Here is a 44,969-nt window from a genome sequence, read left to right on the forward strand (position 1 = left end):
TAGCAGGGTGTGCGGGGCCGGCGAACCGCGTGAAAGCGGGTTGACAGTTGCTCGGCCGCTGATCAACTTAGGGAGAGGGGTGTCCTCCCGCATCGGCCCGCCGGTAATGAAGCGATGCTCCTGCACACCATCGGTCCACTGCGCGCATGTCCTGACGATCGCCGTGTCGCCGACGCGATACGTGGACTCCGTGTTCGGTCCGCAAGGAGGACGCCATGTCGCGACGAGGCACCCTGTTCCTCGGCCCGTTATCCACCATCCTCGCGCTGCTGCTGATGACCGCGCTGCCGCAACCCGCCCAGGCATACACGCAAAGGACCTACGTCACGGTGTATCAGGGGTCCTCCTACTGCGTCCAGGCCACGGCAGGCATCGACCACCTCACGCCCGGTGTTTGGTCCGCGTACCAGGCGTGGGGGACGGCCTACGCACTCGAGGCGGACTGCATCACCCCGAAGGTCATGAACGCCAGGATCAACCTACAGGTCCAGAGGTGGAATGGAACCAAGTGGCAGTGGTGTGTAGGGAGAGGTCCGCTGTATGGAACGACGGGCTCGGACGCCTGGGGCCCCACCGGGCTCAGCGCGAATACAAGCTACGAGCCCGGCCAGACGTCGCCATATGGGAGCACATTGTGTGGTGGGCCTGGCTGGTACCGGACAATGGTGCAAGCACAGGTCTCCGTCTGGGACCCCTTCGCCGCCAGCTATATCTGGAAGGGCGGCACCCTCTATTCGGGCGACGAGTGGGTGGAGTGAGCCCCGTCCGAGCGTGTGGGGCCTCGCGGATCACGAGAGGGCTTCCTCCCACCCGTGGCTCGCGAACGGGGCCGGGCTGTGTCCTGCAGTAGAGCGCGCCCACACTAGTCGAGCGGTTCGCGGCAGTGGAAGCACGTAACCATCGAAGGTCCTTTAGATCAGGGCGAGTTGTTCCAGTTCGAGGGCGGGGGCGAGGGCCCGTGGCGAACCGCGGCGGGGGGACGCCTACCCGTCGCCGACGACCCCACCCCTGGCACCGCCGATGCCGCAGACGGATAACCGACGACCAGGAGAAGACGACATGAGCCGCATCGTCACGGGCACCCCGCCTCCCGACCGGCGCAGCAACGTCGGCCCCCACGAGCTCGCGCGCGTGTCCGCCGCTCGGCGCCCCACCACCGCGGAGGCATCCGCATGATCGGCAAAGACGAGTCGACAACCGCCGACGACGACCTGACCGCCGTCATGGAGGCCGCCCGTACGGCCGGCGCCGGCGCCGTCGTCCGCGCCATGCTGGGCTGAACCGGTCGGAGACGCGGTCAGAAGGGTGGCCGGGCCAGCAGGATTCCGGCGCCGAGGGGAACGGCGACGGCTGGGATGCGAATCGGCATCTTCCTCTCGCCGATCTTGAATCCCTCCATTCCCCAGCTCACGGCGACCTCGCAGTCCCCGCCGGGGTGGAGGGTCACCAGCCGCCCGTCGCGGATGCCCGCGTACAGCAGCCCGATCGTGAACGTCAGGTCGACGGAGATCGTGATCGTGAGCACTTTGCGCTCGTCGGCGTAGACCTCGACGTACGGGCGGTGCTCCGAGGTGATCGAGTGCGCGGCCAGACGGGCCTGGTTGGTCTTCCCACGGAAGCCCTCCTCGTGACTGCGCACCGCGGCGGCCCGCAGCTCGCGGGACTTCTGCCATCCGGCCGCCAGGACCGTCCCGAGAGTGATCCCGTGGAGCAGGCCGGCGCCGGCCTCGGGCAGCTGAGCGACGAGTTGCCCGGCGAGGCCCGGGGCGTCGCGGCAGATCGTGCTCATCACCTGGGGGTCGCGGACGACGCTTGCCGCCGCCGCCACCGCGCCACGCGCGCTGTCATAGAGCGCGAGGGCGGCCGTGCCCGGATTCGGGTTGATGGTCAGGTTCATGACAGGCCTTCCCGGATCTCTTGCCGGCCTGGGTCCGGGACAACGTGAAGACGTACGGCCGGGCGGGAGTCGCGGCTCTCGTGGATCCGCACGTTCGGGGACGGGTCGGCGCGGGAGACGAGACGCACCTCCCGGCGGCGGTCGTGGTCCCGGTCAGGCGCGCGCCTGCCGCCCCGGGCCTTCCATCCGGCGAGGCCGAGGAGCGCGGCGGCGACCACGACGACGGCGAGCCCCGGCGGCACACCGAAGTCAGAGCCCGTCTCCTCGCCGGAGAGTGCGACCGTCGGCACCGCCTCAGGGCTCGCCTCGGGCGACTCCTCCGACCGCGGCGACTCCGGTGGACTCGGTGAGGGACTGTCGTCCGGGCTCGCCGGTGGACTCACAGGTGGGCTCACGGACGGGCTCACGGGGGACACTTCGCTCAGGACGACGTCGATGGCATCGCCGATGGTCAGCTCGTCTCCGCCGGGAGGGTTCTGGTCCTCGACGATCTGGTTGTCGCGCGCGTCGTCCGCTCCTCTGAGCGTCAGCCCCCGGTCCGCCGCCATCTGCCGCGCCTCGTCGACCGTACGGCCGATGAGGTAAGGCACCTCGGTCGAGCCGTCGAGGAGCAGGCTGACGGCCTGCCCGTAGGCGAGCCGCCCGCCGGGCGCGGGAGTCTGCTGGGCGACCTTCCACTCACCGGTGGCCTCCGGCTGCCGGGTGGTCACGCCGAACCCGGCCTTCTCCGCTTCGGCGGTGGCCGCGGTCAGCGTCATCCCGGTCAGGTCGGGCACCTGCCCTTCCAGGTAAATTCGGACCCCCGTGATTTTGAATTCGATGCACGACACCGTCTCCGCGCTGCTCACGAAACTCGTCCCGGGAGGAGCGGGATCGGGCACGGTCACGACCCCATAGCCGAAATGGCCGTGGAGCGTCTCGTACGCCTGCTCGTACGTCTGACCGGTCACGTTGGGCGGGGGTGGGCAGCTCGTGGCCTGCGCCGGCGTGGCCCAGAACGCCGCGGCGGCCATGGCGAGAGCCACGATCAGGCGTACCGGCATCATCGTCTCCGGAACGAGTCGAGGTTGTCCGAAGGGAACGGGTCGGGGTCGCCCGGACGGGGACGCGCCGGGTTGTCCGAAGGGAACGGGGCGGGCTTCCCGAGTGACGGGCTTCTCGAAGAAACGTTGCGAAGAATCGCGATCAGCTCGCCTAAGTATCCCCCTACTCATATGCGCGAGCGCAATTCCCTGGTCCGATGAGCGGACCGAGGGTGCGGATTTCCGCAATCAGGCCGAAATGCGCATATAGGCAAAATTATCGGAGCCGTCGGCGATCGCCCGGGCGATGAGGTGCTCGGGGGCGTGTTCCGGCGCCCAGCCGCCGGGACCCTCCCCCTGCTGATGCCCCGGTGTTCACGTACTTCGGCTCCATCGAGCCAGGCTCAGAGCAGTTAGCGTAACCAGAGGTACGGCGTGGCCAGGGCCACGGTGACCCGAGCACGAACACGCATAAGAACGTGGGCACGAATCACGCGCAGTGGCAGCACGCCCGGGCGGGTTTTCCCCCTGATCCAGGGGGTTTCGCCCCCCCCGAACCGGGTGCGGGATCGCCTCGCCTGGATCCGGCGGCGGTCGTCAGCGCCTTCCCGGCGACGGAGGAAGAAGGGCGAGCTGGTAGCGGTCGCGGTAGGCCACCCGGGAGCCGGGAGCGTTCTTGACGCGGATCACCCGTACAGTGTGACCCGCCTCGCGCAGCTCGGCCCAGTGGGCCCGGCCGTACACGCGCCAGCCCTCCTCGGTGTACCAGAACCTGACCCGGCGGTTGTTCAGCGGCGGCAGGCGCAGCCCGTCCAGCGAGGAGCACGGACCGCCCGACGCCCACGCCCCGCGCAGCCGCGTGCCCGAGGCCCGGCCGCCGTCGTCACGGGGGATGTCCGCGTCCACCCAGCTCGTGATCGTGTCCGCCAGGATCCGGTAGAGCATGTCGGCACCTCCCACCCCCAAGGATGGGCCGGATCGCCGGCGGTGACCAGGTCGGCGAGCGCACCCGGCCCGAGCTCGCGATCACTGCGGCGAGCGTCTCGGCGCCGCGGTGTACGGCCGCCGTCGCCGCAGACCTCGCCGACATGCCGGCCCCCCTCGACCGGGCAGACCTGGCCGAGTCGGTCGAGCAGGCGCAGCAGGCCATCGCCGTCGACCTCGCCGAGCCGCCGCCGTTCGATGCCGTCGAGGTGGCCGAGCTGGTCGAGCAGGCGCAGCGCGCGGTCGCCGAGGACCTGCACCGCCCCTGGCCGCGCGGGCCGCCGCAGACTGTCAGGCGGCCGCGCTATCGTCGCCTCGGATAGCGGGGAAAGCGGGCCCCGCCGGGCCCGGCAAACCGTCAACGTGGCCGTGACCAGGGCTCGCCAGCCGCTCCATATCATCGCCCCTGCCGGCACCGTCACCCGCGCCGGCGCCGGTCCGCTCCGCAGTGACCTGCTCCGGGAAGGCCGTATCACGATCGCCTCTGCACGCGACCTGCGCCGTGCTGACGGAGCCGCCCGCACGCCGCCACGTTTCGAGCATGCTTCGAATGGCGCGAGGCGAAGCGCGCGCCCAGATTCATCCGACCGTGCCTGTCCGCCGCAGCGCCACCAGGAGGCCGAGAGGGCGCGTCAGGGAATTGTGGCCTCGATCTGGGCGAGGTGGGCGGCGAGGATCTCGTCGAATGCGACGCGGCGGTCGGCCCCGAGGGGGCGGATCTCGCGGGCGAAGTGGGCCAGGGCAGGGAAGCGGTCGGGGTCGGCGCCGAGGACCGCGACACGGAACTGCTCCATGCCCTGTTCGACGAGTTGCTCGCCCGGCTGTCCCCGCTCCAGTACGACCACATCAACTTCCTCGGCCGCTATGCCTTCACCCGGCCGCCGGCGCCGGGCCTGCGGCGGCTGCGCGACCCGTACAGAGACGACGAGACGGGCGACGGAGAGGGTGGTTAGCCGCGGGCCCCTTGCTCGGGGTGCCCACCGCATTCATGCCACGTTCTCCTGGCCTGGGAGGCTCCCGTCGTCGGTCGCGGCGGCATGTTCGGCGGGCGCGGTGAGGTGCCTGGTGGCGTCCAGGGTTTCCCGAATGTGCTGGGCGAGGGTGTGCTGGTCGGGGTCGTTGATCCAGCGGTCGAAGGCGACCTTGAACGCGGCGATCCCGATTTCGGCCGCGAGCGCTGCGGTGGTGGAATCCAGACCGCGTTCCCGAAGCGCGTGGGCGAGGGTGGAGACGAGTGAGGCCAGTTTGGCCAGTTCACGTTCCTGCAGTTCGGGATTGGCGGCGATGACGGCTTGGCGCTGCCGTACCAGTTCGGCGCGTTCTTCGAAGACCGGAGCGGCTTCGGTCAGGGCGTGGATGATCACCTCCAGTGGCGCCAGAGGGGCGGCGGTGGCCGTGGCGTGCGCGAGGACGTCAGCGAGGGCGTTGGTCTGGAAGAGGACTTCCCGTTTGTCGACGAAGTGCCGGTAGAAGGTGCGTTCGGTGACCTCGGCCCGGGCGGCGATCTCCGCCACGGTGGTGGCGTCGAAGCCCTTGTCGTTGTAGAGCTCCAGCGCCGCCTTCTCCAGGCGGCCTCGTGCGTCGGGTTTCCATCGGCTCATGCTCCGATCCTACAGACCGATGACAGAATCTGACATCAGAGTGATGACAGAGGCTGACATGGGTGCTACGGTGATGTCACGAACTGACATCACGGCTCTCTGCCCCCTGGTCGGGAGCCCGCAGCAGGAAGGCGCACGCCATGCGCGTATTCGTCACCGGAGCCTCCGGACATCTCGGCTCCGCCGTCGTCCCCGAACTCCTCGAAGCGGGACACCAGGTCGTCGGGCTGGCTCGCTCGGACAAGTCCGCCGCCGCGTTGAGGGCTGCCGGCGCCGAGGTGCACCGAGGCGATCTCGACGATCTCGACGGTCTCGCCGCGGCCGCCGCCGCGGCCGACGGTGTCATTCACCTGGCCTTCAAGCACGACGCCATGTTCGCCGGCGACTTCGACGGCGCGGTTGCGGCGGATCTGCGCGCCATCGAGGCGCTCGGGGACGCGCTCGCCGGCACCGGCAAGCCGTTGGTGACCACGTCGGGAACCGCGCTGTTCGCCCTCGCGGGACTGCAGGGCTTGCTCACCGAGGCCGACGTGCTCGACGCAGGACCGCGGATCGACGCCGAGAACGCGGTGGTCGCACTTGCCGAGCGCGGCATCCGGTCGTCCGTCGTCCGGCTCCCTCCGACCGTGCACAGCTCGCTCGACCACAACGGCTTCATCCCGACCTTCATCTCCATCGCCCGCTCTAAGGGTGTCTCCGCCTACGTCGGCGACGGGGCCAACCGGTGGCCCGCCGTGCACACGCTGGATGCGGCACGCCTGTACCGGCTGGCGCTGGAATCCGCGCCGGCGGGGTCACGGCTGCACGCCGTCGATGACGAGGGGATCACCTTCCGGCAGATCGCCGAGGGCATCGGCCGCGGGCTGAACCTGCCCATGGTCAGCATCGCGCCGACCGAGGCCGAGGCCCACTTCGGCTTCCTGAGCGCCCACGCCCAGGCCGACAACCCGTCCTCGAGCACGCTGACCCGGGACCTCCTGGGCTGGAAGCCTGTCCAGCCGGGCCTTGTCGACGACCTCGGCCAGGGCCACTACTTCGACACCGGCGCCACCGCCGCGCGCTGAGGCCTCTTCTCCATCCCGGTCCGGTCACCGCGCCCATCCAGACGGCTCGGTGGAACCGGCCCGAACGACCCGCCATCCCCCTGTACGACCGGCTGCTGTGCAGCCGGAAGGAGACGAACGACATGAGCACCAAGAACGCGCACGAGCGGCTCGACCCGGAACTCGCCGAGGTCCTGAAGGCTGTGCCGATGACGGAGGCTGGGGTGTTCGACCTCAGCGACCTGGAGGGCACGCGCGCCGGCGTCCGCGCCTTCGCCGAGGCGATCGCGGCCCAGATACCGGATGAGCCGTCCGTGTCGGTCGAAGAGGTCCAGGCGCCCCGCTCGGACGGATCCACCCTCGCCATCCGGCTGCTGCGGCCCGCCGAGGCAGCCGGGCCGCTTCCGGTGCTGCTCTGGTTCCACGGCGGCGGGCAGGTCCTCGGGTACGCGGCCCAGGACGATCCCACCCTCAAGCACCTGGTCCTGGAGGTCGGCTGCATCGTCGCCTCCGTCGACTACCGGCTCGCACCGGAGGCTCCCGCCCCGGCCGCCGCCGAGGACGGCCTGCTCGCCTATCGCTGGCTTCGCAGTCAGGCAGCCGCGCTCGGCATCGACGAGGACCGCGTCGCCCTGGCCGGGCAAAGCGGCGGCGGTGGTATCGCCGCAGCCACCGCGCTCATGATCCGCGACCAGAGCGAGCCGGCGCCGCTGTTCCAGGCGCTGAGCTACCCGATGCTCGATGACCGCAACACCACCGCGTCCAGTCACGAGGTCACCGACATCGGCATCTGGGACCGCGCGACCAACATCCTGGCCTGGAACCTGATCCTCGGGGACCGCGCCGGCTCCGACGAGGTGCCTCCGTACAGCGCACCCGCGCGCGCGACGGACCTCACCGGCCTGCCGCCCACCTTCATCGCGGCCGCCGAACTCGACGTCTTCCGCGACGAGGACCTGAGCTACGCGACGCGGCTCCAGGCCAGCGGTGTGCCCGTCGAACTGCACCTGTACCCCGGCGCCTACCACGCCTGGGACCTCTTCGCCCCCGAAGCCGCGGTCAGTGCCGCGTACGTCCACGCCTGGTACGGATACCTGCGCCGCCAGTTCAGTGCCCGTCAGCCCTGAGCGTCCGGTTCGGGCGGTCCGGCCGCGCGGTGACGGCCGGCAGGCCGCCACACGGGCGTGCTGACAGCCGATAACCCGCCGAGGAAGCCGGCACCCACTTCGGCTTCCTCGGCGTCGGCCCCATGCTCTGGCCCCACAACCCGACATCGAGCACCCGAACCCGGCCCTCACGAACCGTAACCCCACCAGGTCCGACCTCATCGGCGACCTCGACCAGGGCCACCTCGAGACCTCCCCCACCTCCTGAACCCCAACATCACCGTCGGGTGGTGGCGCCCCTCCCCCGCCAGCCACCCGCAGAGGAACGCCGGGTCGTCGCCGGCCATGTGGCAGGCGAACTGCGGGCCGCGGAGTTCCGAGCCGATGGTTGCGGCGCCGAGGGGACCCCTCCATGGGGACCCTCCATGGGGACGAACCCGCCGGGGCCCGATCCCACCTGCGGCACCCCTTCCGGGAAGAACGCGACGTGGCAGCGCAGACAGAAGACAACCCAGGCGTGACCCGGCCCGTCAGTTGCACACCCTAAAGGGCCCGGTCGAGGGCTTCGGTCACGGCGATCGGACTGATTTCGAGGCGGTCGAAGCGCCAGCCGGTCTCGGTACGGCGTGCTCCGTAGCGGAGGATCCCGGCCGCGATGGCCTCCGTCTTGTCGTCGAGGACGAAGACGGCGACGTCGTGGGCCCGCACCGTGGCGGTCTCGCCGTCGACCTCGATGACGAGGTTGGCCTTGATGTGCAGAGTACGGGCGTACACGCGATGCGCGCTCACAAGCTGGATGAGTTCCTTGATGCCGTGAGCCTCCCCACGGGGGGACTTGACGACGACGTCCTCGGTGAAGAGCCGGTCGGTCTCGTCGTAGCGGCCCTCGTCGACCCACAGGCTGTGACGGGCGACCAGGTCGGCCAGTTCGGCGCGGTCGGCAAGGACGCGGATCAAGGTTTCAGTAGCAGTCATGACGATCTCCAAATAGTCAGAGCCGGCCACTCGTGAGCAGTTCTCGGTGGCCATTGGCACCTAGTGGGCGGCGTCCTGATCGGCGAGCTTGAGGCTGGTGAGGAAGAAGTCCCGGACATCCTCGGCGAACAGGCCCGGCACCTCCATCGCGGCGAAGTGGCCGCCGCGCTCGAACTCCGACCAGTGCCTGATGTCGTACAGCCGCTCGGCCAGCGGCCGCACCGACTGCGTGATGTCGTGCGGGAACACCGCCACGCCGACCGGTACCGGGCACGGCTCACTCCCCCGCGGGGCGTCGTGGTGCAGCCGTGCCGAGGAGGCCGCGGTGGCGGTCAGCCAGTACAGCGAGACGTCGGTGAGCAGCCGGTCGTCGCTGATGTACGAGCGGGGGTCGGTCCACTGCGCGAAGCGCTCGGCGATCCAGACCAGCTGGCCGACCGGTGAGTCGGTCAGCGCGTAGCCGATGGTCTGGGGGGTGAGGGCCTGCAGTGCCTGGTACGGCGGGCGGTTCGCCATCAGTTGCCGGACCTTGTCCAGCCGGGCCTCGTCCGTTTCGGACAGCTCGATGCCGGCGTCCGGGACCGGCCGGGTCGGGAGGTAGTTGACGTGCACACCGACGACCTGCTCGGGTGCCACCGCGCCGAGCGCCAGGGAGATGCCGGCGCCGAAGTCGCCGCCCTGCGCACCGTAGCGCTCGTATCCGAGACGGCGCATCAGCTCGGCCCAGGCCCGCGCCACCCGGACGATGTCCCAGCCGCGCTCGTGGGTCGGCCCGGAGAAGCCGTACCCCGGGATGGAGGGGACCACCAGATGGAAGTCACGTGACAGCGGCTCGATGACGTCGAGGAACTCCAGGAACGAGCCGGGCCAGCCGTGGGTGAGGATCAGTGCGAGCGCGTCCGGCTTGGCGGACCGGACGTGGACGAAGTGGATGTTCTGGCCCTCGATCTCCGTGGTGAAGTGCGGGAGCTCGTTGAGCTCGGCCTCGCGCTCGCGCCAGTCGTACCCGGTCCGCCAGTGTTCGGCGAGCTCCTTGAGCCGCGCCAGCGGGAAGCCGTAGTCCCACCCGGCGTCGGCGACCTCGTTGGGCCAGCGAGTGCGGGCGAGCCGGTCGGCCAGGTCGTCGAGGTCGGCCTGGGGAATGTCGATGCGGAAGGGCTTGATCATGGTCTCGGCTCCAGGGAGGATCATTCGGTTGCCGAACATTCGGGGGGCTAACGTTTACTCGCCGAACGGTAGCACATCATTAGTGCGCCAAACGATTCGTTAGACTTCTCGCATGGAGACCGAGGAGACGCCCGCCCGATGGGAGGGCCTGCCCAGCTGGCTGCTCGGCCAGACCGCCAACCACGCGCACCGCCTGGTGGGCGACGGGTTCTCGTCCGTCGGTGCTCGCGGCTACCACTACCGTCTGCTGGCGACACTGGAGGAGTACGGCCCGGCCAGCCAGGCCGCGCTGGGCCGCCGCAGCGGCATCCATCTCAGCGACATGGTCGCGACGGTCAACGAACTCGCCGATCGCGGGCTGGTCGAGCGCGCCCCGGACCCCTCCGACCGGCGGCGCAACATCATCTCGCTCACCTCGGCGGGCAAGCGGCAGCTGCGGCGACTGGAGAAGCGGCTGGCCGAATGTCAGGACGAACTGCTGGCTCCACTGTCGCCCGAGGAGCGACAGCGGTTGACCGAGCTGCTGTCCAAACTGTTGACGCACCACAACGGACGAACCGGCACTCCCGAGGAGCCGTGGAGCTGACCGGAAACGCGCTGGCGACCAAGGCCCCGGCCCACTTGACAGGAGTCGAATGACGGCGACCGCCGCATGGCGGGCGCCCCGGTTTCCTCCTCACTGATCGACGAGATCGTCCCGGGAAGGGGCTCGCAGCGCCTTCGCCGCGCGTGACCTGTCGAACGTGGACTACGTCCTGGTGGTGATCGGCGTGCGCGCCGAGTGGACGCGCCGAGTTCAGCGGGCGTGGCCGGTCGCGCAGGCGGCGGTCACCATGCCTGGGCCCAGGAAGGGGACGGTGCCGGGGCAGGCATCAAGTGACGCAGATCGTGGGACCATGTCTCCGCCCAGATGCCGGACCGCCATTCGATGATCTTGACCGCGCCTTCATACGTGGCCATGAGCAGCCGCCCCTTGCGGTCCCAGTCGGCCCAGGCCGCCTCGGGCAGCGGTGTGATCTCGCCGTCGTCGTCCTCGCGTAGGTAGCTGATTTGCGCGCCCTCGATCCCGTACCGCTGGAAATCGGTCCCGGTGTGGGCAAGCACCAAGGCACGCTCGCCTCCCGGCTGAACTCGTTGGAGGAGTACGGCTTCGCGCAAGCCGGCCGGTATCCGCTCGACTTCGCCCGAGAAGGGGCGCCACCCGCGTTTGTACTCGTTCTGGAGGTCTCGGCGGGTCCAATCGAAGCTGAGGTCTTCGACGGTCGCGCCGTACGGATAACTGCCATGGAAGGGCCGTTTGTCCATGGACGCGGAGATCGTCAGGCTGTTGTCGGTCGCGAACCTGCAGCCGGCGGTCCAGGTGCCATGGGTGTGCCAGGCGGCGAGCGCGGTGAGCCACGGCGTCTTCGACACGGCGAAGTAGGTATCCCATGGGGACTGGCCGTCGCCGAGCGCGAAGTACCCGAGCAGTTTCCCGTCTGGCGATATGTCGCATCGGCGGGGGTAGAGCGTTCCCCGAAGCCACGCGCCGTGTCTCACCTCGCCGGCCTGCAGATCCCATTCCAGCAGGTGCCACCATGCCGACGGTCCGCGACGCATGATCAGGGCCGTAGGCGCGGCGGTGGCCAGGAGCACATACAGACGGCAGGGCGGGGGGAAGGTCGTCACGGCTGGTCCTTGAGGTCATGATCGGCGGCGCGGAGCGTGCCCGTCCACCGTTCGTCGAAGTGAGTCGCCACCTGAGCCGCAGGCTACCCCTTGCAAGGGCTGGTGGTCAGTTCCGATGGGAACAGCGCCCGGCGGTCGCCCACCAGGGCGGCCGGCAATGCTCCTGGTGGGCGGCTGGTGATCGTCTTGACTATCGCAGCCGGACGGTGATGTCGGAGTTGTCGTTGACCGGGTGGGTCAGGACGGTGCCGCGGGCGCCGAAGAACCGACCCGTCCCTCCGGTGATCTTCGAGGTGAAGTCGCCCTCACCGCCCTGGCTGGAGATGAACAGCATCGAGCCGCCGATCGCGGCCTGGGCGTCACAATGCGGCTTGGCCTGCGCGTCGAAGACGCAGATCGTGTGGTCGGAGCCGATCGGCTTCCTGCTGTGGTGCTTGTGGTCGCCCGCGTACAGGTCACCGGCCAGTTCGATGCGATCGCCCGGCTTGACCGGGCCGTTCGGCGGGGTGTGGGTCGGTTTGCCGCCGGCGGGGGTGTAGGTGAACTGGTTCTGCTTCTCGAAGTAGCGCAAGGTCGTGGACGATTCGGCCGAGGCGGTGCCGACCAGGCCGAGGGTCAGCACACCCGCGACACCGGCAACGATCAGAGAACGCATCTGCCCTCCCAAGGGATCGAGTGGATGCCTGCGATCGTGCGCCTGGTCTTTTCCCCTCGTGACGAGGCCCGTTTCCCGTGTGACCCGGGAGAATCTCCCGGGTCACACGGGAACGCGGCTGATGCACAATTCAGGCGTGAGATGGTCCCGTGCCGCGGCGGCGTTGGTGGCTGTGACGACCGTCGTCGCCGCCGCACTGCTCCCCGGCTACGGAGACGGCCTGGCGTCCTGGGGACAGATCGTCCTGGCCGTGGCCTACGGGTTCGCCGGATGGCTGCTGGCCTCGCGCCGCCCTCAGGTGCTGATCGGCTGGCTGGCCCTTACGGCCGCCTTCGGTTACGGCGCCGGTTTGGCCGCTCAGGAGTGGTCGCTGTATGCCGCCGTTCACGGCTTGCCCGGCGCTTCGTGGGTGGCGCTGCTCAGCGTCGTGTTGGGGCCGCTGGAAGTGATCGTCTTCACCCTCACGTACGCGCTGTTCCCCGACGGCCGGTTCCCTCGCGGCCGGATCGGGTGGCTGGCCGCCGCGAGTATCGCCCTGGGCGCGTGCGGCTGGTTGTACGGGATCTTCGCGCCGTTCGACCCATCGATGCCGGCCGGGCTTGTCAATCCGCTGGACGTCGGCCTGCTGCCCGCGATGCAGCCGGTCGGGTTCTTCGCGGCGGCCATGGTGCTCGCCTCGATCGTGATCGTCGTGCGCTGGGTGCGTGCCCGCGGCCAGGAGCGGCAGGTCCTGCGCTGGCTGGCCGTCGTCAACCTCTGCAGCATCCTGCTCACCCCGCTGATCGTCGCGCTGCCCGCCGGAGAGCTGATCAGCACGGCCGGGACGATCGTGGTCCTGATCGTCGTGGTGGCCGTCGTGCTGCGCAATCAGGTCTACGGCCTGGACGTCGTGCTCAACCGGGCGCTCGTCTACACGTTGCTCACCTCGTTCGTCGCGGCCGTGTACGGGGCGGGCATCGCCGTACTGGCCCTGGCCGGGCAGCGGGCCGGTGGTCCGTGGACGATCGCGGCCGCGATCGGCGCGGCCTTCAGCCTGGCCCCGGCACGCGAGCGGTTCCAGCGGCTGGTCAACCGCTTCCTGTACGGCGAGCGCGACGACCCGTACGCCGTGATCGGCCGTATCGGCGCCCGGCTGGAGACCTCAGGCAGCGCGGAGCAGATGCTCCCCGACCTGCTCGAGGCCATCGCAGGCGCGCTCAAGCTCCCGTTGGCGGCGGTCGAACTGCAGAGGTCGCGGCGGTTCGGGCCCCCGGCGGACGGGCCCGTGGTCCGGTTCCCCCTCGTCCATCAGGGCGACAGGATCGGCGCGCTCGTCATCGGCCCGCGGCCGGGGCAGAACGCGCTCGACCTGCGGGAAACCCGGCTGATGGCCGACATCGCGCGCCAGGTCGCGGTCGCGGCGAGGAATGTCCTGCTGACCGAGGAGCTGATGCGCTCACGCGAACGGATCGTCCACGCGGCCGAGGAGGAGCGACGCCGCCTGCGACACGATCTCCACGACGGCCTCGGCCCGGTGCTCACCGCGGCGGCCACCAAGGTGGACGCGGTGGCGAACCTGCTGGTGCGGGACGCCGCCAAGGCCACGACGGTTCTCGCGGCGGTCCGCCAGGACCTGACCGCCGCGCTGGACGACCTGCGCCGCCTGGTGTACGCGCTGCGCCCGCCCGTCCTGGACGAGCTCGGCCTGTTCGGCGCCCTGCGCGAGTACCTGCGGCACTCCGCGGTACCTGTCAGCCTGCGAGCGCCGAAGGAGCTGCCGGCTCTCCCGGCCGCCGTGGAGATCGCCGCCTACCGCATCATCACCGAGGCCGTGACCAACGTGACCCGGCATGCGGGAGCCGCGTCCTGCTCGGTCGAGATCGGCTGCGACGGACGGCTCACACTGGAGATCTGCGACGACGGTCTCCACCGCGACAGCTGGACGCCCGGCGTCGGCCTGACCTCGATGCGCGAGCGCGCCACCGCGCTCGGCGGCACATACACGGCCGGTCCGACCAACTCGGGCGGGCGGGTCCGCGTCGAACTTCCCCTCAACCTGGCGGGTGCCCTGTGACAGTCCGTGTCCTCGTCGTGGACGATCACCGCATCGTGCTGGACGGTCTGACCGTCCTGCTCGACTCGGTGGACGACATCGAGGTCGTCGGGGAGGCGACGTGCGGGGAACAAGCGGTCACCCTCGCCGAGGAACTGGCGCCCGACGTCGTCCTCATGGATATCGAGATGCCGGGGATCGGCGGCGTCGAGGCCACCCGCCGCATCACGGCTCGCCGCCCGTCAACGGCGATCGTCATGCTGACCATGTACGGCGAGGACGAGTTCGTCTTCACCGCCCTGCGCGCCGGCGCCCGCGGCTACCTGCTCAAGGGCGCTCAGCAGGCCGACGTCGTCCGCACCATCGAAGCCGTGGCCCGCGGGGACGCCGTCTTCGGCCAAGACGTCGCGCACCGCGTCCTGCGCACCTTCACCGGCCCGCAGCCCCAGAACGGGCCCTTCCCCCAGCTGACTGAGCGGGAGCGGGAAATCCTGGCCCTCGTCGCCAACGGCTGGCCCAATGGCCGGATCGCCCGCCACCTGGTCCTCAGCCCCAAGACGGTCGCCAACCACATCTCCAACATCCTTGCCAAACTCCAGGCCCCCGACCGTGCCGCCGCGATCATCCAAGCTCGCCGGGCCGGCCTGGGCGACCCCTGACGAGATTCGAGCGCATGGGCCCGCGAGGAGGCTGGGTGCAGGAATTAGCGGTAGGGAGCTGATCTTCGTTTCGGTTCGGTGACGGGGCGGGTTTGGCCTGGCGAGGGGCCGTACGTTCCGCGGGCATGCCGTTCGAATTTCTCTCTGATGAGCAGGTCGCCCGCTATGGGAGGTTCCCGCAGGAGCCGTCGGTGGCGGAGCTGGAGCAGGTGGCCAAGCGGCGGCGGCCGGCGACGAAGCTGGGCTGGGCGGTGCAGTGGGGCACGGTGCGGATGCTGGGGGTGTTCCTGACCGAGAACCCACGGCGGTTCCGGTCAGGGTGGTGGGGTTCGTCGCTGAGCAGCTCGGCGTCGATCCGGAGGAGTTCGCCGATTACGGACGGCGTGCGCAGACGGTGTACGAGCACGCCTGGGAGATCCGTGAGCTGCCGGGCATCACGGTGCTGACGCGGCTGGTGGGCGAGGTACGCCGGGAGGAGAACGCCCGCCCGTACGGGCTGCTGGCCGAGCGGACGCCAGCCGAGACCGCCGTGGCGCTGCGGGGCCTGCTGAAGGTCCCGGAGGATCGGCGGGTGTCGGAGCTGGAGCGGCTGCGGACGTCGCCGGTGAAGGCGTCGGGCCGCGTGCTGGTGCGGGGAGCTGGACCGGGTCGCCGAGATCGCCGGGCTGGGTGCGGGGCGGGTGGAGGTCGAGCCGGTTCCGGCGGTGAAGCTGGCGGCGCTGGCGCGGTACGGGATGGCGTCCAAGGCCCCGACGCTGCGGGACCTTGAACCTCGTCGCCAGACCGAGAAGCTGACGGCGGCGGTCGAGGTGATCGCATCCTTCGTGCCCGCCACCGACGACGACGACGCCGCGGCGGCGTGGCGGGCCGAGCTGGTCAAGCGGTACCGGACGGTGCAGCAGTTCATCGAGCTGCTGCTGGAGGTCATCGACTTCCGTGCGGTCGAGGCCGGCCAGCCGGTGCTGGCGATGGTGAGGGCGGCGGCTGAGATAGCCAAGTCCCGCCGCCGCTACGACCGCGCCGATGTCGCCGCGCACGAGGACCTGGTCACCAGGTCGTGGCGGCCGCTGGTGTTCGCCAACCCCGACCTGCGCAGCGGGCAGGTCGACAAGGCCGCGTTCACGCTGTGCGCGGTGATGCACCTGCACGCCGCGCTGCGCCGCCGGGACGTGTTCGCCGCCGGCACCGACCGGTGGAGCGATCCGGCCGCCCGCCTGCTGGAAGGCCCTGGCTGGCAGGCCGCGCGGCCGCGCGTGCTGACCGCTTTGGAGCTGGAGGACAAACCGGCCCGGGCACCTGGCCGAGCTCGCGAGCGCGCTGGAGGGCGCCTACACCCGGGTACTGGACGGCCTCGGGAACAACACCGCAGTGCAGTTCGTCGGCGGCCGCCTGCAGGTGGACTAGCTCGGGCCGCTGGCCGAGCCGCCGCTGATGGACGAGTTCCGCGCCCTGATCGACGGAATGCTGCCGCGGGTGGACTTCCCCGAGCTGCTGCTGGAGGTGTTCGACCGCACCGGGCTGGCGGCCGACTTCACCCACATCTCCTGCGCCGACCCTGCGATGGAGGACTTCGCGGTCAGCCTGTGCGGGCTGCTGGTGGCCGAGGCGTGCAACGTCGGCCTGGTCCCGATCGAGAAACCGAACGTGCCCGCGCTGACACGCGCCCGTCTCCAGCAGGTCGACCAGGGGTACCTGCGCGCCGAGACGATCTCGGCGGCCAACGCCCGCCTCATCGCCGCTCAGGCCGGGATCGACATCGTGAACTGCTGGGGCGGCGGGCAGATCGCCTCGGCCGACGGGCTGCGGTTCGTGGTCCCGGTCGCCAACCTGCGCACCGGCCACAACCCGATCTACTTCGGCCGCCAGCGCGGCGTGACCTGGCTGGATGTCGTCAACGACCAAGTGATGGGCATTGGCGGCCTGGTCGTGCCCGGCACGTTGCGGGACTCGCTGTTCATCCTGGACGCCATCCACACCATCGACGGCGGCCCCCGCACCTTCCCCTGGCGTGATCCCCGTGCCTGGTCCGAGCCCGTACGGCGCTTCGCGGCCAGGGCGAGCGGCCGCGGCAGCGGATGACGCTCGGGGAGGCGGCGCATCGCGGGATGGTAGCGGGCGAACTGCGCGACGTCGGCCGGAAACCGGGCGGGATCGACACCGAGCCATCGTCCGCCACGCCGCCCCCGGGCCAGCAGCCCGGCCCACTCCTCGATCGCAGGCAGCCCGACCGACTCGACGCCGTGGTCGAACAAGCATCACCGCGATCTCCTCGAACGGCTCGACGGCGTCGAGGTACCGGTGGGCCGCGCGCAGCGAGGGTTCCATGTTGAACTCCATCCAGAACGGGGTGGACTCCACCCCGTCCAGAGCATCCAGTACGGCTCCATCACGATGAACGACTCGGCGAGCAGCCGTGGCGAGGCGATGCCGCGGGAGCCGTACCACCATCGGTAGAGGTCCGCCACCAGGGCGCTCGGCGCCTGCGGCTCGGGAAAGCGCATCCGCATCACCCGGTAGCCGCGCTCCCGCGCCATTCCGCGGATGTCGTCCAGCAGCGCGGGCTCGAAGCCCCACTCGGCCTCCGGCGCCCGTTCACCGGGCGGCGCCGGGCGCCAGTGCCTCCTTGACCAGGTGGACGCTGTGCCCCATCACCACGCCGGGCATCGGCCCGTCGGCCTCCTGCGGCAGGTGGAGGTCCGCCGCGGCCCCAGGTCTGAAACGCGCAACGCGTTCGGCGCGAACGACCAGCCGGCGCCCACCTCCCCCAGTTCCCGGGCCCGCTCCAGCACGGTCACGTCCCATCCGCTGCGCAGCAGGCCGACGGCTGCGGCCAGCCCTCCGATCCGGCCCCGGCCACGATCGCGCTGCGCCCCTGCTCACGCCTCATCGGCATCTCCCTCGTGTTACGGCCCGGGCATGCTCACGAAGGCCTAGTCCATCCAGTCGAAGACGTTGTGCGCCGCGCGCAGCCGCCCGGTGCGCGCCGGATCGGAGCCGGCCGGCTCCATTCCCGCCGCGGTCATGTCGCGGAACGCCGCCAGGCCCGCGACCGACGCCCTGCTCGCGCCGATCGCCTCGGCGATCTGACCCGCCGACTGCTCCGGCGGATCACAGATCATCAACCAGGCCAGCACGCGGCCGGCGATGGGCGGTACGGCGTACTCACCGATGCAGAACACCGCCGCCCGCTCCACCCACTCCAGGATTCGCTCTCGGTCGTCTGTCGCGTAGATGCAAGAGATGGTCCGCGGGAAGGAGGAGGCAGGTTACCGGTGCCGCCCGCGTGATCCGGGGAGCCGGTTCGCGCGGTTCCGCCGATCACGATTGCCCGCATGGACGTGCTGTCGACCCGGATAGCGGGCGGGCTCGGGTGAGCGGCGAACAGCGTGACGTGCCGCCGGAGAGGACACCGGGCGGCACCGTACGGCAGGCGGCGGCGGCCGCGCGGCTCGGCCTTGCCGCGGCTCCAGGGGCGATGCTCACGGTGCTCGGCCTGGCGGTGGTCGAGGGGGCGCTGCCACCGGTCACCGCCTGGTTCACCAAGCTGCTTGTCGACGAGTTGGCCCGGGGCCAGGCGGCCGGTGTGGGCCGGGTAACCGCCGCCGCGGTGGGTCTGGCGGTCGCCGGGCTGCTAGCCGGCGCGCACCGCAGCGTGGCGTTCTACCTGGCCGGCGCGATGTCCCGGGCAGCCCGGTTGCTGGCCGCCGACCGGCTGTTCGCCCGCGTCAATGGTTATGTCGGTCTGGACCGCTTCGAGAATCCGGCTTTCCTCGACCGGCTGCGGCTGGCCGTGCAGGCGGGAGGTCAGGCGCCAGGGGATCTCACCCGTTCGGTTGTCGCGCTGATCCGGGCAATGGTGCAGGGCGGCGGGTTCCTCGCCACCCTGGTGGTCGTCTGGCCGCCCATCGTGCTGGCGGTACTGGCCGGTGCGGTGCCGGCGGCGTTGCTGCAGGCGCGGGCCGGGCGCCGCCGGGCGGGCTTGACGATGAGCCTGTCGCCGGTCCACCGCCGCGAGTTCACCTACCAGATGCTGCTCACCGACGTCAGCGCCGCCAAGGAGATCCGGCTGTTCGGGCTGGGCGACTTCTTACGTGGGCGGATGCTGGGCGAGCTGCGCGCCGGCAATGACGCCGAGGCGGGGCTGGAACGCCGTCTGTTGCGTATGGACGCCGGTCTGGAGCTGCTCGCGGGGGCGGTGATGGTGACGGGCGTCGCCGTCGCCGCGTACCGGGCGATGCACGGCCTGATCACGCTCGGTGACGTGACGCTTTTCCTGGCCGCCCTCGCGGGCGTGTACGGCGCGGTCACCGCGTTCACCGAGTCGGCCGCCACGGCCTACCGGGCGCTGCTGCTGTTCGGCGCCTACCAGGCGATCGTGGACGAGCCGGTGCCCGCGCCCGCCGCGGCCCCCGATGGGCCACGACCGCTGCGGACCGGTATCGAGCTGCGCGACGTCTGGTTCCGCTACCGCGACGACGGGCCGTGGGTGCTACGGGGCGTGGACCTGGTGATTCCCCGAGGCGCCTCCGTCGGGCTCGTGGGGGTGAACGGCGCAGGCAAGAGCACGTTGATCAAGCTGCTGTGCCGGCTGTACGAACCGCAGCGTGGCCGGATCCTGTGGGACGGCGCCGACATCCGGACCATCGCGCCGGAGGACCTGCGCTCCCGGATCACGGCGGTCTTCCAGGACTTCATGACCTACGACCTGACGGCGCGGGAGAACATCGGCGTCGGCCGGCTGGACGCGCTCGGCGACCTGGGCGCCATCCGGCGCGCCGCCCGGCCGGCCGGGGTGGACGACGCCCTCGCGGCCCTGCCCCACGGGTACGACACCCTGCTCAGCCGGATCTTCGTCGGCTTGGACGACGACAGCGCGCAGTTGTCCGGTGGCCAGTGGCAGCGGGTGGCCGTCGCCCGGGCGTTCCTGCGCGAGGACGCCGACCTCATGATCCTGGACGAGCCCAGCTCGGGGCTCGACCCGGAGGCCGAGCACGCCTTGCACGAGCGCCTGATGTCGCTGACGACCGGCCGTACCAGCCTGCTGATCTCCCACCGGCTGGGGGCGCTGCGCGACGCCGACGAGATCGTCGTGCTCGACGGCGGCCGGATCGTGGAGCGCGGGCCGCACACGGCGCTGCTGGAGCACGGCGGCGTGTACGCGCGGCTGTTCGCGCTCCAGTCGGCCGCCTATCGGGACGCCCCGGACTCCGCCGCGCTGGCGGCCGAGCCGGGCTGACGCACCACGGGACCCGGGCGCGAGAGGAGGTGACGAGAGCCGGACGAGGTCCCGAGACCGACGAAGACCGAAGAGATCCCAGAAGAGGGAAAAGCGAACATGTCCCAGCTCCGTGGCCTGCTGAACAGGCTCATCCCGAACGTCGAGGCCCGTGCGGTCCACTGTGGCGAGTACTACTGCTACCAGGAGACGACCGTCATCGGCCCCGGTCGCTCCTGCTTCACCACCTGGTGTGGCGTCGCCTGCACCGGCAACTTCACCGCGGTCTCCCACTACTGCCAGTAGTGCGGCACGCGTACGTCACGGGCCGGCGGGCCCGGCCCGTGACCGGAAGACAGACAGGTGGCGGTGGTCGTGACGGTATTGCTGTTCCTGATTCCACTGGCGGCGGGGCTCGCGACAGCGCTGCGCCGGGGCGCCCTGCTGGTGACGGTGCGCGGTGCGAGCATGGAACCCGCCTACCACGACGGTGACCGTCTGCTCGTCCTCCGGATGCGGTGGGTGCGACGGGGCCGGACGGTCGTGTTCCGCGCCCCGGCCACGTGGCCGGTCGGGCCCCCGGGGTTCGGGCCGTACCTGGTGAAGCGGGTCGTCGCGGTGCCCGGCGACCCGGTCCCGGAGGGAATGCGCGGGGTGGCCGCGACGGAACGGGTCCCTCGCGGCAGGGTCGTGGTCTACGGCGACTCGGCGCACAGCGCGGACTCCCGTGACTGGGGGTTCCTACCGGTCCGCGCGCTGACCGGGGTGGTCGTGGCGGTGCTGGAACGGGCGCCCCGCCCGCCCGTCCGCCCCTCGAGCCCTTCCGGCCGGGAGGCGCAGTGATGGGGTATGTGAGCCTGTCGTTGCGGCTGGCACTCGCCGGGGTCCTCCTGGTGTCCGCGGTGGGCAAGGCCCGGGACCGGGACGCGTTCGTGGCGGCCGTACGGAGGATCGGACGGGTGCGGGGACGAGGGTCGTCCGCCGCGGTGGCCGCTCTGGTGGCCGCCGGAGAGCTGACGGCGGCGCTGACCCTGCCCTGGCCGGCGACGGCGCCGTTCGGGCTCGGGCTGGCCGGGGCGCTGCTCGTCGCGTTCACCGTGGCGCTGGCCGTCGCCGTACGGGCGGGGACGGGCGGCCCGTGCGCCTGCTTCGGGCCGTCTTCGGCCCCGGTCGGGGCGCGTCACCTGGTCCGCAACGCCGTCTTGCTGGCCGCCGTCCTCGTCGCCGCGACGCCCGTGCGGGGGACCGTCCCCGCCCCTGTGGAGTCGTGGGGCGTGCCGGAGGTCGCCGCCTGCCTTCTGGTGGCGCTTGCGGCGGCGGCTGCGGTGGCGGCCCTGGATCACCTCGCCGAGCTGCTCGGACCGCCGTAGCCGTGCTGTACGCCGCCCCGGCAGGGCTCAGTCGTCCGCGCCGGGGAAGCGAACCTTCACCCGGGTGGCCCAGCGCAGGAAGCGGGAGATCTGCGGCAGCGAGGGCAGCTCCTGCTCGCGGTCGGGTACCCGGCCGTCGCAGGTCATGGCGAGCAGCCGGGCATGCCCGTTGAACTCCCGTCGCAGCCGCTCCCACGCCCGCGAGCGCGGGTTGGCCCGCTCGGCCAGCAGCTCTGGGAGGCGGCGCTCCACCGCGTACCGCACCGCCGCGTTGACCCGGCTGACGGAGGACACCCCCAGGCGGATCTCCTCCTCGGGATCCTCCGGGCAGGGGACCGGCCGGCCCGAGAGGCCAAGCACGGTCGCGCGGAGCGCCTGCGCGTCGGCGAGCTCCGCGCGGTGGTAGAAGAGATCGGCGCCCGCCTCCCGCATCCGGCGCCGGATGGCGCCGTCGAAGAAGTGCCCGGTCATCACGATGATCGTGGTCGGGCGGCCGCCGCTCCGGATGTGCTGCACCACGCTCACGCCGGGGAACTGGTCGTCGTCCCGGCGTTCGTCCGCGGCGTCGATCAGCGCCACGTCGGCGTCGAGCCAGGCGTCCGCGCCGATCGCCTGGTCGTGGTCGAGCGCGGCCGTGACGGTGATCCCGGGGGTCGCGGTGAGGATCGCCGCGAGCCCGACCCTGCTGATGTCGTCGTCGTCCACGACCACCACTCGCCTGCACGTCACCGAGGCCCCCACGCGGCCCTCCCCCTCCCGCGACGACGGCCGCATTACAGCCCTTCCACGCGTGATGATCAAGAGTCTTGCCGCCGGCCCTGCGCCCGCATGGCGGCTGCCAGCGGATACGGATGGCGGCGCGCTGCAAGTTTCAGGGTCGGCTTCGCGAGGGAGCGAGGAGGGTAGTCCAGACGCGCGCGCGATCAGCCTGGCCCGATCGCGCGGCCCCGCACCGCATGCTGCTGCGCATGATCGCACTGTTGTGGACGATCAGCGTCCTGTCCTTCGCCTGCGCGCTGGCCGCGCTCGGCGTGTCCCTGCTGGTGGCCCGGCGGTACCGGCGGCTGCACTCCCTGGTCACGGGTGGTCCCGGGTTCGGCCCAGCGCTGCCGGGGGCGGGCACCGGGGTCCCGCCGTTCGACGCCGTGACCACCGAGGGGGTTCGGCTGGACCGAGCCGACCTCGATGGGCCGGAGCGAGTGGTCGCGTTCCTGAAGACCGGGTGCGAGCCGTGCCGCGACCTGCTGCCTGAGCTGCGGCAGGCCCTGAAGGACCTGCCCGCCGGAAGTCCTCGCCCGATCGTCATGGTCAGCGGGGCAGCCCGGGAACGGGCCGGCTACGTCGCCGCGCTTGCTCCGGTCGCGCACGTCGTGGAGTCCGACGAGCCTCATGCGCTCGCCGGGGGGCTGGGTGTGACCGCGTTCCCGGTCCTGCTGGTGGCCGGCGAGGGCGTCGTACGCCGGTCGGGCGTCGGGCTCGCCGCGCTCCACCGGCGAAACCCGGCAGCCCTGCCCGGCTGAGCGCGACCGAAGCCCGCGCCGGAACTATCGGAACCATCCCCCGGCCGGTCCTGCGGCTGTGAGCGGCTCGACGCGGCGCAGTTCGGCAAGGCGGTCCCGGACAAGCGCGAGGCGGCGCTCGATCTCGGGCAGGAACATCGCGTCGATGGCCTCCCTGTCCCGGCGCAGCCGGTCCTCCGCCTCCGACGCTGCGCTCTCCACCAGCCGCAGCACCTCCTCCCGGCCCCGGCGGAACCCGTCGGCCACGGCGCGTTCGCGCTCGGCCTCGATGGCGGCGTCCAGGGTCAGGTCCTCCTCATCGAGCAGGTCACGCAGAGCGGAGGCCCCCAGGGTGAACGCCAGGGGCCACAGCGCCGCCGCGGCGACGTCGGCGACGGACAGGGGCACGGGGGAGCAGCATCGCCGCCCCGCCCACAATCCCCGCCATCGCCGCCGCGGTGGCCAGCCGTTGCGGGCGGGTGAGGTCACGCAGGTACATGATCGCGAGCGGGCCGCTGAAGAGCAGGAAATACAGGTACGGCTGGCGGGTGAGGCCGGCGGCCGCGACGTTGGTCATCGTCAGGGTGGAGACCACCGCGTCGGCCGCGCCGACGGTCAGGCAGGCGGCGAGGACCCGGGGCCGGGCCGCCAGGCCCCGCCGGGTGACCAGGCGGTGCGCCCACCACGCGGTCAGCAGCGCGAGCGCGGTGACAGCGGCGGCGACGGGGAGCGGCACCCCGTCCATGTCGCCCCCCGCCTGGGTCAGCCCCCCGATACCGCCGAGCGCGATCACCAACGGGCCGGGATCGAAAGGCGGAGTACGCGGCCGGGGGTCGGCCGCCAGCTCCACACGGTGCGGGCCGACCGACAGCTCCTGACGGTGTCCCAGCGGGGCGGCGTCGGGCACGCGGACCGGCACCCGGCCGCTCGGCCCCAGCAGGGTGAGCGCCTCGCCGAGAGCCGTGACCTGACCGGGTGACAGCAGGGTCGCTCCTGCCGCGCCCTCGATCTCGAAGTCCACATCCCTCCGCAACTCCGGATGCCCCGAGTTGTGCTCGCGCTCCCAGCGCAGCAGCGCGGTGCCGAGATACTCGGCGTGCCCGGCCGCCCGCTCCGCCAGCCCCTGCCGCCAGGCGGCCAGAGGAAAGGCGGAGGACCTTCCCGGCACGGCGAGCAGCGGCCAGGTGCGGGTGAGCACGTCGACAGCGGTGTCCGCGCCCACGGCCACGCTGTGCTGCCCCGCCAGCTCCGCCCGCCCGGCGGCGGCCTGCCGCTCGGCCGCCGCCTCCCAGAGCCGCTCGCGCAGCCGGCCCGCCCGGTAGCGCCTGATCAGCAGCCCGCCGAGCACCCCCAGCGCGGGCAACGCGAACGGGGCCGCGCTGACCGCCTCGCCGGCGGCGTGCATGGTGACCGCGGCCGCCGTACCCACGACCACGGGGACGGCGACGGCACGCGCTCCCTTCCGCAGGGCCACCTCCAAGCCCGACGGCGAGGCGATGAGAGCCGCGGGTTCCACGCTTCCGCCCAACATCACACACCAGGCGGCGGTGTCCAGCACGTCCAGCGTGAGGCGCAGCATGTGGGGCACCCGCGCCCCACGCCGTAGCAGCATGAACAGCGCCACGTCGTAGGCGGCGCACAGTACGGCGGCGGCGACCACGGTGCCCTGGTGCGCCGGCCACCTGATGCCCGGCAGGGACACCGCGCAGGTCAGCCGTACCGCCAGGCGCAGGTTGAGCCGGAACCGGCAGGAGACGTACTCGATCGAACGCGCCGAGACGGCCTGGAAGGCGGCGGCGAGCTCGTCCTTGTCCCTGCTCACAAGGTTCACGGACGCTCGGGAGCACCGAGCAGGCCGCGGTTGTAACCCTCCGCGACCGCGGCCGCACGGTCGTTGACGTCGAGCTTCGCATAAATGTTGATCAGGTGCGTCTTGACCGTGGCCTCGGTGATGAACAGCCTGGCGGCCGCCTCCCGGTTGGTGTGACCGGCCGCCACCAGGCGCAGCACCTCCAGCTCGCGCTGGCTCAACGGGCCGGTCGACGGCGCCGGGGTGCGCAGCCGGCTCATCAGGCGAGCGGCGACCGACGGAGAGAGCGCGACCTCGCCGCGGGCGGCCGACCGTACGGCGCGCAGCAGCTCGTCCCTCGGCGCGTCCTTGAGCAGGTAGCCGATGGCGCCGGCCTCGATCGCGGGCAGCACGTGGCTGTCCGTGTCGTAGGTGGTCAGCACCAGCACCCGGGCCGGTACGCCGCGCCGGGTCAGCTCGCCGATCGCGGTGACGCCGTCCATGCCGGCCATCCGCAGGTCCATCAGGATCACGTCCGGCCCGAGCGCCTCGGCCAGCCGGACCGCCTCGGCGCCCTCCGCTGCCTCGCCGACCACGGTGAACTCGGGGTCGCGAGCGAACATGCTGCTCAACCCGTCCCGTACCACCGGGTGGTCGTCGGCGATGAGCAGCTTGATCGGGTCACTCACGAACGCACCTCCGGTGCCTCGGCGGGCAGGCAGGCCGAGATCCCGGTCCCACCCCCCACCTCCGATTCGATCTGCAACGTGCCCGACAGCGCCTCGATCCGCTGCCGCATCGCCACCAGGCCGAAGCCTCCGTCGCGCTCGACCTGCGCGGCCGGGTGGTCGAAGCCGCGGCCGTCGTCGCGGACGTCGAGGGCCACCTGCCGGTCCATGTAGGAAAGGGTGAGACCGACGCGGGTGGCGGTGCCGGCGTGCTTGGCGACGTTGGCCAAGGCCTCTTGGGCGACCCGTAACAGGGCGACCTCGGCCTCCGGGCGCATGGTGCGGGTCTCGCCGGTGACGGTGACCTGGGCCGGGATGCTGTGGCGGGCCGACCACGTGGCCGCCACCTCGGTGATGGCGTCGGCCAGGCGGCCGGTTTCCAGCGGCTCCGGGCGCAACTCGTTCACCGAGCGCCGCGCCTCGGTCAGGCCCTCCCGGGCCAGCGAGGTCGCCGCCGCGTGGTGCCGGCGCCACGCGGCCGGGTCGTCGGCCGCCTGCTCGGCGGCCTGCAACTGGGTGACGATGCCGGTCAGGCTCTGGGCCAGCGTGTCGTGGATCTCCCGAGCCATCCGGGCCCGCTCGTCCAGAACGCCGGCCGCGCGGGCCTGCTCGACCAGCCGTTCCTGCAGCGCCGCGTTCTCGGCCAGCGCCGCGGCCAGCCGCGCGTTGGCCTCCCGGGCCTCGCGCAGCGCCGCCTCCCGGGAGGCGTAGTACCGCGCGCCGATCTCGCCCATCCAGGCCACCAGGCACATCGGCACGACGTTGACGGCCAGGATCCCCAGGTACTCGAGGCGGCCGACCCAGGAGCCCAGCTCCAGGCCGCCCGACTGTGCCGTGCCGGCCACCACCGCGACGCCGGCGACGAAGTACAGCTCGCGCGGCCAGCCGATGATCCGGTACGCGTAGAAGTACAGCGCCGGCGTGTAGAAGCCGAACCACGGGTTGCGTAGAACCATGACCAGGCCGAACACGATCAGGCCCGCCAGGAAGACGCCCATCACGCCGATCCGGTCGCGCCATGCCGGGTGCAGTGTGAAGAGCGCCAGGCTCCACACCGCGGCGGCCGCGCAGAGCGCGAGGTCGATGGCGAGGGAGCCCGGCTGGTCGTGCTTGAAGGCGATGGTCAGGGCGGCCATGACGGCCAGCAGCACGTACGGGACCACGGTGACCATGGGCCGGAACCGCTGTTCCCAGCCCGCCGGCCCGGCCATCTGCCAACTCTGCATCGCGTATCTACTCCCAGCGGAACAATCTAGCCGCCGCCCCGGCCGTCACGGCCGCCCACGCGAGCTCGCTCTGGTCACGACACTCACGGCCGGACCGGCCGGCGCCGGTTGATCTGCACGACCACGGGCAGCAGGAGCAGGCCGCAGATGCCCTGCTCGAACTTGAACCAGAGCGGGAACGTGCCGGGAAGTGCGATGATCACCACGATCGCGACCAGCATGACCGCGGTGACGACGCGCAGCCGCAGCAGCATCCGGCGATCGCCGTGGGCCGCCCGGAACGCGAAGAACAGCGTGAGCAGCGAGCCGGCGGCGACGAGCGTGCCGCGGACCCAGACCGCGGTGGTGACCATCGTCGCGTCGTGCCGAAACACGATCACCGCCACCAGTGTCAGCAGGCTGACCGCGGCGTACCCGCTGATCAACCAGACCACATTGCGCATGTCGGTGCCTCCGTCTCTTCGTCCGCCGACGGGAATCAGCGTCGCAACGGAGGCACCCGACGCGGATCGCCCGATCTCCTGAGCGGGCGGTGGAATCGGCCGCTCGCCCACGCGGTGGAGCGACTCCACCGATCGGTGGATTCAGGGGCGCGGAAGCAGGACAGTAGCGGCGGATGGAGACCGAGACGGGCCGGTTCCAGGAGTGTGGCAGCGCGGCCGCCCTCCGGAATCCGGGTCGCCCATCCTGGTCGCCGAGGAGCAGCGCGCCGGCCGGCGTGGCCCGCATCAACCGGCGTGGCGGCACCTGCTACTACCGGTCGATCACGCGGGACAGCCGACCGGTCGCCTCGACGTGCGCAGGAGGCCGGGCGTGTGTGGAGTGCCGGTCACGCGGTCACCTTCTGGAGGAACTCGCTCACGTTGACCGCGGTCCTGCTGATCTTCTCCTCGAGCGTGAGCGATTCGGGCATCCGCCCGCCGGGGCCGACGTCCTTCTTGCCCCGCACATAGAGGGAGCAGGCGAGATCGGTGCAGATGTAGGCGCCGACGGAGTTGCCGCTGCCGCCGGTACGGCGGGCGGTCATCAGCGACACTCCGTCGCCCGTGTGCGTGGTCAGGCAGAGCGAGCACATGCTGCGCCGTACATGTCCGGCATTCGGGGCGGCCCGTCGTAGCGCCACCCCCACCAGACGGTCGCCCTGCTCGGCGATCAGGTACGCGCGACCCGGCGAGGAGAGATCCTGCCAGCCCAGGAAGTCCAGGTCGTCCCAGGGTCGCACATCCAGGTCCCTGGGTACGGCAAGGCGTTTGACCTCACCCTTGGTGCAGTTCACGAACGAGGCGCGGATCTCGCGCTCGGAAATTTGCCTCATAGGTACGAAGCTATCGTCCGCCGGTTTTATGGGCAATCGATTATGTTTCCTCCTAGGAATCCTAGGCAGACGCGGCGGCCAGGGTCACGGGCCCGCTTGATCTTCCGCAGCCGTGCGAGCACGCTTTGCGACCGCTGACGTAGTCCTCCAGGTCAGCCTCCCGGGGGTACGCCTGGCGTGAGTGCCATGAGGAGGGTGGCAGGTTCGGCGCGCTCCTTCCCGAGCGCGTGGACGCCACCCACCGCGCCGCCGCAGCGCGGTGGTGCACATCACCAACCTCAAGGTCGGCGGAGTGCCGGTTATCGCCCCGAAGGCCAACCTGACGATCAACATCCCACTCGTGGCGAAAGTCGTCGTCAACGAGCAGGTGATGACCGCCGGAGGCGCCGGCATCGCGGTCAACGCCATCCACGTACGGACGCCGGCAGGGGTGGACATCATGGTCAGCCACGCCAGGGCCGCCCGCCCTGACCGTCCCCGGCAGGCCGTGCCCGGCCGCCTGACCACTCGCAACGCTCCGGCATGATCAGAGAGCTCCCGCCATGAGCAGGGGGTGACGAGTCGAGCACTCTCCGTTACTATCCGATTACTGAAAGTAGAAGTTCGGCCCGCCCAAGGAGCGCCATGAAAAGGTTCGTCCTCGTCCCCGCCCTGACGGCCGCGACAATCGCGATCAGCGCCGGCGCCGCCTACGCCTCCCAGTACGTCGCCTATGAAGGACCCGGCTTCAGCGGCAGGTCGGTGGTCATCGACCGCTGCGGCGTGTCCAACATTCCCTTCCACGGGTCGTACCGCTGGTACGGCGACGGCCAGAGCGGCCGGATGTACAACCAGCCCGACGCTCAGGGCGTGGCCCACTTCACGCTCGCCGCCGACAGAAACGCGGAGCAGAGGACTCCGGTCGGCTGGCAGAGCATCTTCATCGTCTGCTGACCCCGGCCCCGCCCCGCCCCGCCTCCGGCATCCGCCGGGGGCGGGGCGTTCCGCGTTCCGCGGGCAGGAGGACCGGCTGCGCCGATTCGAGGCGCTGCTCACCGCGGATCACCCTGGATCGGACGTGTCCGCGTTCGTCGAGCTGGGGGGAAACGCCGATGCGGGCTGCCGGCGCCGGCTGAAAGACTGCGTGGATGATCGCATCGGACCCGAAAAATGATCTGCAACGCTACCTGCAAGCCGCCCGCGACGCTCTGCTGTGGAAGCTCGACGGGCTCTCCGAGTATGAGATCCGCCGCCCGCTGACCCCCACCGGCACCAACCTCCTCGGACTCGTCAAACACCTCGCCGGGGTGGAGGCGGGCTACTTCGGCGAGACCTTCGGGTGGCCGTTCGGCGAACCGCTGCCGTGGACGGCGGACGACGCCGAGGACAACGCGGACATGTGGGCCACGGCGGACGAGTCGCGCGACGACATCGTCGGGCTGTACCGCCGGGTGTGGCAGCACGCGGACACCACGATCGCCACGCTGGCCCTCGACGCGACTGGCCGCGTGCGATGGTGGCCGGACGAGCGGAGCGAGGTGACGCTGCACCAGATCCTGGTGCACGTGATCGCCGAGACCAACCGGCACGCCGGCCACGCCGACATCGTCAGGGAGCTCGTCGACGGAGCGGCCGGGGTGCGGGACGGGAACCTCAACCTGCCCTCCGGCGATCAGGAGTGGTGGGAGAGCTACCGGAACCGGCTGGAGCAGACGGCCCGGCAAGCCGCCCGGGGCTGATCGCAGGTGGTCAACAGCCGGCTGCCCTTCAGCGGCCCCGCCGCCTTGAGCAGGCGGAGCGCGACCATGCCCGCCGGGGGAAGACAGGCGGCGATCTCGGGGGCGAGCGCGGGCGGTACGGGGGCCAGGCTGCCGGTGGGGACGGCGACCAGTTCGGCTGGCCGATTCGGTCCCGCCGGAGCGGCGGGGAAAGGCCCTGAAGGTCCTGCTGGCCGGCCTGGCCGCACCTGCGCCCCCCCGCCGCGCTGAGCCCGGCCTCCGGAACCGGCCGGAAGTACGGTCGCGGGCGGCGCGAACCATGCTTCCGGCCGATAACGGCAGGGGGCCGCCGCCCGCAGGATGAACCCCCATGCACCGTGAAAACCCCACCTCCCCCGCCACGCTCCCAAGGCCCGGCGGGACCGGCCACGCCACCACCTCCGCGGGCCGCCCGCGCATCGCCGCGCTCGACGTCGTACGCGGGTTCGCGCTATGCGGGATCCTGCTCGCCAACGTCCAGCCGATCGCCGCGACCGGCGCGTTCGTCGCGCCGTCCGCCCCCGGGGGCAGCGAGGCCGTCTGGTTGGGCCTGCTCGTCGAGCAGCGCTTCTTCCCGATCTTCTCCCTGCTCTTCGGCGTCGGGTTCTCGCTGCTGCTGGACTCCGCGGCCGCCCGTACCGCCCGTCCCCGCGTGGTCCTGCTGCGCCGGCTCCTGGTGCTGCTCGCGCTCGGTGTGGCGCACTTCGTGCTGTTGTGGCAGGGCGACATCCTGAGCACCTACGCCGTCGTCGGCCTGCTGGTGCTGCTGCCCTCGACCTGGCTGCCCCGCCTGGCCGTCGCCGCCCTCGCCCCCGCGTTCGTCGCGCTGTCGCTGCTCGTCGGAGGCGACCGCTTCGCCCTGATCGCCGGGCTGTTCCTGCTGGGCTCGGCACTGGTGAGGTACGGCGTGATCGACCGGCTGGAGCAGTCGGCACGCGTGCCGGCCACGCTCGGGCTGGTGCTGGCCGTCGCCGCGGCGCCCGTGCTGTGGCTCCAGACCCGGTTCGACACTGCCGGCCGCGGCTTCAGCATCGCACTGGCCGGGGCCGGGCTGCTGATCGCCGGGGTATACGTCTGCGCCCTGCTGGTCGTGCTCAGGACCCCGCTGCGGCCGGTGCTGCGGGCCGTGTTCGCGCCGCTCGGACGGATGGCGCTGACCAACTACCTGTCCGCGACGGTCCTGGTGCTGGCGGCGAGCCGCGCCCTCGATGGCCCGCCGCACACCTGGCCGGCCTCGGCCGTGCCCCTGATCGCCGGTGGCATCCTCGCCGTCCAGTGGGTGTGGTCCACCCTGTGGCTGCGCCGCTACCGGCAGGGCCCGCTGGAGTGGCTGTGGCGCTGGGCCACCTGGGCCCGCCGCCCGCCCCTCCGCCGGGAGTAGACGGCGTCACGGTCGCGCGCCGAGGGCCTGCGGGAACGCCCGGTCACCCTCCCCCTCCCCGGCCAGCGCGCTCACCGCGGCGTACGCCTCGGCGAGCGACCTGTCTCCCAGTTCCCTGAAGCGGGCCAGCGCGGGGACGTCCCCGGCGCGGGTCATCTCGGCCTGCACGACGTGCAGGTTCTCCTCGGCCACCCCCAGATCGCGGAAGTACGTCCGCAGGTAGGGCGTCTGGAAGTCGAAGCCCTCCCGCGGGGTGCCGGGGCCGTAGGCGCCGCCCCTGGCGGCGACCACGACCACCGTCGTGCCGCGCAGGCGGCTGATCCCGGTCGCGGGATCGACGTACGCCCCCGGGAACGTCACCCGGTCGATCCAGGCCTTGAGCGCGGCGGGCACCGTGAAGTTGTACATCGGGACGCCGACCAGCACGGTGCCGGCCGCCAGCAGTTCCCTGATCAGCGGCAGTGTCAACGCCCATTCGCGTTCCTCGGCCGGGCCGGCGGCCATCGCGGCCACCCGCGCGAGCGGGACGACGCCGTGCCGCTCCACCCGGCGGCCGAGCGTCGTGTACGCGTGCGACACCAGCGGCACGGGGTCGGCCGCCAGATCCCGGTAGCGGTACCCGCTCGTGCCGTGCCGCCGGCACCAGACCTCCGCGAACGACGCGGTCAGCCGCCGGGTGACCGAATCACCCGCGAGGCACGCGCTGGAATCGACATGCAGCAAGGACGTCACCTGTCACCTCTCCTGTCTCGCGTCCGTCATCGTGGTGACGAGGCACGCGGGGGAAAGGTGACCGATGGGTGAGCACGACGGGCTGGCGGAACTGTTCGAGACCTACCGTCCTCATCTGCGCGCGGTCGCCCACCGGATGCTCGGCACCGGAGGCGAGGCCGACGACGCCGTCCAGGAGACCTGGCTGCGGCTGAGCCGCTCCGACGTCGGCGGGGTCGCGAACCTGGGCGGGTGGCTGACCACGGTCGTCTCCCGCGTGTCCCTCGACATGCTGCGCGCCCGCGCCGCCCGCCGGGAGGAGGCGGCACCCGGGCCGTACGACCTGGTGGGCGACGACCAGGCGGGGGACGGCGCGGGCGACCCCGAGCAGGAGGCGGTGCTTGCCGACTCCGTGGGCCGGGCGCTGCTCGTGGTGCTGGACACGCTGGCTCCCGCCGAACGGGTCGCGTTCGTGCTCCACGACGTCTTCGCCGTGCCGTTCGACCAGATCGGCCCCATCGTGGGACGGTCGCCGGTCGCCGCCAAGAAACTCGCCAGCCGGGCACGCCACCGGCTGCGGGGCAGGCCCGAGGCCGCCGGCGCGGAGGCCGCGCGGCACCGGCGCGTCGTGGACGCCTTTCTCACCGCCTCACGCGAGGGCGACATGGAGGCGCTGATGGCGGTGCTGGCGCCCGGAGTGGTGCGCCGGGCCGATCCGGCCGCGTTGCCCCCGGGTGTGCCGGCGGTGGTGCGCGGCGCGGGGGCGGTCGCGCGGGAGACCGTCGTCCTCGGCCGGCGGGCCCGGTTCGCCGAACCGGCGCTCGTCAACGGGGCCGTGGGCGCCGTGGTGGCCCCGCGCGGCCGGCTGCTGCTCGCCCTCGCCTTGGCGATCGAGGGCGAGCGGATCGCCGAGATCGACGTGGTGGCCGACCCCGTACGCCTACGCGCACTGGACCTCGCCCTTCTGGTGTAGGGTGCCGGTCACGGCGGCGACGACGCGAGGAGGTGAGCCCCATTACCGCTGAACAGGTCGGGTGCTCCCTTCTCCCCGTGCGTACGGTCGCGTAGAGACAGGCGACCGCGGGAGCGCCCTCGGCACACCGAAAGGCCCTCCCTTGTCACTGTCCTTCTCCCCCGCTTTTCCCTCGATCGTGGCCCGGCTGCGGGCCGCCGGGTGCGTGTTCGCCGAGGACGAGGCCCGTCTGCTGGCCTCCGCCGCGCGTACGCCCGCGGAGCTCGACGACATGGTGGACCGGCGCGCCGCCGGCCTGCCCCTGGAACACGTCCTCGGATGGGCCGAGTTCTGCGGCCTGCGGCTGGCCGTCGACCCGGGGGTCTTCGTGCCCCGGCCGCGCACCGAGCTCCTGGTCCGCCAGGCCGCCGCACTGGCCCGGCCGGGCGCCGTCGTCGTCGACCTGTGCTGCGGCTCGGGCGCGATGGGCGCGGCGCTGGCCGCCGCCGTCGGGCCGGTCGAGCTGCACGCCGTGGACGTCGACCCCGCCGCCGTGCGCTGTGCCCGCCGCAACCTCGCCGCGGCCGGGGGCAGGGTGTACGAGGGCGACCTGTACGCGGCTCTGCCCGCCGCCCTGCGGGGCCGGGTGGACGTCCTCGTCGCCAGCCCGCCGTACGTGCCCACCGGCGCGATCGGGCTGCTGCCGCCGGAGGCGCGCGTACACGAGCCGCAGGTCGCGCTCGACGGCGGCGCGGACGGGCTCGACGTCGTACGGCGGGTCGTCGCCGGGGCGGGCGGCTGGCTCGCCCCGGGCGGCCACCTGCTGGTGGAGACGAGCGAGGGCCAGGCCAGGGAGACCACCGACGCCGTCGCCCGCGCCGGGCTCGCCGCCCGCCTGACACACGACGAGGAACTGGACGCGACCACCGTGATCGGAACCATGCCGGGCGGCGCACGCAGGTGACGGCCGGCGGGAAACCCGGTTGATCGGCTTCGGGCGCCTTTCCGGGGGGACCTCGGGGAGTAGAGGAGCACACCCGTGACAGAAGCGAGTTCTCTCCTGCTGGAACGCCTGCACGCGGCCGGCCTGACCGACGTCGTCGCGGTCGAGCCGGCCACTGGAGGCCTCGCCGCGACTGCGGGGATCGCGCGCCGCGGCGACGGCACGTCGGTGTTCGTCAAGGCGTTCGGCGAGCCGCCGTCGGACGACGCCTTCGCCGCGGAGGCCGAAGGGCTCACCGTGCTGCGCGAGGCGGGCGGCGTCGCCACTCCCGAGATCGTCCTCGCGGACCGCGACCTGCTCGTGCTGTCCGTGCTGCAGCCCCGGCCGGACACCGAGTCCTTCTGGGAGCGGTTCGCGCATGCGCTCGCCCACCTGCACACCGCCACGCGGTACCCCCGGTTCGGCTGGCACCGGGACAACTGGCTGGGCCGTCGCCGGCAGGTCAACACCTGGGATGACGACGGGTTCGAGTTCTTCGCCCAGCACCGTCTGCTGCGCTGGCTCGGCGAGCGTCGCGTCCAGGAGGCGCTCGGCACGGCGGACCGGGCGGCGCTGGAGCGGCTGTGCGACCGGCTGCCCGAGCTGCTGCCGGTCAGGCCCGCGTGCCTGACGCACGGCGACCTGTGGGCGCTGAACGTCATGGCCACCCCCGATGGGCGGCCCGCGCTGATCGACCCGGCCGTCTCGTACACGTGGGCCGAGGTCGACCTGGCACACCTCTGGACGACGGCGCCGCCGCCCGAGGCGCACGGGTTCTTCGAGCTGTACGCCGAGCTGACCGGGCTCGACCGTGACTGGCGCGAACGCATGCCGATCCTCCAGCTACGCCAGCACCTGGCCGTGATCGCCCAGTTCGAGCCCGACTGGGGCGCCGCCGACCTCGTACGCGCCACGCTCGCCCCGTTCCGGCGGAGGCCGTGAGCTCAGCTGAGGGCATGGGGACGCAGTGGCGGTTGCCGCGGGAAAACCAGTTGATCGGCTTCCTGCGCCCTCGTCTATTGTCGGGCCGTGCTTTCCGATGTGCGGCTGCCGCCGGCCGAGACCCACGAGCAGTTCATGGCCGTCCGGCGGGACGAGTCCCGTCTCGGCCCGGCCGTCTCCGCCCTGGTGCGGGGGCTCGGGCTCGGTGACGAACGCGTCGAGCGCTTCGCCGACGGGTCGCTGCCGGTCTACGCGGTGGGCGACCGGCACGTGCTCAAGCTCTACCCCTCGACCGCCCTGCCGGAAGGGTACGACGTCGAGCACGCCGTCCTGCGGGCCGTCGAGGGACGCCTGCCGGTCCCGACGCCCCGGGTCCTTGAAGCGGGACGGGTCGACGGGTGGAGCTACATCCTGATGACGCGCTTGCACGGCGAGAGCCTCGCAGAGGCGTGGCCGCACATCCCGCGAGACGACCGGGTGGAACTCGCCGCCGCCGTGGGCGAGACGCTGGCGGCGCTCCATGCGGTCTCCTCCCCCGCCGTCGACGCGGTCGTGGGTCCGCACGACTGGGACGGCTTCATCCGTACGCGCCGGGAGGCGTGCGTGGCCCACCACAGGGCCGACGGGCTGGACGAGGCGTGGCTGGCCCAGATCCCGGGCTTCCTCGACAGCGTCGAACTCCCGCCGTCCGCGCCCGTGCTGCTGCACACGGAGGTCATGCGCGAGCACCTGAGGGTGGTGCGGGACGGCGACGGCTGGCGGCTGTCGGGCCTGTTCGACTTCGAACCGGCGATGCGGGGCGCCCGGGAGTACGAGTTCGCCTCGGTGGGGCTGTTCTTCTCCTGCGGCGAGGCCGAGATCCTGCGCCGCCTGCTCCTCGCGTACGGCTACCGCGAGTCCGACCTGGGCGAACAGCTGAGCAGACGGCTGCTGGCCTATGCCCTGCTGCACCGCTACAGCAGCCTCGCCTGGTATCTGACCCGGTTGCCCGCGCCGCCGCAGCCCACTCTCGACTGCCTGGCCACGCACTGGTGGGCTCTGTAGGCCGCGAGCGGAGATCACTGGGTCAGGCGTGTCAGCGCGCCGCGGCGCCGGTGACGTAGTCGTGCAGGCGCGCCGATCCTTCGAGCATGGCGACGGCCGTGGAGGCGAGGGCGGCGCCGCGTTCGGAGAGAGCGGCACGCAGCGCCTCGGTGCTGCCGGTGCGGCGCAGGCCGTCGAGCACGTCCCCGATCCGCGCCAGCGGATACCGCCCCTGCCGCAGCATGAGGATCATGCGGGCGTCGCGGACCTCGGCCGGGCCGTACCACCGGTAGCCGGTGCCGGGCTCGCGCTGCGGCGTCAGCAGCCCGGCGGTCTCCCACACCCGCAGCGCCGAGGCGCGTACTCCGAGGAGGGCGGCCACCTCTCCGATGCGCAGGGCGGACTGCGGCGCCGCCGGGCCGCCGGGGTCCTGCCCGGCCACCGCTTCGAGTGCCTCCCCCGTCGCCCGCAGGGCGAGCCGCTGCTGGTGCAGCGCGGCGTGGCAGGCGTCCACGAGGGCGAGCGCGCCCGCCAGGTCGCCGTCGTGCACCGCCAGCATGATCGAACGGGCGGCCTCCCACCCGTACCCCTTGGCCAGCGCCCGGTAGGCGAGCAGGGCCTCGCGGTGCCGCGTGTCGAACCTGCGGTAGCCGGCGGCCGTCCGCTCGGCGGGCGGGAGGATTCCCGCGTCGGCGTAGTTGCGGATCTGCTGGGTGGAGACTCCTGCCTCCCGCGCCAGATCGACCGGGCGCAGCGCCCTGTGACTCACCTGTGGCTCACCGGACTTGAGGCTTCGGGTCGCATCCGCACATGGTAATGCCCCGCTAGTCTCAAGTTCCGCTCGTCAGGTTCCGGCGCAGGGCATAGACGGCGGCGCCGGCCGCCAGCACGGCGGCCCCGGAGACCACCGAGGAAAGCGGCAGGGCGAAGGCCAGGATCAGGCACCCGGCCAGGCCGACGGCGGGCACGGCCCCCGGCGGCCGTCCCTCACCGGGGCCGAGGGTCCAGGCGCTGGCATTGGCGACGGCGTAGTAGACCAGCACGCCGAAGGAGGAGAATCCGATCGCGCCGCGTAGGTCAGCGGTCGCGGCCAGGATCGCCACGACCGCGCCGACCGCGAGCTCGGCGCGGTGGGGCACCTTGAAGCGCGGATGGACGGCGGCCAGCGCGTGCGGCAGGTGCCGGTCTCGGGCCATGGCCAGCGTGGTGCGCGACACCCCGAGGATCAGCGCGAGCAGCGAACCGGTGGCGGCGACCGCGGCGCCCGCCCGTACGACCGGAGCCAGGCCGGGGTGCCCGGCCTCCTGCACGACGGCGGCCAGGGGTGCGACCGCGTCGCCCAGTCCGGCGCCGCCCAGCACGGCGAGCGCGGCCACCGCGACCGCCGCGTAGACGACGAGGGTGATGGCCAGCGCGAGCGGAATCGCCCGGGGAATGGTCCGCGCCGGGTCGCGCACCTCCTCACCGAGGGTGGCGATGCGGGCGTAACCGGCGAAGGCGAAGAACAGCAGACCCGCCGACTGCACCACCCCGCCCGCGGTGGCGTCGGCACCGACGTCCAGCCGCCCCGGGTCCGCGGCGCCGGAGGTCAGGCCCGCGACCACCACGGCGGCCAGCACCGCGAGGACCGCTCCGACGATGACCCGGGTGAGCCAGGCGCTCTTGTGGATCCCCGCGTAGTTGACCGCGGTCAGCGCCACCACGGCCGCCACCGCCACCGCGTGGGCCTGCTCCGGCCAGACGTAGGAGCCGACGGTCAGCGCCATCGCGGCGCACGAGGCGATCTTGCCGACCACGAACGCCCATCCCGCCAGGTAGCCCCAGAAGTCCCCCAGCCGCTCCCGCCCGTACACATAGGTGCCGCCGGAGGCCGGGTAGCGCGCGGCCAGCCGGGCCGAGGAGGTCGCGTTGCAGTAGGCAACCACCGCCGCCGCCGTCAGCCCGAGCAGCAGCCCGGACCCTGCCTTCCGCGCCGCCGGTGACAGGGCGGCGAAGATCCCCGCGCCGATCATCGAACCCAGCCCGATGACCACGGCGTCGGCCAGGCCCAGCCGGCGCTCCAGCGGCCCCTGCCCGGCGCCTGCCGGGGTGCGCGCCATCGCGTACCTCCACTGATCCGGGGAGTTGCCTATGACGAGCAAGAAGCAACTACCTCGCCGTGCTCCGGGACCTCATGCCCGCTCTCCGGGACACCTCGCGCACGCTGCTGCGCACGGGCGTCGTACGGTCGGGCCTCGAGCCGTTGCCCGCCTCCGAGGCGGACATGATCCGCGCGATCGTGCGGAGTCCGGCGTGAACCCCGGCGGGCTCGCCGCCGAGTCGCAGATGAAGCCGAGCAACGTCAGCACGGTGCTGCGGCACCCCGTCAAGGCCACAGGCGGTGACGCGCCCAGGCGGCGTCCTCGCGCGTGTAGCGCAGGCGGATGTGGCGGCGGTCGTGGTCGGCCTGCCAGAACTCGACTTCTTCGGCGCGGACGCCGTACAGAGTCCATCCCGGCGCGACCGCCTCAGGGTCGGCCTCGATCTGCGCGTGCGCCGCGCGCAGGGCGGCTTCGAGGTCGGACGGCTTGTCCAGCACCTGCGACTGGCGGCCGGTCAGGGCGTCCGCGCGAGCACCGGGGGAACGCGCTAGGAAGTCGGCGGCGCTGCGCTGCGCGTCGGCCGCGAAGGCCGTGCCCCGCACCCGGATCTGACGGCCCTGCTCGGGCCAGTAGAACGCCAGAGCGGCGTACGGTGTGGCGGCCAGCTCCCGTCCCTTACGGCTGCCCGCGCTCGTCGCGAAATACCAGGTGCCGTCCGCCCCGAGGTCCTTGCAGATCAGCACACGGGAAGAAGGCTGTCCGCCGGCGTCGGCCGTCGCCAGGGACATGGCATGCGGCTCGCGCACCCCGGCCTCGACGGCCGAGGTCAGCCATTCCGCGAACAGGGCGACCGGATCGGACGGCGCGGCGTCGACGTCGAACCCCGGCAGTTCGGTGTCGAAGACGGGAAGCCCCCGCAACAGATCACGAATCGAACCCGCCGGACCGTTTTCCCCCACGATCGCTCCTCCACCTCGAACCGCGACGGTGATCTCTGAAGCCACAGCCATGCCTACCACTGCCGGCGCGGTGCCCGTTCACCGGCCCCCGGGCCCGCGGCCCGTGCCGTTCGGAGTCGTGATCATACGGCTGGGAAAAGGACTCGACGGGATGTTGCTCGGGCTTGTAGCTTGCAGTCGACCGTGACACCGCCCGAGGAGGTGAGACCCATGAACGCTGTATCGATGTGGGTGCTCCCCCTCCCCCGTCACGGCCGGCGATTGATGTAGGTGTCGCCGGGAGCGCCTCGACAACAGGGCACTCCCGAAAGGCAACACCTATGAATTCTCTGCAGTTCCCCGCCGAGCCGCCGTCGAACGATGCGGCCGAGCGCGACTTCACCGTGGGCGACGTCCCCGGACTCCGGTCGCTGGCCTCCGGCGCCGATCGCACGCCCCTCATGTTCGACGTGATCATCGCCGGGTGCGGGCCGACCGGCGCGATGCTGGCCGCCGAACTCCGGCTGCACGACGTGCGGGTGCTCGTTCTGGAGAAGGAAACCGAACCCAAGTCGTTCGTCCGCATCGTCGGCCTGCATATTCGCAGTCTCGAGCTGATGGCAATGCGCGGACTGCTGGAGCGCATTCTCCAGCATGGAAGACGGCGTCCGGCCGGCGGTTTCTTCGCCGCCATCGACAAACCCGCGCCCAAGGGCCTGGATTCCGCGCACGCCTATCTGCTGGGCATTCCGCAGCCGGTCATCGAACGCCTGCTGGAAGAACATGCGGTCGAACTGGGTGCGCAGGTCCGGCGCGGTTGTACGGTGGCCGGTTTCGAGCAGGACGACGAGGGTGTGGCCGTCGAGCTGGCCGACGGGGAACAGCTGCGTTCGCGCTATCTCATCGGCTGTGACGGCGGGCGCAGTACGGTGCGCAAACTGCTCGGCGTCGGCTTCCCCGGCGAGCCCGGGCGGACCGAGACGCTGATGGGCGAGATGGAAGTGGGTGTGCCCCAGGAGGAGATCACCGCCAAGGTGACCGAAATCCACGAGATCCATAGGCAGTTCTGGCTCAGGCCCTTCGGCGAAGGCGTCTACAGCGTCGTCGTCCCCGCCGCGGGAGTCAGCGGTCGCGCGGAACCGCCCACCCTCGAGGATTTCAAACAAGCGCTGCGCGCCATCGCCGGAACCGATTTCGGCGTGCACTCCCCGCGCTGGTTGTCCCGCTTCGGAGATGCCACCCGGCTCGCCGAACGTTATCGGGTCGGGCGGGTGCTGCTGGCCGGCGATGCGGCGCACATCCATCCACCTATCGGCGGGCAGGGCCTCAACCTGGGCGTTCAGGACGCGTTCAACCTCGGCTGGAAACTGGCCGCGCAGATCCGCGGGTGGGCGCCGGAAACACTGCTGGACACCTACCAGGCCGAACGTCATCCGGTCGCGGAGGACGTGCTGGACAACACCCGCGCCCAGATGGAACTGCTGTCCACCGAACCGGGCCCGCGGGCCGTGCGCAGGCTGCTCACCGAACTGATGGACTTCGACGAGGTGAACCGCTATCTGATCGAGAAAATCACCGCGATCGGCATCCGCTACGACTTCGGCGAAGGCCCCGACCTGCTCGGCCGCCGCCTGCCCGACATCGACGTGAAACAGGGCCGCCTCTACGGTCTGCTGCATCGCGGCCGCGGCCTGCTGCTGGACCGCACCGAACGCCTGACCGTCGGCGGCTGGTCGGACCGGGTCGATTACCTCGCGGATCCCACCGCGGCACTGGATGTTCCGTGCGTCCTGCTCCGCCCCGACGGCCACGTCGCCTGGATCGGCGACGATCAGCAGGACCTGGACGACCGCCTCTCCCGCTGGTTCGGCAAGCCCGCCAACTGATCTCGCCCGAGCATCGGTGCAGGTAACAGACGTGGGCGGGGAGCCTATACCGGGCCTATACCGCCAAGCGCTCTGCTCGTCGGTATCCGTTCGGCACGAGCCAAGGAAGAGCAATATGGGTATTCGCAAGGGAATGGTGGCGGCCGCTCTGTCCGTCGGAGCCGGCGTGACCGTGCTGCCGGCGGCGCCGGCCTGGGCGGCGAACTCGGAGTGCACCGTTCAGAACTTCTGGACGACCTGCTCCACGGGAACGCTCTCGGCCGTCAACGGCTGGATTGACGTGACGACCTTCGAGTCGTACATCGGCAACCCGCTGTGCGACGCGAGCGAGATCCGCTGGAAGGTCGTCGACGCCACCAACGGCCACGTCGTCGGCCGCGGCACGGGCGCCACCAACCGCTGGCGGATCTCCGGCCTGACCAACAGCTACTACGGCCGCTTGGACAACTGTCCCCGGATGACGATCCGTATCCACAACTCGTAGCCACCCACGGGCGGGCTGAGGGACGGCTCGTACACCCCAGAGCGGGTCGAAGGTCACGGTAACCAACGCCGGCTACAACGCCACGAGCGCGGCGTACGGGGGCAGCGTGACCTTCGACTTCCTCGGCCGCCGGGACAACGGCGCCAACCCCGCCCCCAAGCAGTTCACGCTCAACGGCTCGCCCTGCACGAACGAGCCGGCCTACTGATCGCGAGAGCGGCCGAGGTCCGGCACCGGCGGGAACGGTTCCCCTCGAACGCACCCGGCGTTCAGTGCTCGATCAGCATCTGCATTATTTTGATCTTTTGAGGATCACCGTTGGACGCGACATACTGTTTCAAATCCTTCTCCCAGGACTTATTTGCCGGCGGAACGCAGTAGAACATGTATCCGCAGATCATCTTGTCCTGGAACTCGTCGGCCGCGGTGAGCAGCTTCGCCACGTCCTGATCGATCTTGAACTTGTCGAATTCCGACTTGACCTCGAAGATGATGAATCTGTCCGCGTCCGGCTTGTCCTCGTCGTGCAGCGTGAAGAGCATCAGGTCGGCCCGGTTCGACTCCGGGTAGGTCTTGCCATACGACTGCTCGGCGAGCAGCGTGTACGTGCTCTCCTGGAAGTCCTTGTGGTTTGCGATCAGCCGATAGAGTTCGGCCCGCACCGTTCCCTCGTACAGCCACCCCTTGGGGCGCCACAGCGCGGACGAGGCCTGTCTCCGCGTCAGTTCGGCCATCGCGTGTCCGGCCAATTCTTCTTCGATATAGGATCGCAGCGCCATATCAACCCCTTGTCACAGCCGGATTTTCGGACGGACTTTTCTCCAGTGGCACGGATTTTCGCCACTCCGGACTGTAGCCGCATCTTTACGGCATGCATAGAGGGCTTTTCGGCGCCGCAATGTCCGGGAAAGGGGCCTTCTCGGCCGCCGAGGCCATGCGAGCGAAGTCTGGGCGGTGCTGCTGGAACAGCAGTCCATGGGCCGGCTCCCGTCCGGGTGCGGCCGACGGGAGCGGAGGCGGCGAGCGGTCAATGTGCGCAGACGTCCCGGTAGGGCACCTGGGGCAGGTAGTGCGCCCACTCCTGCCGAGTGAGCGTCCGCCCGGCCCGCGCGCACACCTGCCGCGCGACGAGCTCACCGGAGACGGGCACCGTGAAGAGCTGCCCGTTCCTGTCGTCCGTGAGGTACAGGTGGGAGCCGTCCGGATCGAAGGTGACGTCCAGGGCGTGGTCGACGCCGAGGTTCACCGCTCCGCCGAGCCTTCGACCGGCGCGGACGTCCCAGAGCTGTAAGGTGCCGGACTCGCCCGTTGTGGCGAGGAGATCGCTTCGCGGGGAGAAGCCGATGCCGCCGATCGCCTCCACGGCGCCGTGCAGCACCGGTGACACGGGGGTCGGTCCCTTGGTGTCCCAGAGGAAGACGCGTCCCATGTAGCCGCCCACGGCGATGAGATCGCCGCCGGGGCTGCCCGTCACGGCTCCCGGTGGAAAGGGCACCTTGATCGACTGGCCGGAGGTGGCGTCGACGAGCCCGTGGCCGGTGACGATCGTCCGGCCATCGCGCTCGATGAATATGATGCCGCCGTTGTCGTCGACTCTCATCTGTCCGATCGAGCGCCCGGTATGGGTGTCCCACTTGAGCAGCCGGGTCCGTGTCGGTCCCGGGAAGTTGTCGTTGCGGCCCAGATCGGCCGCCAGCATCCGCCCGTCCGGTGTGAACGCGATGCTGTCCACCAGGAGGCTGGCCGGTGCCCGGTAGTCCCACAGTGGCCTGCGGGTGGCGACGTCCCAGACCCGCAGCCGTTCTTGGGTCGTGTCGGCGGTGACCAGAGTCCGGCCGGCGGAGTCGACGCCCATCACTCCCCAGTCGGTCGTGCCCGGGAGTGACCCGGCGAACCGGCGTCGCCGTACGTCCCAGATCCGGATCGGAGCGCCGTCGTCCTGCACAGCCATCCAGCGGCAGTCGGGGCTGAGGCTCGCCGTGGAGACCTTCCCCTGCGGGCGGACCGACGCGGCGCGCACCCGGATGTCCAGATCGACCACCTTGTCGACGAGCAGGTAGTGCACTGTGTGCCCATCGGGATCCAGGCGAGCGTCCATGACCTCGTCCTCGGCCCGGTAGCCGAACACCTGCCGCTGGTCGGAGACCCGCCAGACGTGGATGTTGCGGCCGGCGAACCCCAGCAGGAACCGCCCGTCCGCGCTGAAGCGCAGCCCGCTGTAGTGGGCATGGGCCGGTTCGTCTCCGCCGTTCTCCGCCCATGACCAGGTGTCGCCGTCGCCGTGGTAGGGCAGGCGCCTGCCCGTGCTCGTCGAGACGAGGGCGATCTCCGCTCCCGCACAGGCCAGCACCCTGCCGTCCGGGCTGAACGCGGCGACTTCCGTTCCGCGAGGGCAGGCCGCCCGGAAGCGCTGGTCTTCGACCATCTCGGGGAGCCGCCACACGTCGAACCGCTCGCCCATGCCGATCACCGCGACCTGACGGCCGGACGGGGACACGATCGGTTCCGGACCGGGCCAGCCGCCCTCGTCCGCGCGGCCGAAGGTCTTTCCGGTCGCGAGGTCCCAGACGAAACCGTTGCCGCCCTCCAGGACGGCGAGCTTCGACTCGTCGTCCCCGAACTCGATCGCCCCCTCGGAGGTCGCGCCGGGGACGCTCAACTGCGCCCGCAACCTGCCGGTCCGCAGGTCCCACACCAGCGCCTTGTCCGTGGTGAGCACGGCGGCGGACCGGCCGCTCCGGCTCATCGCCACGCCCTGCAGGACCGCGCCGTGGAGGGCGGGCGCCGCGATACGTGCGACGCGCTCGCGGTGCGGCACGTCCCAGAGGTCCACCTCGTCGTCCGACACGCTGACCAGTCGGCGTCCATCACCGCTCAGCCCCTGCATGCCGTTCATCGGCGGGCTGAAGACCGCCACCTCCGGTTGGAAGAAGGAGGACATGAGGCTGGAGCGGGCTTCGGAGCCGCCGTCGAGGCGCCAGGCGGCGACGCTGAGCAGCATCGCCGTCGTCGGATCGGCGGTGCGCAGGGTCCCGGACAGGAAGGCCAGCTCCCGCCCCTGCGCCCGGTCGCGTTGCTCGGCGATCCGGCTGCCCTGGTAGGCCGCGAGGCCGCCGCCCGCCAGGGAGAGCGCGAGCAGTACGGCCAGGGTTGCGGTGAGCAGGCGGCGGCGGTGGGCCCGGCGGCGGGTCAGCGCGGCCGACGCGTCGAGGAACTCGCGTTCCAGCGCGTTGAGGGCGAGACGCCGGCGGCCGGTGGCCGCCCAGCCGACGGCCGCCTCCAGGCGGCCGCCCTGCAGCAGGTCGGCCTGGCGGCGGCCGGCCGCGGCCCACTGCCGGGCCCGCAGGCGGATCTCGGAGTGGACCGGCAGGCCGTCCCACTCGTCGCTGAGCCAGGCGCGCAGCCTCGGCCAGGCGCGCAGCAGTGCCGGACGGGCCAGGCCCACCTCACCGTCGGTGCGCGTCAGCACATAGGCGAACATCCGGAGCACCTCGCCCGATCCGGGCGGCAACTCGTCCTCGGCGGCCCTGCGGGTGGCGAGGTCGCCTTCCGGGCCCACCGCGACCAGCCGGAGGAAGATCTGCGGCACGAGGTCACGCTCCGCGGGGCCGAGGGCGTCGTACGCGGTCTCCGCGAGCGCGCCCAGCGCGGGGTCGGGATCGCCCTGCGCGTGCACCGTCCGCGCCGCCCGGCTGCCCTCCGTGAGCAGCCGAGCCGTGTCCACCCGGGAACCCCCGCTGATCAGCGCCATCAGCAGGTCGCGGGCGGACGGCCGGGCCGCCGGCTCCTTGACGAGGGCCGCGCCGACCAGCGGCCGCAGCGACGCCGGCAGCACCGACAGGTCCGGGTCGGCCGACAGCACGCGGTGCATCACCCCGCCCAGGCTCTCCGCCCGGAACGGG

47 protein-coding genes and 2 pseudogenes are annotated in these 44,969 nt (G+C 71.6%); 27 read left to right on the plus strand and 22 right to left on the minus strand.

Annotated features, from left to right (window positions below; all coding sequences use genetic code 11):
- Positions 1 to 215 precede the first annotated feature (215 nt).
- Positions 216 to 758, plus strand: a complete 543-nt coding sequence (locus tag Msi02_RS39540) for a hypothetical protein (RefSeq protein ID WP_204052870.1) — start codon at positions 216 to 218, stop codon at positions 756 to 758.
- Between the two features lie 539 nt (positions 759 to 1,297).
- Here Msi02_RS39540 and Msi02_RS39545 read toward each other — a convergent pair.
- The 3 genes from Msi02_RS39545 to Msi02_RS39555 form a co-directional block, all read right to left on the minus strand.
- Positions 1,298 to 1,897: a hypothetical protein gene (locus tag Msi02_RS39545; RefSeq protein WP_079313981.1), complete on the minus strand. Its 600-nt coding sequence runs from the start codon at positions 1,895 to 1,897 to the stop codon at positions 1,298 to 1,300.
- Positions 1,894 to 2,943, minus strand: a complete 1,050-nt coding sequence (locus Msi02_RS39550; RefSeq protein ID WP_204052871.1) for a PASTA domain-containing protein — start codon at positions 2,941 to 2,943, stop codon at positions 1,894 to 1,896. Before Msi02_RS39550 ends, Msi02_RS39545 begins: the two co-directional genes overlap by 4 nt.
- Before the next feature lie 573 nt (positions 2,944 to 3,516).
- Positions 3,517 to 3,864 carry a hypothetical protein gene (locus Msi02_RS39555; protein WP_204052872.1) on the minus strand — a complete coding sequence of 116 codons (348 nt, stop codon included), beginning with the start codon at positions 3,862 to 3,864 and terminating at the stop codon, positions 3,517 to 3,519.
- A 23-nt stretch (positions 3,865 to 3,887) separates the two neighbouring features.
- Here Msi02_RS39555 and Msi02_RS39560 point away from each other — a divergent pair, with 23 nt between their 5' ends.
- The gene (locus tag Msi02_RS39560) at positions 3,888 to 4,226 is read left to right on the plus strand and encodes a hypothetical protein (protein ID WP_204052873.1); all 339 of its coding nucleotides are present in this window, start codon (positions 3,888 to 3,890) and stop codon (positions 4,224 to 4,226) included.
- A 339-nt stretch (positions 4,227 to 4,565) separates the two neighbouring features.
- A complete protein-coding gene (locus Msi02_RS39565) occupies positions 4,566 to 4,856 on the plus strand; it encodes a hypothetical protein (RefSeq protein WP_204052874.1) in 291 nt (96 codons plus the stop codon).
- 33 nt (positions 4,857 to 4,889) lie between these two features.
- On the opposite strand, the gene Msi02_RS39570 is transcribed toward Msi02_RS39565, so the two are convergent.
- Complete coding sequence (locus Msi02_RS39570) at positions 4,890 to 5,504, minus strand: TetR/AcrR family transcriptional regulator (RefSeq protein WP_204052875.1); 615 nt, start codon at positions 5,502 to 5,504, stop codon at positions 4,890 to 4,892.
- A 140-nt stretch (positions 5,505 to 5,644) separates the two neighbouring features.
- On the opposite strand from Msi02_RS39570, the gene Msi02_RS39575 reads away from it, so the two are divergent.
- Together Msi02_RS39575 and Msi02_RS39580 are read left to right on the plus strand one after the other, a co-directional pair.
- Complete coding sequence (locus Msi02_RS39575; RefSeq protein ID WP_204052876.1) at positions 5,645 to 6,568, plus strand: SDR family oxidoreductase; 924 nt, start codon at positions 5,645 to 5,647, stop codon at positions 6,566 to 6,568.
- A gap of 122 nt (positions 6,569 to 6,690) precedes the next feature.
- Positions 6,691 to 7,674 (plus strand): alpha/beta hydrolase, encoded by a 984-nt coding sequence (locus Msi02_RS39580; protein ID WP_204052877.1) that lies wholly within the window; start codon positions 6,691 to 6,693, stop codon positions 7,672 to 7,674.
- A gap of 522 nt (positions 7,675 to 8,196) precedes the next feature.
- Here Msi02_RS39580 and Msi02_RS39585 read toward each other — a convergent pair.
- Complete coding sequence (locus tag Msi02_RS39585) at positions 8,197 to 8,628, minus strand: nuclear transport factor 2 family protein (protein WP_204052878.1); 432 nt, start codon at positions 8,626 to 8,628, stop codon at positions 8,197 to 8,199.
- A gap of 60 nt (positions 8,629 to 8,688) precedes the next feature.
- Positions 8,689 to 9,795, minus strand: coding sequence for an epoxide hydrolase family protein (locus tag Msi02_RS39590; RefSeq protein ID WP_204052879.1), 1,107 nt, complete (start codon positions 9,793 to 9,795; stop codon positions 8,689 to 8,691).
- A 112-nt stretch (positions 9,796 to 9,907) separates the two neighbouring features.
- On the opposite strand from Msi02_RS39590, the gene Msi02_RS39595 reads away from it, so the two are divergent.
- Positions 9,908 to 10,381 carry a MarR family winged helix-turn-helix transcriptional regulator gene (locus Msi02_RS39595; protein WP_204052880.1) on the plus strand — a complete coding sequence of 158 codons (474 nt, stop codon included), beginning with the start codon at positions 9,908 to 9,910 and terminating at the stop codon, positions 10,379 to 10,381.
- Between the two features lie 242 nt (positions 10,382 to 10,623).
- Here the strand turns inward: Msi02_RS39595 and Msi02_RS39600 are convergent, their stop codons facing one another.
- Both Msi02_RS39600 and Msi02_RS39605 read right to left on the minus strand, forming a co-directional pair.
- Positions 10,624 to 11,463 (minus strand): hypothetical protein, encoded by an 840-nt coding sequence (locus Msi02_RS39600; protein WP_204052881.1) that lies wholly within the window; start codon positions 11,461 to 11,463, stop codon positions 10,624 to 10,626.
- A gap of 190 nt (positions 11,464 to 11,653) precedes the next feature.
- Positions 11,654 to 12,118, minus strand: coding sequence for a hypothetical protein (locus tag Msi02_RS39605; protein ID WP_204052882.1), 465 nt, complete (start codon positions 12,116 to 12,118; stop codon positions 11,654 to 11,656).
- A 136-nt stretch (positions 12,119 to 12,254) separates the two neighbouring features.
- Between Msi02_RS39605 and Msi02_RS39610 the strand changes: the two genes are divergently transcribed.
- From Msi02_RS39610 to Msi02_RS39625, 4 genes and pseudogenes are all read left to right on the plus strand, one after another.
- The gene (locus Msi02_RS39610) at positions 12,255 to 14,171 is read left to right on the plus strand and encodes a sensor histidine kinase (RefSeq protein ID WP_204052883.1); all 1,917 of its coding nucleotides are present in this window, start codon (positions 12,255 to 12,257) and stop codon (positions 14,169 to 14,171) included.
- Positions 14,168 to 14,809, plus strand: coding sequence for a response regulator (locus Msi02_RS39615; protein ID WP_204052884.1), 642 nt, complete (start codon positions 14,168 to 14,170; stop codon positions 14,807 to 14,809). Before Msi02_RS39610 ends, Msi02_RS39615 begins: the two co-directional genes overlap by 4 nt.
- Before the next feature lie 125 nt (positions 14,810 to 14,934).
- Positions 14,935 to 15,578 (plus strand): annotated as a pseudogene (locus Msi02_RS43720) (DUF4158 domain-containing protein).
- Positions 15,579 to 16,240: 662 nt separating this feature from the next.
- The gene (locus tag Msi02_RS39625; protein ID WP_204052886.1) at positions 16,241 to 16,888 is read left to right on the plus strand and encodes a Tn3 family transposase; all 648 of its coding nucleotides are present in this window, start codon (positions 16,241 to 16,243) and stop codon (positions 16,886 to 16,888) included.
- Between the two features lie 851 nt (positions 16,889 to 17,739).
- On the opposite strand, the gene Msi02_RS39630 is transcribed toward Msi02_RS39625, so the two are convergent.
- Positions 17,740 to 18,003, minus strand: coding sequence for a hypothetical protein (locus Msi02_RS39630; RefSeq protein ID WP_239109207.1), 264 nt, complete (start codon positions 18,001 to 18,003; stop codon positions 17,740 to 17,742).
- A gap of 176 nt (positions 18,004 to 18,179) precedes the next feature.
- Here Msi02_RS39630 and Msi02_RS39635 point away from each other — a divergent pair, with 176 nt between their 5' ends.
- From Msi02_RS39635 to Msi02_RS39650, 4 genes are all read left to right on the plus strand, one after another.
- Positions 18,180 to 20,045: an ABC transporter ATP-binding protein gene (locus Msi02_RS39635; RefSeq protein ID WP_239109210.1), complete on the plus strand. Its 1,866-nt coding sequence runs from the start codon at positions 18,180 to 18,182 to the stop codon at positions 20,043 to 20,045.
- A gap of 99 nt (positions 20,046 to 20,144) precedes the next feature.
- Entirely contained in the window at positions 20,145 to 20,330 is a 186-nt protein-coding gene (locus Msi02_RS39640) for a hypothetical protein (RefSeq protein WP_204052887.1), read from the plus strand.
- A gap of 69 nt (positions 20,331 to 20,399) precedes the next feature.
- The gene (locus Msi02_RS39645) at positions 20,400 to 20,867 is read left to right on the plus strand and encodes a S26 family signal peptidase (RefSeq protein WP_204052888.1); all 468 of its coding nucleotides are present in this window, start codon (positions 20,400 to 20,402) and stop codon (positions 20,865 to 20,867) included.
- Positions 20,867 to 21,394, plus strand: coding sequence for a MauE/DoxX family redox-associated membrane protein (locus Msi02_RS39650; RefSeq protein ID WP_204052889.1), 528 nt, complete (start codon positions 20,867 to 20,869; stop codon positions 21,392 to 21,394). The genes Msi02_RS39645 and Msi02_RS39650 overlap by 1 nt, the downstream gene beginning before the upstream one ends.
- A gap of 27 nt (positions 21,395 to 21,421) precedes the next feature.
- Here Msi02_RS39650 and Msi02_RS39655 read toward each other — a convergent pair whose 3' ends face one another.
- On the minus strand, positions 21,422 to 22,135 hold the full coding sequence (locus tag Msi02_RS39655) for a response regulator transcription factor (RefSeq protein ID WP_204052890.1): 714 nt from the start codon (positions 22,133 to 22,135) through the stop codon (positions 21,422 to 21,424).
- A 227-nt stretch (positions 22,136 to 22,362) separates the two neighbouring features.
- Here Msi02_RS39655 and Msi02_RS39660 point away from each other — a divergent pair, with 227 nt between their 5' ends.
- Complete coding sequence (locus Msi02_RS39660) at positions 22,363 to 22,914, plus strand: TlpA family protein disulfide reductase (protein ID WP_204052891.1); 552 nt, start codon at positions 22,363 to 22,365, stop codon at positions 22,912 to 22,914.
- A 24-nt stretch (positions 22,915 to 22,938) separates the two neighbouring features.
- Here Msi02_RS39660 and Msi02_RS39665 read toward each other — a convergent pair whose 3' ends face one another.
- From Msi02_RS39665 to Msi02_RS39690, 6 genes are all read right to left on the minus strand, one after another.
- Complete coding sequence (locus Msi02_RS39665) at positions 22,939 to 23,301, minus strand: hypothetical protein (RefSeq protein WP_204052892.1); 363 nt, start codon at positions 23,299 to 23,301, stop codon at positions 22,939 to 22,941.
- Complete coding sequence (locus Msi02_RS39670; protein ID WP_204052893.1) at positions 23,222 to 24,724, minus strand: hypothetical protein; 1,503 nt, start codon at positions 24,722 to 24,724, stop codon at positions 23,222 to 23,224. Before Msi02_RS39670 ends, Msi02_RS39665 begins: the two co-directional genes overlap by 80 nt.
- The gene (locus Msi02_RS39675) at positions 24,721 to 25,371 is read right to left on the minus strand and encodes a response regulator (protein ID WP_204052894.1); all 651 of its coding nucleotides are present in this window, start codon (positions 25,369 to 25,371) and stop codon (positions 24,721 to 24,723) included. Before Msi02_RS39675 ends, Msi02_RS39670 begins: the two co-directional genes overlap by 4 nt.
- The gene (locus Msi02_RS39680) at positions 25,368 to 26,621 is read right to left on the minus strand and encodes a sensor histidine kinase (protein WP_239109211.1); all 1,254 of its coding nucleotides are present in this window, start codon (positions 26,619 to 26,621) and stop codon (positions 25,368 to 25,370) included. Before Msi02_RS39680 ends, Msi02_RS39675 begins: the two co-directional genes overlap by 4 nt.
- 98 nt (positions 26,622 to 26,719) lie before the next feature.
- The gene (locus Msi02_RS39685) at positions 26,720 to 27,079 is read right to left on the minus strand and encodes a hypothetical protein (RefSeq protein ID WP_204052895.1); all 360 of its coding nucleotides are present in this window, start codon (positions 27,077 to 27,079) and stop codon (positions 26,720 to 26,722) included.
- A 386-nt stretch (positions 27,080 to 27,465) separates the two neighbouring features.
- On the minus strand, positions 27,466 to 27,951 hold the full coding sequence (locus tag Msi02_RS39690; protein ID WP_204052896.1) for an FBP domain-containing protein: 486 nt from the start codon (positions 27,949 to 27,951) through the stop codon (positions 27,466 to 27,468).
- Between the two features lie 262 nt (positions 27,952 to 28,213).
- Between Msi02_RS39690 and Msi02_RS39695 the strand changes: the two genes are divergently transcribed.
- The 4 genes from Msi02_RS39695 (at position 28,214) to Msi02_RS39710 (ending at position 31,068) form a co-directional block, all read left to right on the plus strand.
- Positions 28,214 to 28,477, plus strand: coding sequence for a choice-of-anchor P family protein (locus Msi02_RS39695; protein WP_204052897.1), 264 nt, complete (start codon positions 28,214 to 28,216; stop codon positions 28,475 to 28,477).
- 98 nt (positions 28,478 to 28,575) lie between these two features.
- On the plus strand, positions 28,576 to 28,884 hold the full coding sequence (locus Msi02_RS39700; RefSeq protein WP_079313963.1) for a MiAMP1 family antimicrobial peptide: 309 nt from the start codon (positions 28,576 to 28,578) through the stop codon (positions 28,882 to 28,884).
- A 194-nt stretch (positions 28,885 to 29,078) separates the two neighbouring features.
- Positions 29,079 to 29,669 carry a DinB family protein gene (locus Msi02_RS39705; protein ID WP_204052898.1) on the plus strand — a complete coding sequence of 197 codons (591 nt, stop codon included), beginning with the start codon at positions 29,079 to 29,081 and terminating at the stop codon, positions 29,667 to 29,669.
- A 349-nt stretch (positions 29,670 to 30,018) separates the two neighbouring features.
- The gene (locus tag Msi02_RS39710) at positions 30,019 to 31,068 is read left to right on the plus strand and encodes a DUF418 domain-containing protein (protein ID WP_204052899.1); all 1,050 of its coding nucleotides are present in this window, start codon (positions 30,019 to 30,021) and stop codon (positions 31,066 to 31,068) included.
- Positions 31,069 to 31,074: 6 nt separating this feature from the next.
- On the opposite strand, the gene Msi02_RS39715 is transcribed toward Msi02_RS39710, so the two are convergent.
- Positions 31,075 to 31,800, minus strand: a complete 726-nt coding sequence (locus Msi02_RS39715; protein WP_204052900.1) for an FMN-dependent NADH-azoreductase — start codon at positions 31,798 to 31,800, stop codon at positions 31,075 to 31,077.
- Between the two features lie 64 nt (positions 31,801 to 31,864).
- On the opposite strand from Msi02_RS39715, the gene Msi02_RS39720 reads away from it, so the two are divergent.
- The 4 genes from Msi02_RS39720 (at position 31,865) to Msi02_RS39735 (ending at position 35,699) form a co-directional block, all read left to right on the plus strand.
- Positions 31,865 to 32,752: a sigma-70 family RNA polymerase sigma factor gene (locus Msi02_RS39720; RefSeq protein ID WP_204052901.1), complete on the plus strand. Its 888-nt coding sequence runs from the start codon at positions 31,865 to 31,867 to the stop codon at positions 32,750 to 32,752.
- A 142-nt stretch (positions 32,753 to 32,894) separates the two neighbouring features.
- Positions 32,895 to 33,695, plus strand: coding sequence for a putative protein N(5)-glutamine methyltransferase (locus tag Msi02_RS39725; RefSeq protein ID WP_204052902.1), 801 nt, complete (start codon positions 32,895 to 32,897; stop codon positions 33,693 to 33,695).
- 75 nt (positions 33,696 to 33,770) lie between these two features.
- Positions 33,771 to 34,655 carry a fructosamine kinase family protein gene (locus tag Msi02_RS39730; protein ID WP_204052903.1) on the plus strand — a complete coding sequence of 295 codons (885 nt, stop codon included), beginning with the start codon at positions 33,771 to 33,773 and terminating at the stop codon, positions 34,653 to 34,655.
- Between the two features lie 87 nt (positions 34,656 to 34,742).
- Positions 34,743 to 35,699 carry a phosphotransferase family protein gene (locus tag Msi02_RS39735; protein WP_204052904.1) on the plus strand — a complete coding sequence of 319 codons (957 nt, stop codon included), beginning with the start codon at positions 34,743 to 34,745 and terminating at the stop codon, positions 35,697 to 35,699.
- 31 nt (positions 35,700 to 35,730) lie between these two features.
- Here Msi02_RS39735 and Msi02_RS39740 read toward each other — a convergent pair whose 3' ends face one another.
- Entirely contained in the window at positions 35,731 to 36,447 is a 717-nt protein-coding gene (locus tag Msi02_RS39740; RefSeq protein WP_204052905.1) for a MerR family transcriptional regulator, read from the minus strand.
- 61 nt (positions 36,448 to 36,508) lie between these two features.
- A complete protein-coding gene (locus tag Msi02_RS39745) occupies positions 36,509 to 37,777 on the minus strand; it encodes an APC family permease (RefSeq protein ID WP_204052906.1) in 1,269 nt (422 codons plus the stop codon).
- 74 nt (positions 37,778 to 37,851) lie between these two features.
- On the opposite strand from Msi02_RS39745, the gene Msi02_RS44190 reads away from it, so the two are divergent.
- Entirely contained in the window at positions 37,852 to 37,974 is a 123-nt protein-coding gene (locus tag Msi02_RS44190) for a hypothetical protein (RefSeq protein ID WP_275414224.1), read from the plus strand.
- Positions 37,975 to 38,043: 69 nt separating this feature from the next.
- Here Msi02_RS44190 and Msi02_RS39750 read toward each other — a convergent pair whose 3' ends face one another.
- Positions 38,044 to 38,718 (minus strand): pyridoxine/pyridoxamine 5'-phosphate oxidase, encoded by a 675-nt coding sequence (locus Msi02_RS39750; protein ID WP_239109212.1) that lies wholly within the window; start codon positions 38,716 to 38,718, stop codon positions 38,044 to 38,046.
- Between the two features lie 440 nt (positions 38,719 to 39,158).
- On the opposite strand from Msi02_RS39750, the gene rox reads away from it, so the two are divergent.
- The 3 genes and pseudogenes from rox to Msi02_RS39765 all read left to right on the plus strand — a co-directional run.
- On the plus strand, positions 39,159 to 40,583 hold the full coding sequence (gene rox / locus Msi02_RS39755) for a rifampin monooxygenase (RefSeq protein WP_204052914.1): 1,425 nt from the start codon (positions 39,159 to 39,161) through the stop codon (positions 40,581 to 40,583).
- 115 nt (positions 40,584 to 40,698) lie between these two features.
- Positions 40,699 to 41,067: a hypothetical protein gene (locus Msi02_RS39760; protein WP_204052908.1), complete on the plus strand. Its 369-nt coding sequence runs from the start codon at positions 40,699 to 40,701 to the stop codon at positions 41,065 to 41,067.
- Between the two features lie 37 nt (positions 41,068 to 41,104).
- A pseudogene (locus Msi02_RS39765) lies at positions 41,105 to 41,275 on the plus strand (cellulose binding domain-containing protein); the annotation flags it as partial.
- 61 nt (positions 41,276 to 41,336) lie between these two features.
- Here Msi02_RS39765 and Msi02_RS39770 read toward each other — a convergent pair.
- Both Msi02_RS39770 and Msi02_RS39775 read right to left on the minus strand, forming a co-directional pair.
- Positions 41,337 to 41,846 (minus strand): hypothetical protein, encoded by a 510-nt coding sequence (locus Msi02_RS39770; RefSeq protein WP_204052909.1) that lies wholly within the window; start codon positions 41,844 to 41,846, stop codon positions 41,337 to 41,339.
- A gap of 248 nt (positions 41,847 to 42,094) precedes the next feature.
- Positions 42,095 to 44,969, minus strand: a 2,875-nt coding sequence (locus Msi02_RS39775) for an nSTAND1 domain-containing NTPase (protein WP_204052910.1), incomplete at its 5' end; no start/stop codon positions are given.

Source organism: Microbispora siamensis (genome assembly GCF_016863095.1).
Taxonomy (GTDB): Bacteria; Actinomycetota; Actinomycetes; order Streptosporangiales; family Streptosporangiaceae; genus Microbispora; species Microbispora siamensis.

Coding starts and splice junctions, on each gene's coding strand:
- Msi02_RS39540 (WP_204052870.1), top strand. CDS start 216: ATGTCGCGACGAGGCACCCTGTTCCTCGGCCCGTTATCCACCATCCTC.
- Msi02_RS39545 (WP_079313981.1), bottom strand. CDS start 1,897: ATGAACCTGACCATCAACCCGAATCCGGGCACGGCCGCCCTCGCGCTC.
- Msi02_RS39550 (WP_204052871.1), bottom strand. CDS start 2,943: ATGATGCCGGTACGCCTGATCGTGGCTCTCGCCATGGCCGCCGCGGCG.
- Msi02_RS39555 (WP_204052872.1), bottom strand. CDS start 3,864: ATGCTCTACCGGATCCTGGCGGACACGATCACGAGCTGGGTGGACGCG.
- Msi02_RS39560 (WP_204052873.1), top strand. CDS start 3,888: ATGGGCCGGATCGCCGGCGGTGACCAGGTCGGCGAGCGCACCCGGCCC.
- Msi02_RS39570 (WP_204052875.1), bottom strand. CDS start 5,504: ATGAGCCGATGGAAACCCGACGCACGAGGCCGCCTGGAGAAGGCGGCG.
- Msi02_RS39575 (WP_204052876.1), top strand. CDS start 5,645: ATGCGCGTATTCGTCACCGGAGCCTCCGGACATCTCGGCTCCGCCGTC.
- Msi02_RS39580 (WP_204052877.1), top strand. CDS start 6,691: ATGAGCACCAAGAACGCGCACGAGCGGCTCGACCCGGAACTCGCCGAG.
- Msi02_RS39585 (WP_204052878.1), bottom strand. CDS start 8,628: ATGACTGCTACTGAAACCTTGATCCGCGTCCTTGCCGACCGCGCCGAA.
- Msi02_RS39590 (WP_204052879.1), bottom strand. CDS start 9,795: ATGATCAAGCCCTTCCGCATCGACATTCCCCAGGCCGACCTCGACGAC.
- Msi02_RS39595 (WP_204052880.1), top strand. CDS start 9,908: ATGGAGACCGAGGAGACGCCCGCCCGATGGGAGGGCCTGCCCAGCTGG.
- Msi02_RS39605 (WP_204052882.1), bottom strand. CDS start 12,118: ATGCGTTCTCTGATCGTTGCCGGTGTCGCGGGTGTGCTGACCCTCGGC.
- Msi02_RS39625 (WP_204052886.1), top strand. CDS start 16,241: ATGGACGAGTTCCGCGCCCTGATCGACGGAATGCTGCCGCGGGTGGAC.
- Msi02_RS39640 (WP_204052887.1), top strand. CDS start 20,145: ATGTCCCAGCTCCGTGGCCTGCTGAACAGGCTCATCCCGAACGTCGAG.
- Msi02_RS39650 (WP_204052889.1), top strand. CDS start 20,867: ATGGGGTATGTGAGCCTGTCGTTGCGGCTGGCACTCGCCGGGGTCCTC.
- Msi02_RS39660 (WP_204052891.1), top strand. CDS start 22,363: ATGATCGCACTGTTGTGGACGATCAGCGTCCTGTCCTTCGCCTGCGCG.
- Msi02_RS39680 (WP_239109211.1), bottom strand. CDS start 26,621: ATGGCCGGGCCGGCGGGCTGGGAACAGCGGTTCCGGCCCATGGTCACC.
- Msi02_RS39685 (WP_204052895.1), bottom strand. CDS start 27,079: ATGCGCAATGTGGTCTGGTTGATCAGCGGGTACGCCGCGGTCAGCCTG.
- Msi02_RS39690 (WP_204052896.1), bottom strand. CDS start 27,951: ATGAGGCAAATTTCCGAGCGCGAGATCCGCGCCTCGTTCGTGAACTGC.
- Msi02_RS39700 (WP_079313963.1), top strand. CDS start 28,576: ATGAAAAGGTTCGTCCTCGTCCCCGCCCTGACGGCCGCGACAATCGCG.
- Msi02_RS39705 (WP_204052898.1), top strand. CDS start 29,079: ATGATCGCATCGGACCCGAAAAATGATCTGCAACGCTACCTGCAAGCC.
- Msi02_RS39710 (WP_204052899.1), top strand. CDS start 30,019: ATGCACCGTGAAAACCCCACCTCCCCCGCCACGCTCCCAAGGCCCGGC.
- Msi02_RS39720 (WP_204052901.1), top strand. CDS start 31,865: ATGGGTGAGCACGACGGGCTGGCGGAACTGTTCGAGACCTACCGTCCT.
- Msi02_RS39745 (WP_204052906.1), bottom strand. CDS start 37,777: ATGGCGCGCACCCCGGCAGGCGCCGGGCAGGGGCCGCTGGAGCGCCGG.
- Msi02_RS44190 (WP_275414224.1), top strand. CDS start 37,852: ATGCCCGCTCTCCGGGACACCTCGCGCACGCTGCTGCGCACGGGCGTC.
- rox (WP_204052914.1), top strand. CDS start 39,159: ATGTTCGACGTGATCATCGCCGGGTGCGGGCCGACCGGCGCGATGCTG.
- Msi02_RS39760 (WP_204052908.1), top strand. CDS start 40,699: ATGGGTATTCGCAAGGGAATGGTGGCGGCCGCTCTGTCCGTCGGAGCC.
- Msi02_RS39770 (WP_204052909.1), bottom strand. CDS start 41,846: ATGGCGCTGCGATCCTATATCGAAGAAGAATTGGCCGGACACGCGATG.